The organism is Amycolatopsis sp. NBC_01307 (genome assembly GCF_035975215.1).
Taxonomy (GTDB): domain Bacteria; phylum Actinomycetota; class Actinomycetes; order Mycobacteriales; family Pseudonocardiaceae; genus Amycolatopsis.
This window is the reverse complement of sequence record NZ_CP108403.1, coordinates 1593321-1650991: the sequence shown is the minus strand read 5'-3', so window position 1 is coordinate 1650991 and position 57671 is coordinate 1593321. Positions and strand designations below refer to the sequence as shown.

General features: G+C 72.2%; 45 protein-coding genes and 1 pseudogene (2 of these 46 cut by a window edge). 19 read left to right on the top strand and 27 right to left on the bottom strand.

Going from position 1 to position 57671, the window contains the following annotated elements; genetic code table 11:
• From OG439_RS07015 to OG439_RS06940, 16 genes and pseudogenes are all read right to left on the bottom strand, one after another.
• Window positions 1-5544, bottom strand: partial view of a hypothetical protein gene (locus OG439_RS07015; RefSeq protein ID WP_326948540.1) — the 5' end (the start) only. Its footprint begins 7551 nt before the window's first position; only the first 5544 of its 13095 coding nucleotides appear in the window; its start codon is at window positions 5542-5544; its stop codon lies off the left edge, out of view.
• Between the two features lie 3546 nt (window positions 5545-9090).
• Window positions 9091-9420: pseudogene (locus OG439_RS50015) on the bottom strand (WXG100-like domain-containing protein); the annotation flags it as partial.
• 28 nt (window positions 9421-9448) lie between these two features.
• Window positions 9449-9820 carry a hypothetical protein gene (locus OG439_RS07005; RefSeq protein ID WP_326948538.1) on the bottom strand — a complete coding sequence of 124 codons (372 nt, stop codon included), beginning with the start codon at window positions 9818-9820 and terminating at the stop codon, window positions 9449-9451.
• Entirely contained in the window at window positions 9813-10214 is a 402-nt protein-coding gene (locus OG439_RS07000; RefSeq protein WP_247050442.1) for a YbaB/EbfC family nucleoid-associated protein, read from the bottom strand. The genes OG439_RS07005 and OG439_RS07000 overlap by 8 nt, the downstream gene beginning before the upstream one ends.
• Window positions 10215-10224: 10 nt before the next feature.
• Window positions 10225-13263 carry a right-handed parallel beta-helix repeat-containing protein gene (locus OG439_RS06995; protein ID WP_326948537.1) on the bottom strand — a complete coding sequence of 1013 codons (3039 nt, stop codon included), beginning with the start codon at window positions 13261-13263 and terminating at the stop codon, window positions 10225-10227.
• 16 nt (window positions 13264-13279) lie between these two features.
• Window positions 13280-16639, bottom strand: coding sequence for a hypothetical protein (locus OG439_RS06990; protein ID WP_326948536.1), 3360 nt, complete (start codon window positions 16637-16639; stop codon window positions 13280-13282).
• Window positions 16640-16652: 13 nt separating this feature from the next.
• On the bottom strand, window positions 16653-16895 hold the full coding sequence (locus OG439_RS06985; RefSeq protein ID WP_247050436.1) for a type VII secretion protein EccB: 243 nt from the start codon (window positions 16893-16895) through the stop codon (window positions 16653-16655).
• Window positions 16896-16899: 4 nt separating this feature from the next.
• A complete protein-coding gene (gene eccD / locus OG439_RS06980; RefSeq protein WP_326951501.1) occupies window positions 16900-18279 on the bottom strand; it encodes a type VII secretion integral membrane protein EccD in 1380 nt (459 codons plus the stop codon).
• Between the two features lie 5 nt (window positions 18280-18284).
• Window positions 18285-22292, bottom strand: a complete 4008-nt coding sequence (gene eccCa / locus OG439_RS06975) for a type VII secretion protein EccCa (RefSeq protein WP_326948535.1) — start codon at window positions 22290-22292, stop codon at window positions 18285-18287.
• Window positions 22289-26002: a hypothetical protein gene (locus OG439_RS06970; protein WP_326948534.1), complete on the bottom strand. Its 3714-nt coding sequence runs from the start codon at window positions 26000-26002 to the stop codon at window positions 22289-22291. Before OG439_RS06970 ends, eccCa begins: the two co-directional genes overlap by 4 nt.
• 65 nt (window positions 26003-26067) lie before the next feature.
• On the bottom strand, window positions 26068-26634 hold the full coding sequence (locus tag OG439_RS06965) for a hypothetical protein (protein ID WP_326948533.1): 567 nt from the start codon (window positions 26632-26634) through the stop codon (window positions 26068-26070).
• A 92-nt stretch (window positions 26635-26726) separates the two neighbouring features.
• A complete protein-coding gene (locus OG439_RS06960; RefSeq protein WP_247050428.1) occupies window positions 26727-27026 on the bottom strand; it encodes a WXG100 family type VII secretion target in 300 nt (99 codons plus the stop codon).
• A gap of 29 nt (window positions 27027-27055) precedes the next feature.
• A complete protein-coding gene (locus OG439_RS06955; protein WP_247050426.1) occupies window positions 27056-27388 on the bottom strand; it encodes a WXG100 family type VII secretion target in 333 nt (110 codons plus the stop codon).
• A gap of 547 nt (window positions 27389-27935) precedes the next feature.
• Entirely contained in the window at window positions 27936-29423 is a 1488-nt protein-coding gene (locus tag OG439_RS06950) for an FAD-dependent oxidoreductase (RefSeq protein WP_326948532.1), read from the bottom strand.
• A 4-nt stretch (window positions 29424-29427) separates the two neighbouring features.
• Complete coding sequence (locus OG439_RS06945; protein WP_326948531.1) at window positions 29428-30336, bottom strand: AurF N-oxygenase family protein; 909 nt, start codon at window positions 30334-30336, stop codon at window positions 29428-29430.
• A gap of 86 nt (window positions 30337-30422) precedes the next feature.
• Window positions 30423-31187 (bottom strand): AraC family transcriptional regulator, encoded by a 765-nt coding sequence (locus OG439_RS06940; RefSeq protein WP_326948530.1) that lies wholly within the window; start codon window positions 31185-31187, stop codon window positions 30423-30425.
• Window positions 31188-31274: 87 nt separating this feature from the next.
• Between OG439_RS06940 and OG439_RS06935 the strand changes: the two genes are divergently transcribed.
• Window positions 31275-32015, top strand: coding sequence for a sulfite exporter TauE/SafE family protein (locus tag OG439_RS06935; RefSeq protein ID WP_326948529.1), 741 nt, complete (start codon window positions 31275-31277; stop codon window positions 32013-32015).
• 79 nt (window positions 32016-32094) lie between these two features.
• Complete coding sequence (locus OG439_RS06930; RefSeq protein WP_326948528.1) at window positions 32095-33642, top strand: adenylate/guanylate cyclase domain-containing protein; 1548 nt, start codon at window positions 32095-32097, stop codon at window positions 33640-33642.
• Window positions 33643-33759: 117 nt separating this feature from the next.
• Here the strand turns inward: OG439_RS06930 and OG439_RS06925 are convergent, their stop codons facing one another.
• Window positions 33760-35289, bottom strand: a complete 1530-nt coding sequence (locus tag OG439_RS06925; RefSeq protein ID WP_326948527.1) for an FAD-dependent monooxygenase — start codon at window positions 35287-35289, stop codon at window positions 33760-33762.
• Window positions 35290-35379: 90 nt separating this feature from the next.
• On the opposite strand from OG439_RS06925, the gene OG439_RS06920 reads away from it, so the two are divergent.
• Window positions 35380-36099 (top strand): TetR/AcrR family transcriptional regulator, encoded by a 720-nt coding sequence (locus tag OG439_RS06920; protein WP_326948526.1) that lies wholly within the window; start codon window positions 35380-35382, stop codon window positions 36097-36099.
• A 15-nt stretch (window positions 36100-36114) separates the two neighbouring features.
• Here the strand turns inward: OG439_RS06920 and OG439_RS06915 are convergent, their stop codons facing one another.
• The gene (locus tag OG439_RS06915) at window positions 36115-36729 is read right to left on the bottom strand and encodes a TetR/AcrR family transcriptional regulator (RefSeq protein ID WP_326948525.1); all 615 of its coding nucleotides are present in this window, start codon (window positions 36727-36729) and stop codon (window positions 36115-36117) included.
• Between the two features lie 76 nt (window positions 36730-36805).
• Here OG439_RS06915 and OG439_RS06910 point away from each other — a divergent pair, with 76 nt between their 5' ends.
• The 4 genes from OG439_RS06910 (at window position 36806) to OG439_RS06895 (ending at window position 39492) form a co-directional block, all read left to right on the top strand.
• Window positions 36806-37159, top strand: coding sequence for a hypothetical protein (locus OG439_RS06910; RefSeq protein ID WP_326948524.1), 354 nt, complete (start codon window positions 36806-36808; stop codon window positions 37157-37159).
• Window positions 37160-37195: 36 nt separating this feature from the next.
• The gene (locus OG439_RS06905) at window positions 37196-37732 is read left to right on the top strand and encodes a hypothetical protein (RefSeq protein WP_326948523.1); all 537 of its coding nucleotides are present in this window, start codon (window positions 37196-37198) and stop codon (window positions 37730-37732) included.
• Window positions 37733-37996: 264 nt separating this feature from the next.
• Entirely contained in the window at window positions 37997-38506 is a 510-nt protein-coding gene (locus OG439_RS06900) for a SigE family RNA polymerase sigma factor (protein ID WP_326948522.1), read from the top strand.
• Complete coding sequence (locus tag OG439_RS06895) at window positions 38503-39492, top strand: hypothetical protein (protein WP_326948521.1); 990 nt, start codon at window positions 38503-38505, stop codon at window positions 39490-39492. Before OG439_RS06900 ends, OG439_RS06895 begins: the two co-directional genes overlap by 4 nt.
• Window positions 39493-39495: 3 nt before the next feature.
• Here the strand turns inward: OG439_RS06895 and OG439_RS06890 are convergent, their stop codons facing one another.
• Entirely contained in the window at window positions 39496-40485 is a 990-nt protein-coding gene (locus OG439_RS06890; RefSeq protein WP_326948520.1) for a TerC/Alx family metal homeostasis membrane protein, read from the bottom strand.
• A gap of 146 nt (window positions 40486-40631) precedes the next feature.
• Here OG439_RS06890 and OG439_RS06885 point away from each other — a divergent pair, with 146 nt between their 5' ends.
• On the top strand, window positions 40632-41423 hold the full coding sequence (locus OG439_RS06885) for an SAM-dependent methyltransferase (RefSeq protein WP_326948519.1): 792 nt from the start codon (window positions 40632-40634) through the stop codon (window positions 41421-41423).
• Here OG439_RS06885 and OG439_RS06880 read toward each other — a convergent pair.
• Both OG439_RS06880 and OG439_RS06875 read right to left on the bottom strand, forming a co-directional pair.
• Window positions 41420-42409, bottom strand: a complete 990-nt coding sequence (locus OG439_RS06880) for a YihY/virulence factor BrkB family protein (RefSeq protein WP_326948518.1) — start codon at window positions 42407-42409, stop codon at window positions 41420-41422. The genes OG439_RS06885 and OG439_RS06880 overlap by 4 nt on opposite strands.
• A 61-nt stretch (window positions 42410-42470) precedes the next feature.
• Window positions 42471-42872, bottom strand: a complete 402-nt coding sequence (locus OG439_RS06875; protein WP_326948517.1) for a winged helix-turn-helix transcriptional regulator — start codon at window positions 42870-42872, stop codon at window positions 42471-42473.
• 117 nt (window positions 42873-42989) lie between these two features.
• On the opposite strand from OG439_RS06875, the gene OG439_RS06870 reads away from it, so the two are divergent.
• Window positions 42990-43844: an SDR family oxidoreductase gene (locus tag OG439_RS06870; RefSeq protein WP_326948516.1), complete on the top strand. Its 855-nt coding sequence runs from the start codon at window positions 42990-42992 to the stop codon at window positions 43842-43844.
• A gap of 132 nt (window positions 43845-43976) precedes the next feature.
• Here the strand turns inward: OG439_RS06870 and OG439_RS06865 are convergent, their stop codons facing one another.
• On the bottom strand, window positions 43977-45146 hold the full coding sequence (locus OG439_RS06865; protein WP_326948515.1) for an MFS transporter: 1170 nt from the start codon (window positions 45144-45146) through the stop codon (window positions 43977-43979).
• 72 nt (window positions 45147-45218) lie between these two features.
• On the opposite strand from OG439_RS06865, the gene OG439_RS06860 reads away from it, so the two are divergent.
• Window positions 45219-45740: a CGNR zinc finger domain-containing protein gene (locus OG439_RS06860; RefSeq protein WP_326948514.1), complete on the top strand. Its 522-nt coding sequence runs from the start codon at window positions 45219-45221 to the stop codon at window positions 45738-45740.
• On the opposite strand, the gene OG439_RS06855 is transcribed toward OG439_RS06860, so the two are convergent.
• Both OG439_RS06855 and OG439_RS06850 read right to left on the bottom strand, forming a co-directional pair.
• On the bottom strand, window positions 45733-47307 hold the full coding sequence (locus OG439_RS06855; RefSeq protein ID WP_326948513.1) for a succinic semialdehyde dehydrogenase: 1575 nt from the start codon (window positions 47305-47307) through the stop codon (window positions 45733-45735). The genes OG439_RS06860 and OG439_RS06855 overlap by 8 nt on opposite strands.
• A gap of 14 nt (window positions 47308-47321) precedes the next feature.
• Window positions 47322-48950: a GMC family oxidoreductase gene (locus OG439_RS06850; RefSeq protein WP_326948512.1), complete on the bottom strand. Its 1629-nt coding sequence runs from the start codon at window positions 48948-48950 to the stop codon at window positions 47322-47324.
• Between the two features lie 123 nt (window positions 48951-49073).
• Between OG439_RS06850 and OG439_RS06845 the strand changes: the two genes are divergently transcribed.
• A complete protein-coding gene (locus OG439_RS06845) occupies window positions 49074-49691 on the top strand; it encodes a hypothetical protein (protein ID WP_326948511.1) in 618 nt (205 codons plus the stop codon).
• On the opposite strand, the gene OG439_RS06840 is transcribed toward OG439_RS06845, so the two are convergent.
• Window positions 49681-50952: an MFS transporter gene (locus tag OG439_RS06840; RefSeq protein WP_326948510.1), complete on the bottom strand. Its 1272-nt coding sequence runs from the start codon at window positions 50950-50952 to the stop codon at window positions 49681-49683. The genes OG439_RS06845 and OG439_RS06840 overlap by 11 nt on opposite strands.
• A 53-nt stretch (window positions 50953-51005) precedes the next feature.
• Here OG439_RS06840 and OG439_RS06835 point away from each other — a divergent pair, with 53 nt between their 5' ends.
• Window positions 51006-51731 (top strand): AraC family transcriptional regulator, encoded by a 726-nt coding sequence (locus OG439_RS06835; RefSeq protein ID WP_326948509.1) that lies wholly within the window; start codon window positions 51006-51008, stop codon window positions 51729-51731.
• A gap of 3 nt (window positions 51732-51734) precedes the next feature.
• Here OG439_RS06835 and OG439_RS06830 read toward each other — a convergent pair whose 3' ends face one another.
• Window positions 51735-52631 carry an SDR family oxidoreductase gene (locus OG439_RS06830; RefSeq protein ID WP_326948508.1) on the bottom strand — a complete coding sequence of 299 codons (897 nt, stop codon included), beginning with the start codon at window positions 52629-52631 and terminating at the stop codon, window positions 51735-51737.
• A 107-nt stretch (window positions 52632-52738) separates the two neighbouring features.
• On the opposite strand from OG439_RS06830, the gene OG439_RS06825 reads away from it, so the two are divergent.
• The gene (locus tag OG439_RS06825) at window positions 52739-53323 is read left to right on the top strand and encodes a TetR family transcriptional regulator (protein WP_326948507.1); all 585 of its coding nucleotides are present in this window, start codon (window positions 52739-52741) and stop codon (window positions 53321-53323) included.
• On the opposite strand, the gene OG439_RS06820 is transcribed toward OG439_RS06825, so the two are convergent.
• Window positions 53320-53985, bottom strand: coding sequence for a TetR/AcrR family transcriptional regulator (locus OG439_RS06820; RefSeq protein WP_326948506.1), 666 nt, complete (start codon window positions 53983-53985; stop codon window positions 53320-53322). The two genes, OG439_RS06825 and OG439_RS06820, sit on opposite strands and share 4 nt — an antisense overlap.
• Before the next feature lie 134 nt (window positions 53986-54119).
• Here OG439_RS06820 and OG439_RS06815 point away from each other — a divergent pair, with 134 nt between their 5' ends.
• The 6 genes from OG439_RS06815 to OG439_RS06790 form a co-directional block, all read left to right on the top strand.
• Entirely contained in the window at window positions 54120-55028 is a 909-nt protein-coding gene (locus OG439_RS06815; protein ID WP_326948505.1) for an SDR family NAD(P)-dependent oxidoreductase, read from the top strand.
• A gap of 110 nt (window positions 55029-55138) precedes the next feature.
• The gene (locus tag OG439_RS06810; RefSeq protein WP_326948504.1) at window positions 55139-55399 is read left to right on the top strand and encodes a hypothetical protein; all 261 of its coding nucleotides are present in this window, start codon (window positions 55139-55141) and stop codon (window positions 55397-55399) included.
• A gap of 51 nt (window positions 55400-55450) precedes the next feature.
• Window positions 55451-55846 (top strand): nuclear transport factor 2 family protein, encoded by a 396-nt coding sequence (locus tag OG439_RS06805; protein ID WP_326948503.1) that lies wholly within the window; start codon window positions 55451-55453, stop codon window positions 55844-55846.
• Between the two features lie 34 nt (window positions 55847-55880).
• Window positions 55881-56456, top strand: a complete 576-nt coding sequence (locus OG439_RS06800; RefSeq protein WP_326948502.1) for a PadR family transcriptional regulator — start codon at window positions 55881-55883, stop codon at window positions 56454-56456.
• A 462-nt stretch (window positions 56457-56918) separates the two neighbouring features.
• Window positions 56919-57482, top strand: coding sequence for a TetR/AcrR family transcriptional regulator (locus OG439_RS06795; protein WP_326948501.1), 564 nt, complete (start codon window positions 56919-56921; stop codon window positions 57480-57482).
• Window positions 57483-57497: 15 nt separating this feature from the next.
• A protein-coding gene (locus OG439_RS06790; RefSeq protein WP_326948500.1) for a (R)-mandelonitrile lyase crosses the window boundary here: on the top strand, window positions 57498-57671 show its start. 561 nt of this gene lie beyond the right edge of the window; only the first 174 of its 735 coding nucleotides appear in the window; the start codon lies at window positions 57498-57500; the stop codon falls past the right edge of the window.

Genomic DNA, 57671 nt, shown 5'->3' with positions numbered 1-57671 from the left:
GGCCGGGAACAGCCAGAACACCGACGTCCCGACGCTGCCCGTCGTCGTGTCGGCGTTCGGGTCGCCGTGCGTGGTCTCGTGCTTGTTGGTGACGTCGCCGGCCGCGGGCGTCGCGTCGGTGATCCGGTCCGCGGCGACCGAGGCCAGGTCCGGCTCGGCCTGGACGCGGACCTCGAACCACTTCTCCCCCACCCGCACCATCGACGCCTTGCCCGCGCCGAGGAACGACTCGAAGCCGCCGCCCTCGAGGGAGCCGGTGATGGCGTCGACGCCCTCGGGCCGGCCGTCGGCCAGCGGGCTCAGCAGCTGCTCGATCCGCGTGCCGACCTCGTCGGCGCCCCGGACGTCGACCGGCGCGAGGGCACCGAGCGCGCGGCCGTCCCGCGCGTACTCCGGCAGCCGGGCCCGGAGCGGCCGGGTGTCGGGTGCGTCGTCGACCAGGACGTCATCGCGGTGCGCCGGGTCCCAGCCGGCGATGAGCCGGTCGAAGAACCCGGCCCGCTGCGGCGCGTGCTGCCGCAGGTGATCCGGGTCCATGAAGTAGTACTTGGCCGTCTCGGCCATGTCCTCGTGGACGTTGGTCGCGCCGTACTTGCTGATCGGGCGTTCGCCGGCGAACGCCGGGTAGCCGTCGGCGTCCCAGTGTCCGGTGTGGACGTTGAACTCGGCCTGACTTCCCTTGACTTCCTTGAAGATCCGCTCGGCGGCCTTGCCGGACAGCTCGTTCTCGAGCCGGGTGAAGACGTCCGGGTTGGCGTCGGCCAGCCGCCTCACGAACTCCGAGCGGCGCGGCGAGCGCGTCGCGAAGCCGTCAGGGTCCAGCAGGTGGGACTTGAGAGCGGCCTTGAAGTCGGCGACGTCGTCGCGGATCTTCGGGTCGGCCGGCGGTTCGCCGCCGGGCTCGCGGTGCGGCGAACCGTCCGGGTTCCAGCTGCCGACGTGCTTGCCGTAGTCGTCGAGGGCGTAGGAGAGCAGGCCGTGGGCGAGTTCGTGGGTGACCGTGCCCTCGATGCCGCGGTGGCCGCCGCCGAACTCCCTGTTGATCACGCCCATCGCGTAGAGGTTCACGGTCCCGTGCGAGGCGAGGTACTCCGCGCGGGCCGTCGGCGCGATCTGGCCGCGTTCGACGCCGAACGACACGGCCGCGAAGTGCCGGACCTCCTGCTCGGCGTGCGCGCGGCTCGAGTTCGCCCGGCGCTCGCCGAGGATCGGGGCGTAGTGCTTCAGGGCGTCGTCGATCGCACGGGTCTCGTTCTCGCTGAACTCACGCGGCTTGACACGAGCCAATACAGTCGGCTTAGCCTGCGGGTTCGTCTCGTGGACGGCGCGGACGCCGTGGGCCGAGTCGCGGTCGGTGCCGTCGGGGCCGGGATCGGTGTCCCCGACCAGCACGGTGCCGTCGTGCACCGCGTCGTCGAACAGCTTCGCCAGTTCGTGGTACTTCTGCTCGTACGGCGTCTTCCCGCCGTCGCGGGGATCGTTCGAGTAGGCGAACCGGTGCTCGCCGGGGACCCGGACGTGACCGCCCCCCTCGACGGCCAGGCCGGTCAACTTGTCGTAGCCGTCCTGGACCTCGCCGGTGGTGTCGTTGACGAATTTCGCCTGCGGGCTGTAGGAGGAGAAGTCCGCCTGGTAGTACTGGTGGAACTCACGGAACAGGTCGCGCACGTCGGACGCGTTCGGCGTGCGGCCGTCCGGCGTCTTCGCCTTGTGGGCGAGCGCCTTGACGAACGTGTGAACGTCCTTTGCGGACACACCCAGGTCGCGGAAGTAGAACCCGAACGGGTCGGAGTCGACGAACGCCCGCGCGATCTCGAAGTCGCGCCTGGACGCCCAGAGCCCTTCGTGGCGATTCATGTGCTGGACCGCCCCGCGGTGCTCCGGCTCGCGGTCGTGGCTGACCTGGGCGTCGCCGTACTGGTTCTTGGAGTTCACCTTGTCCGCGTCGTGGAACAGGATCGCCTTCGCGATCGCGTCCCGCGACACGAACCGGCCGGCGTCCGGCTGGCCCTGGGTCAGGGTGAGGTACTGGTTGAGCACCATCTGCGCGTGCTCGCCGAAGGTGTTCGGCTTCGTCTGCCCCGGCGCGCGGTCCGGGCGGCCGTCGGCCTGCGGCTTGACGGTCTCGGCGAACTTGCGCGCCAGGGTGCCGCCGGAGTCCACATCGGACACCAGCTGATCGACGATCTTCTTGGCAGACTCCGGTTTCGGGTCCGCCAGCGCGTCCTCGATCGTCGAGGCCAGGGCGTGACCCGCGGTCTGGTGCCGGGCGAACACGGCCGGGTCGTTCTTCTGGGTGTAGCCACGGGTGTGCTCGGCCTGCCAGCGGCCGAACTCGTTCGCGAACGGCGTGCCGTCGACGCCGTCGTCGGTCAGGTCGGTCTCGCGGGTGTCGAAGTCGGCCTTGATCCGGCGTTCGTCGGTCGCGATGGCCGAGCCGATCTCGGCCTGCGTCGCGAAGTCGGGCAGCCGGTCCATGAAGGCGTCGGCGTCTTCGTGGGTGACGGGGTCGAACCGGGCGTTGTGCAGCAGGTCCGGGTCGCGGACCTCCGGGCCGACGGCGTTCGCGAGGTTCTTCCGGAAGCCGGGGTCGGCGAGCTTGCCCGCGTTCTTGCGGCCGAGTTCCTTGGCGAGGGCGTCGGCGACGTCGTTCTGCTTGGCCTGGAAGTGGGCGCGCAGGGCGTCGGCGTCGAGGCCGGCCAGCGACGTCTTCGTGACCGGGTGCATCGCCTTCGGGACGACCTGGGCCTTGAGCTGCGCGGCGAAGACGTCCGGCGCGATGGTGACGCCCGGCTTGGCGAGCAGCTTCTTGAGGTCGGCGTTCTTGCCGAGGTCGTCGGCGATCCCCTTGGTGAACGCCTCGGCGCGCGGGCCGCTGAGGTAGCCGCGCTTGCCCTGCTTGAGGCCGTCGAGCTGGGTGCCCCGGGTGCCCTTGAGCGCGTCGAAGTGCTCGCGGACGGTCTGGTGGACGATCTTCACGACGTCCGGTCCGAACGTCCCGGTGTCGCCGAGTTCGCTGGTCAGCCGGTCGGTGACGGCCTTGGTGACGACGTCCGCGGCCTTCGCCGCCACCTGCGGGTCGGCGGTCATCGCGGCGCGGATGTTGTCGAGGGTGTCGCGCCGGGCGTCACCCATGGCCTCGCCCAAGACCTGGTTCGGCAGCTTCAGGCTGTCCTTGACCTCGCCGAGAACGGCGTCCTTCAGCTCCTTGGAACCCACCGGGACGCCATCGGGAGCGTGCTGCCGGACGGCCGTGTCGATCGCGGCGCCGATCCCGTCGGAGAGCTGCCCGACGGTAGCGCGCCCAGGACCGTGGGTGTTGAGGAAGACGTTCATGTCCTCGGTGCGGCGCGCCTTGCTGTCCGGGCTCGCGTGCCCGGTGACGTCCGGAATGCTGTCGCCGGCCGGGCCGAAGAACAGGTCGGGCGAGCTCTTCCAGGTGTGGTAGTGGTTTCCGAGCGTCCGGGCGAGGCCGCGCAGCGCGGCGGGGTCGTTGCGGAAGTACTTGCGGCCGTCCGGCGTCCAGCTGAACCACGGGTCGTTCTCGCGCCCGAGGGCGGCGGAGTCGAAGTCCGGGCTGATACCGAGCCGGTGGTAGAGGTCGGCGAGATCCTCTTGCCGGCCCGCGACGTCGGGCATCTGCCGGTCGTGCCCACCCGGGGTGTACGTGACGAGCGAACCCTTGAGCGCTTGCTGCTGGAGCGCGTCGAAGTCCTTGCCCCGCAAGCCGAACTGGTTGGTGTCGCCGTTCTGGTCGACGTTCATCGACAGGCTGTTGCCCTGCGACTGCGCCTCGACGGTGACCTGCTCGCTGACCTTGGTGAACGTGTCGAGCGGCACGAGGAACGACCGCAGGACGGGCTGCATCCCGGGTTTGCGGTTGACGTCGTGCTCGTACTTCGCAGTCCACTGTAGAGCCCGCAGCGGCCGTCCACCGCCGACCCAGAAGACTTTCGAGCCCTCCTTGCCGTCACCACTGAACGGATGGACGTGGCCGTCGGCGTCCTGATGAACGTCCTTGAACTCCGAGCCGCGCACGGCCGGCGTCAGGATCGCGGTGTAGAGGCGCACGTGGTGCTGCCCCTTGACCGTCTCGATCTCGAACTCACCGCGGTGCACGACCTTGCGGCCTTCTTCCGTGCGCAGCACGGTCGAGCCGGGATAGCTCACATGTGGACGTCCGATGTGGACGTTCTCCTTGGTACCGAGATAGGTCGGTTTCCCGTCCACAGTGGTCTGGATGATGTGGACCGGACGGCCGGTCTCCGGGCCGTGACTGGTCCAGTTTCCCTTACTATCAAGCACATGAACCTGAACATCGGCGGCCTCGGCGAGCGCGTCGAGGTTCGTTTCGTCCCTGTTGCCATCGAGAGCGGCAGTGATCCGGGCGTGCTCGTTGGGCGCATTGTCGGACAGACTGGCGGCGACGGCCTCACGGAAGTTGTCGTGCGGCGTGTCCCCGCCGACGAACACGGGATCCATGCCGTGCACGCCGAGAACGGTGTGCTGCGGCGGCGGCAGAACACGCCGATCGAGCACCTGCCCGGAATGCGGGTCGTCAACAGTCACCGTGTTGACCGTGACGGGCGCCTTGGCCGGACTGTGGTGATTCGACGACGGCTTCGTGTGCCCTGACGGCGGTTCGGAACGCGGGGTGAACGTGACGCCGGGGTCGCCGAGATGATGGTCACGGATCGGCGCGGTGTCCGAGATCTCCTGGATCTTGGCGAGGTTCTGCTCGGTGAGCGTCGAGTCGGTCCAGGCGTCCGGCCCCATCACGCCGGGCTGGTCGTCGCGGCGGAACAGCAGCCGGTCGTCGTGGTAATCCTCGCCGAGGCCGAGGTAGTGCATGACCTCGTGGGTGAGGCCGGTCTTCGCGTCGTGGACATCCCAGTGCGTCTGATCGGTCGGCCGGGCTCCATCCACTGTGGAGTCGTGAACCTCGACCGGCACGCCGCGGCCGCGGTCGCTCCGCCAGTCGCCGTCGACCGGCCCTAGTGGAGTCCGGACGTCAACGGTGACGTGCAGCTTGTCACCACCGGGCAGGCGGTTGCCCTGGTTGACGGTGACGTCGAGGTGCTTTTGGAGGTCCTGCGCGAGCTGGGCGCGAGCTTCCGGCGTCACCGAGCCGGAGTTCGAGGTCAGGTCGAGCGGGACGGTGAAGTCCCGGACCCAGCCACCATCCTCGGTCTCGTAACGGCGGACGTCGTAACGGATCTGGGTGATGGCGCCGTCGAGTTCGCCGTCTTTGAGGCCGTCGCCTTCGAACTGCTGCGCGATGGACTTGGCGGGATCAAACCGCTCGGAGACCAGCCGCGCAGGCGGAGCGGCATCCCGACGGCGGGTGTCGGTTGTCTTCGTGGCCTCCGATGTGGACTGTCCGACGTGGACCTTGGGGGGTGCCTGGGACGGGCTCTGGTGGCTGGTCGGCGCAGGCACCTTGACGGCATTCTCGGCCCCCGGATCGCTGTTTGCACTGGTGACCGCGGGCTTCGCACCATCCTTGGCGGCCGCAACCTCTTCGGACGTGACAAAGCGGGGCACAGAATCAGTCTTGATCGGCGAGGGCGGCACAACCGGGCGGGGCTTAGCCGTGCCGGCACCGCTCGTGCTCGGCCCGGTCGCCGCCCCGGGACCTACATCGCTCGGCCCAGCCCCGATCGCCGACCGAAGACCGCCTTTGCTCGGCCCAGTCGCCGCCGCCCCGGGACCTACATCGCTCGGCCCAGCCCCGATCGCCGACCGAAGACCACCAGTGGTCGGCCCAGTCTCAAGACCGGCCTTGCCCGACCCGACCCCGAGGGCCGATTGCGAACCGTCCTTGGCCGTCCCGGTCACCGCCTCACCCGGCTCAGTCCCGACGACCGGCTCGGGAACAGGCTCGGCACTTCCCATCGCCGAGGCCGGGTCGACACTGCTCTTGGCCGATCCTGTCGCCGTGGGGCCGGCGTTCGCCGTTCCATCCCCGGTGACCGGCCGGGCATCACCCTCGACCGGTCCAGAATCAGTCGTCGACTCGGGCTTGACCGGCCCGGCGGCCACCGTCGGATGTGCATCGGCCTTCACCGGTCCAGGACCGATTGACGGGTCGGGGCTGCTCTTGACCGGCCCGGTTCCCGTAGTCGGCTCGGAGCTGGTCTGGGCCGTCCCAGACCCGGGACCGACCTCGGCAGCTCCGACATCGGGGGTCGGGTGGGCGTTGGCCGCGGAAGCGCCGTCGGTCGCCAGTCCGGTGTTCGGCTGCTGAAGGCTTGATGTGGGGCCCGGCGTCGGCGAGCCTGTCGCAGCCACCCCGCCGACGCTTCCCGCCACCGACGGCGGCGCGGGTGTGGAGGAATGAGCGTCCGGCGGGGTGAGTCCCGGCAGTCCACTTTCGGTGGGGTTCGAGCGCCCGTTCGAAGGACCGGGTGCGGGATTGCCGCCCGCGGTGTTGTTCACCGCGGTTCCGGGCGAGCCGGCTCCCGGCGGGTTTGATGTCGTACTGGAAACGTTGCTCCCCGGGCTGCCCGTGGCGGAGGAGTTCGTGCCGGTGCTCCCGGTACCGGGAGCACTGAAATTCGAGTTGCCGTTCGCGGAAAAGTTGGTGCCGGTACCACTCGTACCCGGAGCACCGAAACGTGAATCATCGGTCGCGGACAGGTTCGTGCCGGTGCCACTCGTACCCAATCCGGAACCGGGAGCACCGTAGCTCGAGCTGCCCGTGGTCGGCGGGTTCATACCTGCGCTGTTGTCGTCTGGGTTGCTACCGGGAGCGGTGATACCCGAGTTGCCCGTGGCCGGCGAGTTCGTGCCTGCGCTGTTCGCACCCGGGCCGGAACCGGGAGCGGTGATACCCGAGTTGCCGCTGGTTGCCGGAGTCGTGGCACCGGATCCCGACGGGGCCGCTCCGGTACCGGCGGACGTGCTCGGCCCCGTGGCACCCGGGCCGGTGGCCGTCTGCGGTGCCGTGCTCGAAGGGCCGTTCTGGTGTTGCGAGCCACTGCCACCGGTGCTGCCCGGGGCTTCGACAGGCGTCACAGCGCTGGAGCCGTTCGGGCCCAGGCCGGACGGGTTGCCCGTGACCGGGTTCGCCGAACCGTTTGTGCTGGTGCCCGTGTTCTGGCCGGCACCGGTTGCTTGGCCCGTCGAGCCGGTGCCCGTCGTACCGGGACCTTGGCTCGCCGGACTGGTGCCCACGGAGCCGGTGCCCGGCCCCTGGCTCCCGGCCGAACCGACGGCGGGACCTTGGGAAGGTGCGGTCGCACCCTGCTCGACCGCACCTTCCGTACCCGGGCCGGAACCGCCCGGCGCCGACGGGACGCCCGTGCCGGAGCCCACCACTCCGGTCGAGCCCGGGCCGCCCGTCGAGGTGCCGGAACCGGGCGAGCCCACACCCTCGGACGGCCCAGAACCGCCCGCCGCGGCACCGGTACCCGTCGAGCCCGTTCCGGTTCCCACACCCGAACCACTCGTGCCGACGCCGGAACCGGACCCGCCCGCACCCTGCCCGAATCCGACCGAACCGGATCCACCTGGACCGGAGCCGATCCCACCCGAACCGGCCTGACCCGGGCTGGCGCCGGCCCCACTCGCGCCGGGCTGACCAGAACCCGCGCCAGCCGAACCGAGCTGACCCGAACCCGCACCGGTCGAACCTGGCTGACCAGACCCAGAGCCGATCCCGCCCGAACCGGACTGACCAGCACCACCGCTACCGGATTGACCGGAGCCCAGGCCGGTCGAACCGGGCTGACCGGAACCAACTCCACCAGTACCGGACTGACCGGGACCTGTGCCAACACCGGCACCTTCGGTGCCCGGTGCGCCGCTACCTGCACCAGAGACGCCAGGAGCCGCCGTGCCCGGGGCCGAACCCGGCCCGTTCGACCCGACCGAGCCGGGACCGGCGCCCGCTCCGCCAGGAGCCGGCGTGCCGGAGCCGACACCTGCACCCGCGCCCGCCCCCGAACCGGGCCCATCCGAACCGACACCTGCTCCACTCGAGCCCGGCCCGCCCAAACCGGTATCGGCTCCCGTGCCGCCCGAAGGAGCCGCACCCGTCCCGGCCGAGCCAGTCCCCGTTCCGCTGGTGCCAGGCGCCCCCGAACCGGGCCCGCCGGTTCCGGCAGCCGTCCCGCCAGGAGCGGAGCCACCGGCACCGGCTCCCGCTCCTCCGGGCCCGGAGCCCACCCCACCCGAACCCAGTCCACCCGTCCCGGAACCCGCTCCACCTGAAGACGGAACCCCCGTCCCGGCACCCACTCCACCTGAAGACGGACCAACCGAACCAGGACCCCCGCTACCCGAACCCGGTCCACCTGTCCCTGCACCCGGCCCGCCTGAGCCCGGAACTCCGGTCCCGGCACCCGCCCCGCCGGAACCAGGACCACCCGTCCCGGCACCCGCCCCGCCGGAACCAGGACCACCCGAACCCGGACCGCCACTCCCCGAACCGGACCCACCGCCGGAACCCGAGCCCGGCGCCGGCGGTGCGTCGATCGGACCGATGTTCCCCTTGTCGAAACCCACGTCCCCGACGTCCTTGGGCCCGGCCCCTTCGGCCCCCGGGCCGCCCCCGGTCAGCTTGTCGTGCAGCGACTCCCCCGCGTGGTGGGCCCCGTGCGTCGCCGCGCCGCTCAAGCCTCCGTTCAGCGCGCCCCAGCCCAGGCTGTCCAGGTCGCCGCCGAAGGCTGCCGCTCCTGTCAGGCCGACCACCACCTCCGTCGCGGCCTCGTTTCCCGCCTCGCCCCAGACGTTCTTCGAGAACTTCGTGCCGAACTTGCCGTCGACCTTGCCGAGACCGTTGCCCGCCACGTGCGCGAACGCGCCGCCGACCGCGCCCAGGGCCGCCGACTGGCCGATCGACTTCCAGTCGAACCCGTGGCGATTGCCCTGCGCGATCTGGATGAACTGCGCCAGCATGTCTTCCGCGACCTCTTCGGCCGCTTCCTGCGCCGCCTCCCGGGCGATGCGGGCCAGCAGGCTCGTCAGACGCCGGACGAGCGTGCGCTGCACCGTCACCACCGCGGTCCGGCCGGCCGCCATGATCTCCGGGACCAGCGGCGCCGTGAACGGGTTCGTCAACGCCCACAACACTTCCGCGGCCGTCACGGCGATCGAGATCAGCATGCCGTACTTGGCGTTCTCGACGTTCAGCGCCTGCTCACGCAGCGACGCCGCCTGCGCCCGTGCGCGCTGGACGTAGTCCGCGCCCAACGTGCTCAGGTTGCGCGAGAAGTCCGAAAAGTTCTGCTGGACGTCGCCACCGACGTTCGCCGTCACGTGCTGCGACAGCTGGTTGAACCCCTGGCCCGCCGCCGCGATGTCGCGTGCGACCTGGTCCCACTCCGCGGCCAGCTCGCGCAGCTTGTCCTCGTCGCCCTGCGGCCAGGCGTCACCCGCGATGATGTAGAAGATCCAGTTCAGGCTGGGATCCACCATCAGGCTCATCGCGAGTAACCTCCCCGGACTACGAAGAAGCCGGCGGCTTCGAGACGTCTTCCTGCAGCTGCAGGAAGTTCTTCTGCAGGTCGCGCGCCATGTCGAACGCGCCCTGGTCGGCTTCGCGGAACGAGCCGGCCATATCGTGGATCGCGTCCGACGTGCCGTCGACGGCCTTCGCCCACAGCCGGACGCCGTCGCGGATCTCCGCCACCGCCTTCATGTGCGTCTGGGCGAAGGCGTTGCCGTTCTTGTCGTGACCCGCCGCCTCGGAGACGCGCCCGGAGCTGCCGAGGGCTTGGATGCGCTGCATCAGCGCCTCCAGTTCGGTCGCCTTCTCGCGGTAGCCGTTGCGGCCCGTATCGAGGCCGTCGGCGTCCACAAAGAACTGATCAGTCATCCTCGGTCCCTCCTTCGAAACCCGGCACGCGAGCGGCGAACAACGCTTCGACGTCGACCTTCCCGGCCATCAGGTCCCGCGCGGAGAACCCCGGCGGCAGCATCGGCGCGAGCTGTTCGGCCGACGCGTCGATCGCCTGCTGCCGCGCCTGCGCGATGGTCCGGACGATCACTCCGGCCAGCTCGGCCGGCGCCATCCGCTTGTACGCGCTGGTCGGGAACGTCAGCTCGGTGACCTCGCCGGTGCGCCCGACGGTCGCGGTCACCTCGCGGCGCGCGGACGTCGCCGTGCCGGTGGCCTCGTCGATCCGTTCCTTCGTCGCGGTGAGGTTCTCGCGCTGCCGCTGGTACGCGCCGAGCGCGTCCTCCAGCATCTTCTCGTAGGGCGATGCCATGACTCCTCCTTCAGCCGACCGAAGCCAGACCCTGCCCGAGCGCCGCGGGTTCGACGTCCGGCGGGCGGACGCCGCGCAGGTCGGCCGCCGCCAGCGTGCGGGACGCGGCCGTGGCCGACAGCGTGCGGGCGAGTTCGTGCGCGGCGTGCACCGTGCGTTCCGACGCCGCCGCCAGCTCGTGCGCCAGCGCGTCACGGACGGCGTCCGGCACTTCGTGACCGCCGCGGACCAGCAGCCGGACGGCGATCTCGCCGAGTTCGTCCACTGTGTACTTCCCCAGCTCCCAGACCGCCGGGAACCGGTCGCGCAGCGACGGCACCAGCCCGGCCAGCGTCCGGACGCGCCGCGGTTCGGCGGTCAGCACGACGACCGGATCGGCGGGCCGTCGTCCGACCGCTTCCGCCAGTGCTTCAAGGACTTCGTGGCCCGGAGTGTGCACAGTGGACTCCCACTCGCCGTCCAGGTCGAGCACGAGGACACCGCCACTCGCGTCGTCCAGCGCGGTGCGGACCAGGTGTTCGGCCTGTCCCGGCCAGCGCGGCATCAGGTCCTCCGCGACCGAGCGCCGGACGAGCTGCCCGACGCCGACCAGGCCGAGTTCGGCGAGCCCCCGCGCGTACAGCCGCGCGAACTCCGCCCGGCCCGAGCCACGCTCGCCGCTGAGCACAACGTTGGCTTCCTGGCCGAGCGGCTGACGGCCGTGCTTGAGCCCGCCGAGCCGGACCAGCAGGCGTTCGGCGTGCTCCCGCACGGCCTTCTGGCCGACGAGCTTGCGCAGCCGGTGCACGCTGGTCGCCGCGCCGACGGCCGCGGCCGGATCGGTGCCGACCGACACCGCGGCCTGGGCCGCCGCGGGCAGGTTCGCCAGCTCGGCGTGCAGGTCCTCGGCCGTCAGCCGGTTGAGCTCCGAGTCCTTCGACGGCGGCTGCAGCGCCAGGCGCGACGCCTGGTTGTTCACCATGGCCTCGAACAGCTTCCGCGCGACGCGGCCGTTGCCGAACGTCGAGTTCTTCGGCACCCGCTCGAAGTACTCGCGCAGTGTCGTCATCGCGTCGTCGGTCAGCTCGTAGTAGTGCTTGCGGGTCAGGCCGGTGGTGATGGTGACCAGCTCGTCGACGCTGTAGTTCGGGAACTCGATGGTCCGGGTGAACCGCGACGCCAGCCCGGGGTTGGACTCGAGGAAGACGTCCATCTGCTCGGAGTAACCCGCGACGATCACGACGAGCGAGTCGCGCTGGTCCTCCATGATCTTCATCAGCGCGTCGATGGCCTCCTGGCCGAAGTCCGGCCCGGAGCCGCCGGAGCCCGCCGACAGCGTGTAGGCCTCGTCGATGAACAGGACGCCGCCGATGGCCTTCTCGACGACCTCGGTGGTCTTGATCGCCGTCGAGCCGATGTACTGACCGACGAGGTCCTGCCGCGCGACCTCGACCATGTGGCCCTTGGACAGGATGCCCAGCTCCGCCAGGACCGTGCCGTAGAGGCGCGCGACCGTCGTCTTGCCGGTACCGGGAGGGCCCGCGAAGACGAGGTGCCGGCTCATCGGCGGCATCGGCAGCCCCATCCGCTCCCGCATCTGGGACATCCGGATGAGGTTGATCAGGCCGGTGACCTCCTTCTTCACCCCGGCCAGGCCGACCAGCGACTCCAGCTCGCCGAGCGGGCCGTCGAGCACCTCGCCCGAGGCGTCGCTCGTGCTCGGCTCGACGGTCTCCGCTTGCGGCATCTCTCGGACCGGTTCGCTCGCCACACCGTCCACTTCGCACTCGGTGAGCGTCACGTTCGCACCGTCGTCGGACGAGACGCCGTTGTGCACGCGGCAGCGCGACGCGGTGAGCGTGGCGCCGGCCTTGACCACGATTTCGTCGGCGATCTCGCAGTCCTGCAGCTCGGCCGTGCCGGCGACGCGGATGCCACTCCCCCGCACGTGGAGGTCGGTTCCGGTCAGCCAGGACGATTCGGTTACCTCGACGGCGATCTCGCGCCCGGTTTCGACGGACGCGTCGGTGAGGTCCAATCGCGACTGTCCGGAAAGGACGATGCCGTGGCCCGCGAGCCGCAGCCCGGCGATCCGGACCTTCGCGTCGGCGGTGACGAGCACGCCGGTCTGGGTCGCGCCCCGGATCGTCGCGCGCTCGAAGTTCGGCGTCGCTTCACCGTCGGCCAGGATGATGACGGGTGAGTCCTCGAACGTGCAGTCCACGAAGTGCGGCGACGCGTTGCCGGTGACCTGCACGGCGTTGCGTTCCGCGCCGGCGAAAACGCATTCACGCAGCACCGGCGCGGCCGACGCGGCGACGTGCACGGCCTGCATCGGCGCCGACAGGAACCGGGAGTCCACAACGGACACCCGGCCTTCGCTGGTGAGGTACAGGTCGACGTTCGCGCTGTCGCGCACGGTCAGGCCGGTGATGGTGGCGCGGCCCTGCTGTTCGACGACCATCGCGGGCTTCTCGGCGCCGGTGATCTCGCACTGCTCGACGACCGCGACGGCCTCGCCGTTCACGCAGACGCCGTTGCCCTTCGGCTGCCGCACCGCGCACCGGCGCAGCACGACCGACCCGACCTCGGCGACGACCACGCCCGATGACGCGGTGCCGGTGATTTCGGTGTCCTCGATGGTGCTCTGCGCCGGCGACGCGACGACGATCCCGGCGCCGGCGGTGCTGGTGACGGCGCAGCCGCGCAGGGCGAGGGACCCCTGGAGGCGCGCGAGGAGCGTCGCCCAGGAGGCGCCGGTGACGCGGCAGCCGTCGAGGGCGGCCTCGCCGCGCACGACGTCGACCGCGACGAGCTTGTCGTCCTGCCCGGTGAGGGTGAAGCCGCGCAGCTGGACGGCTTCGGCGTTGGCCACGAGCACGCTGCCTTCGCGTGCGACGATTTCGACGTCGCCTTCCGCGACGAGCGAGACCATGCGGTCGACGACGAGGTTCTCCTCGTAGCGTCCGGAGTGGACGGTGATCGTGGCGCCGTTCTGGGCTTGCGCCAGCGCGGCGCCGATCGTGGGGTAGGCGCCTTCTCCGCCGACCGTGAGCACCTGTCGGTTCATCAGTTCCGCCTCTCCCTCACACCAGCCCCGGCACGACGCCGAACCGCCCGGCGGCCGCCGTCGCGATCGGTTCGCGGCCGTCCGTCTCGGCCCACACCTCGAGTTCGCGCCGCAGCGACTCGAGCGCCAGTTCGTCGAGCGAGATCCGGTCGGCGGCGACGCGGCCGGTCTCGTCCACCTCGCTCACGGTCAGCTCCCGCAGCAGCACGAGCCCGCGCTGAGTGGCGGTGGGCTCGGTGATCTCGAGGACCTTGAAACTGGTGCCGGGCACGAAGAGCGCGCGGTTGGCGACGCCCTCGGCGGGCTCCAGCAGCTTCGTCCGACGGGCGGTGACCGACCAGACGAGGATGTCCGTGTCACCGTCCGAAGTGGACATCGGAGTGGTCATGGCGTGCAGGAAACCCCACTCGGTGAGCACTTTCCGGCTCCGGTAGAGCGCCCACTGCCCGGCGGTCGGACTGGTCGCGAAGCTCGCGGGCCCCCGGTGCGACGGCAGCCGCCCGAGCCCGGCGACCACGCAGCGCGCGATCGGCACGTGCGGCCCGTTGCGCCCGGCCCGCAGCCCGGCGTCGATGGCCGCGCCCTTGGCCGAGAGGTAGAGCTGCACGGCAACGGCATCGGTGAGCACATCGGCCGGCGACGCGGCGAGCGCGCCCTGGAAGCCGGGATGCTCGGAGAGGATCCGCGCGGCGGCGTTGGACATCAGGCCGTACTCGGCGCCGAGCGACTTCCGAAGCCACTCACGTTCCTTGTCGACACCCCGCTTGGGCAGCAGAGCGGTCGCCTCGGCGGCGGGGGTGGGCTGAAGCCGAGCGTGATTGGTACCGCCGTCCGCGACCTCGAGGGGCGAACCCGCGGACGGCGGGGTCTGGGGAGTGTCCGCTTCCTGGGGGATTTCGCCCGGGGCAGCGGGGGGTGGGGTGGCGGTTGCGCCGACCGAGGTGCTGAGAACTCCGGCGGGCGGAACTGCCGGCGGCGGGGTCGCAGGACCGCCGGTTGCGGCGGGTCCGCCAGGGACTCCCGCCGGCGGAACCGCGGGAGGCGGGGTCGCAGAGCTGCCCGCTCCAGCGGGCCCGCCAGGAACGCCCATCGGCGGGACCACGGGAGGCTGAGTCGTGGGAAGCGTGGTCGCGGTGGTACCGGATCCGCCGAGGGCGGCTGCCGGAGACTGTCCAGTGGGAAGATCCGCGGCCGAGCCGCCGAGGACTCCAGCCGGCGGAACCGCGGGCGGCGGCAGGGTCGCGGGGCCACTCGAGACCATGGAACCGGCCGCAGCCTCGCGGAGACCAGCGGGAGGAACCGCTGGCGGCGGAAGGGGCGCGGGGTCGGTGACTGCCGGTCGGGCGACCTCAGGCAGGGCTTCGGGCTGCGGGTCGATCGCAGAGACGGAGTCGGTCGCCGGGCTATCCACACCGGCGGACGGCGGGGTAGTCGGGCCACGAGAAGCGCCAGTCGCGGGACCAGTCACGCCAGCGGGCGGCAGGGTGACCGAGCTTGCCGAGCTGATCGCCGGACCATCCACGCCGACGGGCCGAGTTGCCGAGGGCGGAGTGGCCGGCCCCTCGGGAGCGCGGGTCGCCGGGCCATTCACGCCGATCGGCGGAACCGCCGGCGGCGGGGTTGCCGGGCCACGCGATGTGAACGACTCGGGCTTGGCAGCGCCGGTTGCCGGGGTGCCCGTGCCCGCGGGCGACGGGGTGGCCGCACCTGTCGAAGTGACCGCGGGCGGCGGCTGGGTGACCGGGCCGTCGGAAACTGTCGTGGCACCCCTGTCCGCGACAGGAGAGATCGTCGTCGGACCGGCAGAGACCGCCGATGCGTCGGCGGGCGAGGCGGTCGCCGGGCCGGCAGAAGTGCGCGCAGGGGCCTTGACCGCCTCCGTTGCTCGCTCCTCCGAAGCCAGTGCCGGGATCCGGGGCGGCGCTGCCGTCGTGATCGTCACCGGGGTCAGCGAGGCCGCGATCACCGCGCCCGGGTCCAGGCGCTCCGAGATCGTCAACAGCGGGGCCTCCGCCGGGGACGTTCCGCCCACTCGGGCCGGGGCCGCCGCCGGGGGGACTGCGGCGGCCGGGGGCGACGCGGGGGCTTCGATCTCCGCCATCGCGCGTCGCGGGATCGTCACCCGGGCTCGCTCCGCCAGCAGGGCTGCCGCGGGGAGGATGCGGCTGATGCGGCGGGTGTGCTCGTCCAGCCTCGCCAGGACGTCCTCCGCCAGCAGGCGCATGCGCTCCACCGCGTCCGCGCCCTCCTCCGGGACGTCGTACGTCAGGTTGTGCACCGACGTGTCCAGCGTGACCTCGCGCAGCGCCTCGGCCGTCGGGCCGGCTGACGGCGGGCGCAGCAGCAGGCCCGACTGGACGACCTCCAGCACCGCGTCCGGCGAGTACCAGTAGACGGCGGGCTCGATCTCCTTCAAACCCTCGATCGGCAGGCGGTGGTCCAGCATGCGGGGCATCGGCTGCTGCGGGACGTACGCCAGCTCGCGGGCGAACGTCGCCCAGCCGAGACCGCCGTCGTAGAGCACCGTCCAGACGTCGAGGTCGTGCGGGGTGCCGATCGGGAGTCCACTGTAGAACCCGACTTCGCGGCCCAGCAGGTCGGCGAGCGACTGGCCGAGCGTCGTGCCGGACGGCACCGACATCGGGCCGTACTGGACGAAGCGGGCCTTGTGGCGCACCGGTTCCGGCAGGCGCATCCACAGGCGGGCCGCGTCGTCCATCGTCAGGGGCGGGCAGCCCGGGCAGCCCAGGACGATCGTCATCGTGTCCGGCAGCGCCGGCAGCCCGCGGATCAACGCCGAACGGTGGTAGCCGAGCTGGCGGTCGAAGCCCACCGGGCGGATCCAGAGGCCGCCCGGCAGCGGCTCGGCCACGCCGCGGGAGCTCGTCGACGTCAGTTCGGCCGTGACGCCCGAGTCCCAGGACGGACGCGGGAAGCGCTTCGCCTCCCACTTCGGCGGCCGGCCGGGCTGGAAGCGGACCCAGCCGCTGCCGCGTCCACTGTGGACGAACAGGGCGCCGCCCGCGCTCGGGATCACCGAACCGTCCGGGGCCAGCACCGGACGGCCGATCCGCTCGGCCAGCCACTGCCCGGCCAGCGCCGACGTCTCCCGCGAGCGTCCGCCGATGACAAGACGCACTCCACGACGACGCCGCGGCAGCGCCTTCGCCACCGATTCCCACAGGGAGATCGGCGAGTCCACCGGCAGGTCGACGACGACGAGGTCGTGCTCGGAGTCGGCCGCGACGCCCAGCGCGAGCGCCTGCGCCTCCTCCGTCATCCCGGCGGCGGGGTGGACGACCAGGGCGTTGCCGACCGTCTGCCGGTTCAGGTCGGTTTCCGGGCCGCCGCGGCGGCGCACCAGCGAGAGATCCATGGTGACGCTCCTTTCAGGCTCGGCGGACCGGGGGCGGCGTCGCCTGGACGGCGTGCCCGGTGTGGTGGGCGATCAGGCCGAACACGAAGAACCCCAGCACGATCAGCACCGCCAGCGCCGCGCCGACCAGCAGGCCGGTCCAGGTGCGCTTGGCGGGCACGTCGAGGTGGCTCGCGTCGCCGAGCACGAGGGCCGAGGTCATCCGCCCGATGAGGAACGAATACGCCTCGACGTGGTCCTTTTGCGTCTGCACCATGGTTTCAGCCCGTCAGTCCGATGGCCCACGCGTACGTCCCGAACAGCTGCAGCAGGATCGGGAGGATCGCGACGGCGCTCAACGTCTCCAGCCAGTTGGCCAGGTGGCCCCAGATCGGCAGCAGCCGCCGTGGCGGGGGCCGCAGCATGGCCAGCACCAGCAGGAAGAACACCAGCACCACCCCCGCCGCGGACGCGCCGCGCCAGTCCGGGGTCAGCGGTTCGATCAGCGAGAACGTCAGCAGCACCAACCCGAGCGCGCCGGCGACGGCCAGCGGGACCCGCTGCCACGCGCCCAGCAGGCTGCGCGAGCGCATCAGCACTGCCGCCGCGAGCAGGCCGGCGAGGATGCCGGGGAACAGGCCTTGACCGACCAGGAAGGGGAAAGAGCAGGCGAAAATGACGGCCGAGGTGACGCAGGCGATCGTGAGGTAACCATCGGCGTACGCGGTCTGCGCGACCATCTTCTCCGCCGGCGCGGGCTCGATGTCGTACTGCAGCTCGTCGGCCGTGCGGGGCAGCTGCGGGCCGCGGATGCGCGCGAACCGGATGCCGATCCGCGGCGCGAACACCAGCAGTCCGATGAGGACGGCCGAGACCAGCGCGGCCGACTGCACCGGCGAGAACTCCGGGCCGTAGTGCAGCCACAGCGTCACAGCACCGGCCGCGGAGGTGGCCACGACCGTGCCGAACGGGATGAACGGCGTGACCGGCGCCCACGCGGCCCGGCCGCCCAGCATCAGGCCGCCCGCCAGACCGGAAGCCAGGCAGCCGGACAGCAGGGGCGCGGTCTGCAGGTCGAACGCCGGCCCGAGGCCCGCGACGGCGACCGCGCCCGCCACGAATCCGAACCCGCAGCCGCCCAGACCCAGCAGCGTGATCAACGCCGTGTCTTCGGACCGGACGCCCGAGCCGACGGCCGCGACCAGCAGGCCCAGTGCCACGACCGCGCAGCCGATGGCGGACAGGCCCAGCGCGCCCGGGTAGAGCAGCACCCGGGCCAGCACCAGCAGCCCGGCGATGGCGAAACCGAGGAACAGGAACCGGTTGAACTCGGGCTTCCAGCGGCCGGACTGGCGGCTGACGGCGGTGGCCATGCCGTCGGCGATGTCGTCGAAGTCCAGTTCCGGCAACGGGTCGAGCCGGGGGCGGAGGTGGAACTCCTCCCCCTCCTTCCAGTCGAGCGACTCCGGCGTGCCCGCCGGGTCGAGCGGCGCCTCGCCGAGACGCTGCAGGACCCACGAGTCACCGAGGTCCTCGTGGCCGCCGGTGTGCCGCAGCAGCACCGGCAGCAGGCTCGTCACCGGGACACCCATCGGCACGGCCAGGTCGGCGCGCCCCTGCGGGCCGTGCACGGTGACCCGGCACAGCTCGCCCTGCTGCATGGCGGTCAACGTCCGCTCCCTTCGAGAGTGCCGAATGTGCTGCCGACGAGCTGGTCGGGACCGGGCACGAACCCGGTCTGGACGAGCTTCACGCCGCGGCGGGTGACGAGCTGGGCGCGGCCGGCCGGCAGCTTGCGCGGCGCGGCCTCGCCGAGGAACTTGCCTTCTTCCTTGGGGTAGGAGAAGACGACGCCGGGGCTGCCCAGCTCCCACAGCCGGCGGATCACCGGGTCGCTCAGCGCGCGCATCGCGCCCGACGTGCTGCGGGCGACGACCAGGTGCATGCCGATGTAGGCGCCCTGCGCGAGCAGGGACAGCAGCGGCTCGAGCGGCGAGCCCATGCCGCCGGTCAGCAGCTGGTAATCGTCGACGACGAGGAACAGCCGGGGGCCGGTCCACCAGTCGCGGCGCTTGAGCCGATCGGCCGTGACGCTCTGGTCCGGCACCCGCGGCGAGAGCGAAACGCCCGTCTGGGTCGCGAGTTCCTGCAGTGCCTCGGTCGTGGTCGCGTAGCCGACGCGGTAGGCCTCCGGGACTTCGGCGTCGAGCTGACGGCTCGGGTCGGCGAGCACGATCTTCGCCTCGCCCGGCCCGTACCGCGCCAGCACCGAGCGCAGCACCAGCCGCAGCATGTTGGTCTTGCCGGTCTCGTTGTCGCCGAACACCAGCAGGTGCGGCGTGGCGCGGAAGTCGTGCCACACCGGCAGCAGCCGCTGCTCGTCCTGGCCCAAGGCCAGCCGCAGGTCGCCGTCGGGGCGGGGCAGCTCCGACAGCGGCAACGTCGCGGGCAGCAGCCGCACGGCCGGCGCGCGGCGGCCCGGCCAGAACGTGTGCACCTCTTCGGCGACGGCCTTGGTCGCCGCGGCGAGGTCGTCCGTGGCCGCGCTGCCGTCCATCCGGGGCAGGCCGGCGAGGAAGTGCAGGCCGTCCGGGGTCAGGCCGCGACCCGGCTGGCTCGGCACGGTCTTCGCCTTGCGCGAGCCGATCTCCGACTCCATCGGGTCGCCGAGGCGCAGCTCGAACCGGGTCTGCAGCAGGTCGCGCAGGTACGGCCGGATCTCCGACCAGCGCGTCGACGCGATCACGACGTGGATGCCGAACGACAGGCCGCGCGAGGCGAGCTCGCCGATCTTCTGCTCCAGCTCGGAGTAGTCGTTCTTGAGCGAGTACCAGCCGTCGACGACCAGGAAGACGTCGCCGAAGGCGTCCTCGACCTGGCCGCGGCGGCGCAGCTGGCGGTAGACGTCCATCGACTCGACGCCGCGTTCGGAGAAGATGTTCTCGCGGTGCTCCATGATCTGCGAGATCTCTTCGATGGTCCGCACGACGCGGTCGCGCTCGAGGCGGGTGGCGACCGAGCCGACGTGCGGCAGGCCGCTGATCGACATGATCCCGCCGCCGCCGAAGTCCAGCCCGTAGAACTGGACCTCCGCCGGCGTGTGCGTCATGGCCAGGGCCAGCACCAGGGTCCGCAGCAGCGTCGACTTGCCGGTCTGCGGGCCGCCGACGACCGCGACGTGCCCGGCCGCGCCGGACAGGTCGGCCGTCAGCAGCTCGCGGACCTGCTCGAACGGCCGGTCGATCATGCCCAGCGGCACGCGCAGGCGGCCCAGCTGGGCCGGGTCCTGCACGCTCATGCCGCGCACGGCGTCGGGCAGCACGCCCGGCAGGAGCGCGTCCAGGCTCGGCGACTCGGCCAGCGGCGGCAGCCACACCTGACGCGCCGCCGGGCCCGCGCCGGTGAGCCGCTCGACGAACGCGTCCGCCAGGGTCGGCCCGCTCGGCGCGGTTTCGAGGACTTCCTGGGCGGTCTTCTCGGCGGTGGGGTCCGGCTCGTCGTCGCGGACGATGAACCGGGTCGGGCGGGTCCGGGTGAAGAACGGGACGACCTCGGCACCCGCGCGGGCGACGTCGCTCGCGCCGTCACCGCCGCCGGCCGGGACCGGGCCCGAGACGTAGGCGGCCTTGAAGCGCACCAGGTTCGTCGTGTCGATCTTGAGGTAGCCGTTGCCCGGTTCGGACGGCAGCTCGTAGGCGTTGCCGACGCCGATGACGCTGCGGGACTCCATCGAGGAGAACGTCCGCAGCGCGATCCGGTACGACAGGTGGCCCTCGACGCGGTGGATGCGGCCCTCGTCCAGCCGCTGCGACGCCAGCAGCAGGTGGACGCCGAGGCTGCGCCCCAGCCGGCCGACCGAGACGAACAGCTCCATGAACTCCGGCTTCGCGCTCAGCAGCTCGGAGAACTCGTCGACGACCAGGAAGAGCGTCGGCATCGGCGGCAGCTGCTCGCCGGCCGCGCGGGCCTTCTCGTACTCGAACAGCGACGGGTGCCCGCTCGCGCGCAGCTGCTCCTGGCGGCGCACCATCTCACCGTTGAGCGAGTCCTGCATCCGGTCGACCAGCGGCAGCTCGTCGGCCAGGTTGGTGATCATCGCCGAGGTGTGCGGCAGCCGGTCCATGCCGAGGAACGTCGCGCCGCCCTTGAAGTCGACGAGGACGAAGTTGAGGATCTCCGACGAGTGCGTCGCGGCCAGGCCGAGGACCAGGGTGCGCAGCAGCTCGGACTTGCCCGAGCCGGTGGCGCCGATGAGCATGCCGTGCGGGCCCATGCCGCCCTGCGCCGACTCCTTGAGGTCCAGCTCGACGATCTCGCCGTCCTCGGTGACGCCGATCGGCACCGACATCCGCGCCCGCTGCACCGCGCGCGGACGCCACTGCGCCGGGATGTCGAAGCTGTGGACGTCGCGGATGCCCAGCAGCGCGGTCAGCCCGAAGTCGCTCTCGAGGGGCTGTTCGGTGATTTCCAGGGTGCCGCTGGTGCGCTTCGGCGACAGCAGCCGGGCCAGGCCTTCGATCTGCGTCACGGACAGTTCGTCGCGGATCGCGGAGCCGACGCCGGTGCCGGCCGGGAACTCGACGCGATCGTCCTTTGTGGTCAGTCGCAAGACCTTGGGGCCGCCGGGAAGCGCGCCGGTGACGTCCAGCAGGACGACGTTGCGCAGGCCCGCGCCCAGCAGCCGCGACGACTCGGGGATCATGGCCAGGTGCGCGACGATCACCACGAACGGTTCGGTCGTGGTCGGGCCGACGGCCTTGTCGTGGTCGTCGCGGTCGGCGACGTCCGGGCCGAGGACGTCCATCAGGTCGTCGTGGTCGGCGGCCAGCAGCCGCAGCGGACCCGCCGGGTCGCGCAGGGTGGCGTGCTGGTTGTGCGGCAGCCACTTCACCCAGTCCCACTGGGACTGCGCGGCTTCGGTGGTGAGCACGGCGATCCGCAGCTCGTCCGGCGAGTGGAACACGACCAGCTGCGCCAGCATCGCCCGCACCAGGCTCGCGGCGGCCTCGGGGTCGCCGTCGAACTCGACGCTGGTGAAGCTGCGCAGGCCGACCGCCGTCGGGATGCCCGAGAGCGACCGGTAGGTCTCGGTGAAGCGGCGCAGGGAGATCGCCGACAGCGGTTCGAGGTCCTCGATCGGCTTGGTGACCGGCGGGACCAGTTCGAGCGCCGACTGCTGGGAGCCGAGGCCGATGCGGACGCGGCCGAAGTCGTCGTGGCTGACGCGCCGCTCCCACAACCGGCGCCCCATCGACAGCGACCACAGCGAGTCCGGCGACGGGTTGTTCCACGCCACCGCCCGCCGCTGCTGCTCGGCCGTCGCCCGGGCCCGGGTGCGAACCTGCGCGATGTAGCGCAAGTAGTCACGGCGTTCGGCGCGCATCTTGCGCTTGCGCTCCCCCACCGCGCGGGTGAGCTGGCCGACGCTCATGGCCATCATGGACAGTCCCATGCCGCCGCCGAGGACGTAGGTCATCGGCGAGCTGCCGCCGACGCCGGAGAACGACAGCACCATCACCATCGACCCGATGCCCATCGGCAGCATCATGAGCAGCGAGTTGAAGTCCCGCGCCGCCGGTTCGGCGAGCACGGGCGGCTCCTGCAGCTCTTCCTGGCCTTCGGGCAGTTCGGGGCCGGACGCGCGCGGGCCGCGCTTGACGGTTTCCGTGCTCACTCCAGCACCCCCGAAGGCCGGCTCGCGGGACGGCCCCAGGCGGAGTCGTCCTGGCTCAGCAGGTCCGCCATGGTGCGCTCTTCCTCTTCGGGCTCTTCTTCGGGTTCCGGCTCGGGGGCCTCGGCTTCGGTGCCGAGGGCCGGGCCGTCACCGCAGGTCGGCAGCTCGTCCGGAATGAACTCGCCGTCGCCGACCCGGATCCGCCGGTAGGTCTCCCGCGGCTCGTCTTCGGCGGGCCGCCACGGCTCGTCACTGCGTTCGACGATGTCCGTGCTGACATCCACTTCGGACTCCCCCGCCGGTGCGACCGCCCCGAACGGGAGGAGGCCCGGCAGGAACTCGGCGGTGCCGACGTCCCAGGCGGAGGTGTCTTCGCTCGACTCGACGGGCCGCACGACGGAGATCCGCACGTCATCGTCGTGATCGTCCGATGTGGACTTCCCGACGGGCGCGGTGCCCCAGCCGCTGACCGGCACGGCCGTCGCCCAGCCGCGCGGGGTGCCGGCGCCCGGGTCGGGTTCGCCCGGGGTGTCGGCGGTGGCCCAGGCCGAGCTGTCGCCGCCGAGCAGACCGGCGGAGTCCGGACGTTCCGCGGTGGCGCCGTTGTCGGGCGGGGTCATCGGCGGCGGCATCATCGGCATGGCGGGCACGCCCGGACCGGCGGCGGGAGGCGCCTCCGGAGTCCGGGGAGTGTCGACGCGCGGGGCGGCCGGGATCCCGCCGCCCACGCCACCGGGCGGGGCGGGGTGAGACCACGAGGCCGCGCCCAGCGCCGGGGTCTCGCCGACCGAGGTCGGGTCGCCAGTGCCGCTGGGGGTGTCCGGCGTCCAGGCCGCGTCCACGCTCCCGAGCAGACCGGCCGAGTCCGGCCGCTCCGCTCCCGGCGGGTTTGCGCCACCGCCCATGCCGCCCGGCGGCGTCATCGGCATGCCGGGCGCCGCCGGTGTCGAGTCCCCAGTGGACGGTGCCGCCCACGAAGCCGGCGACGACCACGATGCCGCCCCCAGGGCCGGAGTCTCGCCGACCGAGGTCGGGTCGCCGACGCCGGTGGGCGCGTCCGGCGTCCACGGTGCGTCGATACCGCCCAGCAGACCCGCTGAATCCGGGCGCTCGGCGCCTGACGGGTTCGCGCCGCCACCCATGCCGCCCGGCGGCATCATCGGCATGCCCGAACCCGGAAACGCCTGCTGCTGCGGCGAATTCGCCGACGACAGGCCACCTGGCGCCTGCAACTGGCTCGCGTCGAGGCCCTTGACACCGCCCGGGTCGACCGCGTCCGCGCCGCCGAGGTCGCCGGCACCGCCGACGTCCGAGGGAGGCGCCGACCAGGAGGCCGACTGCAGCGCGGGAGTCTCGCCGAACGAACTCGGGTCGCCGAGACCGTCCGGCACGTCCGCCGTCCACGGTGCGTCCACGCCACCCAGCAGACCGGCCGAGTCCGGCCGCTCCGCACCGGTGGGGTTCATTCCGCCGCCCATGCCACCCGGCGGCATCATCGGCATCCCCGAACCCGGCATGCCCTGCTGCTGACCACCATTCGACGACGAGAGGCCGCCCGGCGCCTGCAACTGACTCGGGTCGAGACCCTTGATGCCACCCGGATCAGAAACGCCGGCACCGAGGCCACCGACGTCACCGGCGCCGCCCGCGCCCCCGACGTCACCCGGAGGGGCCGACCACGAAGCCGACTCCAGCGCCGGGGTCTCGCCGAACGAACTCGGGTCGCCCAGGCCGTCCGGCAACGCCGAATCCCAAGGCGCGTCGACGCCACCGAGCAGACCCGCCGAATCCGGCCGTTCCGCACCGGTGGGGTTCATGCCGCCACCCATGCCACCCGGCGGCATCATCGGCATCCCCGAACCCGGCATGCCCTGCTGCTGACCACCATTCGACGACGAAAGGTCGCCCGGCGCCTGCAACTGACTCGGGTCGAGACCCTTGATGCCACCCGGGTCGAGAGCGCCGCCACCGACGTCGCCGACGCCACCCGCGCCGCCGACATCGCCGACACCGCCCGCGCCACCGACGTCACCCGGGGGCGCCGACCAGGAAGCCGACTTCAACGCCGGGGCGTCGGTCAGCGCGCTGGGGTCGCCGAGACCGTCCGGCAGACTGCTGGTCCACGGCTTGTCGACGCCGCCGAGCAGGCCCGCCGAGTCCGGGCGCTCCGAGCCGGCGGGGTTCATCCCGCCGCCCATGCCACCCGGCGGCATCATCGGCATGCCACCGCCCATCGGCGACGTGAAACCGCCGCCCGCCTTGGGGTCCTGCAGCGACGACGGCACGTCGGCCGGGTTGAGGGCGTTCGCGCCCAGCCCGTTGAGACCGCCGGCCCCCGGCGGGTTGCCCAGCGCCGGCGACTTCAGGTCGCCGAGGCCGTTGAGACCACCCGCGCCACCGCCCGCACCGACGTCACCCGGCGCCGAATCGAACGACGGCGACTTGATGTCGCCCAGGCCACCGGCGCCGACGTCGCCCGGCGGGCTGTCGAGCGCGGGCGGCTTGATGTCGCCGAGGCCGCCGGCCTTCTGGTCGTCCTTGCCCCCGGCACCGGACGGCGGCGGGGTCAGGTTCGGCGACGTCAACGGCGGCAGGGCGCCACCACCCGCGCCGACGTCGCCGGGCGGGCCATCGAGCGAGGGCGGGTTGATGGCCCCGAGATCACCGGGGCCACCAGGGCCACCGGTGCCGCTGTCGCCGCCCGCACCGGGCGGCGGCGCGACGGCGAGGTTCTGGAACGGCGGGGGTGTGCCCCCGCCGTCCCCGCCCAGACCGGAGTCACCGCCGGGTGGCGGCGGGATTTCGGCGCTGGACAACGGCGGCGGAGTACCGCCGCCACCGCCACCACCCGTGTCGCCGGGCGGGGGCGGGAGTTCGGGAGGCGGCACGTCGCCACCACCGCCACCACCGGAACCGCCGGGCGGCGGCGGGATGGCGGGCGGGGGCGGCGCGTCCGCGGGAGGCGGGATGTCCGGCGGCGGCGGGGCTTCGGGCGGCGGAGGCGGCGGCGGGACGTCCACGGGCGGCGGGGTCGCCGGCGGCGGCGCGGTGTAGCTGGCGACGGAGAACGAGTGGTACTTGCCGGACAGCTGGTTGCCGACCTGGCGCATGTCGTTCGTCATCATCTCGACGGCGTCGGGGAACTGCGAGATGTACGCGCGCCCGTCGTTGAGCACCTTGCCGCGCGCGATGACCTGCTGGGCGTAGTAGGAGTCGATGTAGCGCAAGGTGTTCTGCGCCCACTGCAGGTACGCGGCCGAGTTGGCCAGCTGGTTCGGGATGTTGCGGCCGCCGCTGCTGCCGTCGCTGATCTGGTGGACGAGGCCTTGGAACTTCGAGGCCATGTCGTTCATCATGCCCTTGAAGTTGGTCGCCGCGGTGCCCTTCCACGGGCCGTCTTCCCCGGCGAGCGCCTCGACCTGCTTCTGGACGGCCTCCGCGACGACGGCGAGGCTCATCTGCGTCGTCTGGAACACGCCGGCGGCGGCTTGCAGGGACTGCCAGTTCACGTTGCCGTAGGCCTGGTCGGCCTGGTCCTGGCCGGGCGCCATCGACCCACCGCCGAGGATGGCGGCTTCGATCTGCTTCCAGGTCAGGCCGTCGAAGTCCTTGCCGGGGTCGCCGGTGGAGTTCGTCGGCGTGTTGCTGGAATCCGGCCAGACGCCGTTGTCGTCCTGGGTGAACCCGTGGGTGTTGTTGTCGTCGCCCATCGTCCCTCGCTCGCCCGTCCCTGGTTCGCCTCAGCCCGCCGCAGTCCCGCCCCGCGCGCGACCGATCAGTGCTGTTTGGACCCCGCGCCGGTGATCTCCGAGCTCAGCTGCCCGAAGTACTGGTTGTAGGCGTCGGTCGTCATCTTGTTGGCCTCGTCGGCGGAGTCGTAGGCGTTGGCCGCCTTGTCGACCGCGTCCGCCGCGTCGTGCATCGCCGTGATGAGGTCCTGGACCGTGGTGCGGGTGGAGTCGCGCAGGCCGCCCTCGCCGACGATCGGCTGGATCAGCTTGTCGTGCGCGGTGGCGAACACGCCCGGCTTGATGTTCACGGTGTCGAGCTGGCCCGGCAGCTTGGACAGCGGGCCGTCGGCGAGCGTGCGCAGGTTCTGCGCGAACGTGTGCATCGCCTGGGTGTTCACCGCGGTGACGCCCTTGCCGGGGTGGTCCGCGCCACCCGGGACCGGCGGCGCGGTGGAGACGTCACCGACCGGGATGTAGACGTTGCCCTGGTCGCCCGGGTCCTGGTGGCCGGGGCTGTTGAACGCGCCCTCGGTCGACGGCGGGGTGTCGCTGTGCTGGTTGTTCGGGTTCGCGATCTGGGCGGTTTCGAAGACCACCGGGTCGAAGGCCATGGCGGGAGGAGTCCTTTCCGGTCTGTCGCGTTCGGACGAACCGGCCGGGGCGCGGCGGCTGACGGCCGTGCCCCGGCCGGAGCGCGGGAGACTCAGCGCTGCGCGAACCGCGTCGCGTTGGCGCTCTCGGTGCTCGACGTGCCCTCGTTGACGGTCGCCAGCGTGCGGCCGGCGGCGTCGAGCGACTGCGGGAGCGTCAGCGCCTGCTGGCGGCACCACTCGTAGGTCGACTGGAACTCGTCGGCCGCGCTGCCGAGCCAGTGCTCGCGCTGCGCGGTGATGGTGCGGTTCATCTGGTCGAGCAGCTCGGTGATCTGCTGCGACTGCTGCTGCGCACGCCCGACCGTGGCTTCCATCTGCGCGAAGCTGATGGTGAACTGACCCAGAGCCATGGGTTTCCTTTCCTGAAGAGGGAGTCCGGTCAGAAGCCGGGGAGGCCGCCGATGGTCGCGGCCTGCTGGCGCACGTTCGAGGTGTTGTCCTCGTCCTGGCGGTCGTAGTCGTTCGCGCCGGTCGTGACGTGCTGGGAAAGCGTGTTCAGCCGGTCGACGATCGTCTGCACGGTGCGGTCGAACGTGCCCATCGCCTCGTGGAAGACCACGGCCGCGTCCGAGCGCCAGGTGCCCAGCAGCTCCTGCATCGTGGAGTCCACCTGGCGGTTCACGCCCGTGATGCCCTGGCCGGTGTCGGTGATGGTGCTAGCGCCTTGGCGCATGATCCCGGTGTCTACCTTGGCGCCGTTCTGAGCCGCCATTTTCGCCTCCTCGAATCCGTTGTTCTGCCCTGCCTCAACGGGGTCGGGCCGCCTCCGTCCACAAAGGAGTTCCGCGGGCCCCGGCATCGCCCCGCCCGGCACTCTCGACGCCGGAAGACGTGAAAGCCTGACGGAGACAGCACGATGATCGTATGGATGATTTCCGAAGGGCGCGCTACGCGGTTCCCTTAAGGACACACAGGCGCGAACGGTCGGGCAGAACCGGACATTCGTGGTCACCACCCAGCAAGACGGCCCCGAAAGCCGGTCGCGGCGCCGGGTGGCTGCCCCTCCGGCCACGAATATCTGCCCGCGAACGCCCGGCGCGCGGGCGGGCAACCCTACTAAAGTCGCGGATTCATTCCACCGGTGAGGAATAATCGCGCCGGAGCCGTGTACGAATAAGCAGCTTATCCGGTGTGGACATTCTTATTTCTTCGGTGCCGAAGCGGATTTGGTGCGGTACCGCATCACTCATCCGGGGGATGCCGCGAAGACGAAACCACCCCGGTCTCCGCGGAGACCGGGGTGGTGGACGAACGGGCACTCAGACGCGGCTGAAGAGCTTCCGAGCCCGGCGGCGCACCGGCAGCCGGCCCGCGACGGCGTCCTCGAGCAGGGCGCCGACCGTCTCGCGGGCGCACGCCCGGTTCGCGCCGATGCCGCCGGACGGGCCGCGCTTGATCCAGCCCGCGACGTAGGTGCCCGGGTGGCCCTCGACGCGGCCCTCGACGTTCGGCACGGTCCCCGTCGCCTCGTCGAACGGCAGGCCCGGCACGCCGGTGCCGCGGAACCCGGCGGCCCGCACGACCCGGCCCGCGCCGATCTCGACGTCACCCTCGACGCCGGTGACGCGCACGCCGCGGACCTCGGTGTCGCCGGTGATCGCGAGCGGCGCCGAGTGGAACCGCAGGACGATGCGGCGGCGGTCGTCCGGCGGCGGCGTGGACCAGTCCACGGACTCCCGCGGCAGGCCGCGCAGCAGCGCCGCCTTGCCGTCCCCCTGGTCGATGGCCGCCGCGACACGCGGGTCGTGCGTGTCGACCACGAGGTCGACGCCGGCGCGGTCGGCGAGGGCCAGCAGCTCCGAGCGCGTGTAAGCGGCGGTTTCCGGGCCGCGGCGGGCGAGCAGCACGACCTCGCGCACCTTGCTCGACCGCAGCCGGGCCAGCGCGGCCGGGGCGATCTCCGTGCCGACCAGGCTCTCGGGGTCGGCGGTGAGGATGCGGGCGATGTCGAGGGCGACGTTGCCGGTGCCGACGACGGCCACCCGCTCGGCCGAGAGGTCGACGGCGCCGGTCGCGATGTCCGGGTGGCCGTTGTACCAGCCGACGACGGTCGCCGCGGCCAGGCTGCCGGGCAGCTCCTCCCCCGGGACGCCGAGCGCCCGGGCCGCGGTGGCGCCGACCGCGTAGACCACCGCGTCGTGCCGCGAAGCCAGCTCCGCCGCGGTGACGTCGCGGCCGACCTCGGTCCCGAGGCGCAGCCGCAGCCGCGGGTGGTCGTGGAACCGCGCGAACGTCTCGCCGATCTTCTTCGTCGACGGGTGGTCGGGCGCGACGCCGAAGCGGATCAGGCCACCGGCCACCGGCAGGCGGTCGACCAGGGTGACCCGGGCGTTCGTGTGCAGCAGCAGGTCCTCGACGGCGTACATGCCGGCCGGGCCGCTGCCGACGACCGCGACGTCCAGCGGCGCGAAGTCGCTCGGGAGCACCCGGGTGAACGCCGGCTGCGCCCAGCGGTGGAAGTTGGGCGCGGCGCTCGCCCCGGCCAGCACGTCCTGGCCCGCGTAGTACTCGGCGTTGATCTCTTCGTAGGCCCGCAGCGGCCCGGTGAGGTCGCCGGCCGGGAAGATCGCGTCGACCGGGCACGCGTCGGCGCAGGCACCGCAGTCGATGCAGGTGGCCGGGTCGACGTAGAGCATCTCGGTGCGGCCGAAGTCCGGCTCGTCCGGCGTCGGGTGGATGCAGTTGACCGGGCAGACCGACACGCAGGAGGCGTCGGCGCAGCAGGTCTGCGTGATCGCGAAGGCCATGGCGTCAGATGAGGTTGGCGCGCTTGTAGAACCACAGCGCCGGCTTGGTCAGCAGCCCGGCGGAGTGGAGGAACTCCATCAGCCCGGAGCAGCTCGAGCGCAGCATCGACTTGTGGTGCTGGTTGGCCTTCGCCTCGCGCCGGGCGCGCTTCCCGTCCAGCCCGGCGTTCTCGTAGACCTGGTGGTTCACCATGCTGGTGACGATGAAGAACGACGCGATCGCGACGACCAGCGCGTTGATCTGCCGCCGCACCCAGCCGGCACCTTCGAGCCGCTGACGGGTCTCCTCGCGCGCGAACTTCATGTGCCGCGACTCTTCGACGACGTGGATGTTGTTGATGGTCCGGACGAACGGGACGACGCGCTCGTCGCGCATCCAGTCGCGCTGCATGACGTCGAGGACCTCTTCGGCGACGAGGATCGCCGCGTAGGCGGCTTCACCGGTCGCGGTGGCCTTGAAGATCCGGCCGGCCTCGACGACGAACCGGCGCGGGCGGTAGGCGGGCGCGCCCAGCTTCGCCGCGCCGCGGGCGAACATGATCGAGTGCCGGCACTCGTCGGCGATCTCGGTCAGCGCCCACTGGAACGCGGGGTCGGTCGGGTCCTTGGCGTAGAAGTCACGCAGGATCATCTGCTGCAGGATCATCTCGAACCAGATCCCGGTGCTCGCCACCGACGCCGCCTCGTGGCGGGTCAGCTCGCGCTGCTGCTCCGGCGTCATCTCGGCCCAGTAAGACGTCCCGTAAAGCGTGCTCCACTCGGGGCTGGCGCCGTGGAAGTCCTTGTCGAGCGGCGTCTCCCAGTCGACCTCCGTGACGGGGTCGTACGAGAGCTGCTCCGACGAGTCCAGCAGCCGGCGCGCGATGGTCTCGCGGTCCGACACCTCCGGCACGCGCTCGCCGATGCTCGTCATGGCCGACCTCCTCGTCAGGATGTTACCGCAGTTTACTGTTACCAACCGTAACACATAAATGTTCCAGTGCACACCCGTCCTCGGAGTCAGCGCTCGCGGAACTCGCTGGGTGGCGCGCCGAGCAGGCGGTGGAACATCGTGGTGAACGCGCCCGGGCCCGCGTAGCCGAGGTCCGCGGCCACCTCGGCCACCGGCGCACCCGCCGCGAGCAGCGGCAACGCGTGCAGCACGCAGGCACGACGCCGCCACGGCGCGAGGCCGAGCCCGGTCTCGGCGCGGAACCGGCGGTGCAGCGTCCGCTCGGCGACGTGCAGCCGGGCCGCCCAGGCCGCCGGCCGGACGTCGACGCGCGGTGCGGCGAGGAAGTCCTGGCACAGCCGGCGCAGCTCCGGGTCGGCCGGCAACGGCAGGTCCAGCGGCAGCGGCGCGGCCCGGCGCAGTTCGTGCAGGGCCAGCTGCAGCAGGACGGCGTCACGCCCGCGGGCGGCGTAGCGCGGTTCGACGTCGACCGCCTCCCGCAGCAGCTCGCGCAGCAACGGCGTCACCTCGACGACCCGGCAGCGAGCCGGGAACCACGGCACCGCACGGGGTTCGACGTACAGGCTGCGCGTGCTGACGCCGGTCATCCGGACCGCGTGCGGCGTGCCGGCGGGGATCAGCACGGCCCGGTGCGGCGGGACGGTCCACGCGCCGTCGGCCGTCTCGACGCGCATCGAGCCGGTGACGCCGTAGAGCACCTGAGCGCGGCGGTGGCGGTGCTCGGGGAGCACGTGCCGGGGCGGGTAGTCGGTGCCGATGGCGACGACGTCGCGGTCGAGGTCGTCCACGGTGTCGATGTGGGTGTTGCGCACACCCTCGAGCCTAGGTGGCCGGAACTCGGAGGAACGTGGCCGATCATCGAATGCCCGCCAGGCTCGTCCGGCCTAGCGTTCCGGTACGTGCTCCTCTTCGGATTGGGCGTCCTCAGCGGCGTCACCACCGCGCTTTTCGGGTTCGGCGGCGGGTTCGTGACGGTCCCGGTGGTCTACGCCGTGGCCGCGACCGGCCCGGCCGCGATGCACGTCGCGGTCGGGACGTCCGCGGTGGTGATGCTGGTCAACTCGCTCGGCGCGACGATCACGGTCGTGCGCGCCGGCCGGCTGCACCGCGCGTACGTCTGGCCGCTGGCCGCGTTCATCGCCGTCGGCGCGGGCCTCGGCGCGCTGGCCGCGACGAGCGTCCCTGACGGCGTGCTGCACGCGCTGTTCGCCGCGTACCTGGGCCTGACCATCCTCGACGGCGTCCTGCGGCGCGGGTTCCTCGGCGGCGGCCGGCCCCAGCCGTTGAGCCGGGCCACCGTGACGGCCGGAGGCGTCGGAATCGGGGCGGTGGCGGGGTTCCTGGGCGTCGGCGGCAGTGTCCTGACGGTGCCGCTGCTGCGGCGGCGCGGCCTGCCGATGAGCGACGCGACGGCGCTGGCCAACCCGCTCAGCCTGCCGGTGGCCGCGGCCGCGACGGCCGTCTACCTGGCCGCGCCTGGACCCGCGGCGATCGACCCGGCCGCGGCGGCGCTCCTGCTGGCCGGGTCCTTGCCGACGATCGCGCTGTTGCGGCGGTGGTCCCCGGACATCCCGGACCGCGCGCACGCCGTGGCCTACCTCGGCCTGCTGGCGGCGGCGCTGGTCACCGTCCTGGTGTGAGCCCGGCGCGCCTCGCCTCGCCGGGCGGCATTCCGGTGTACAGTCGTTCACTCAATCGTGTGGCGAACGGCAGGAACCGGTGACTCTCCACCCTGACTCTCCAGCCGGGCCGTTCGGCTCCGGGCTGCTCGGGCCCCTCGACCAGGACGTCCCCACGCTGCGGCGGCGCGTCCAGCTGCTGCTCACCGGGACGCTGATCGCCACCAACGTCATCGGCGCGCTGGTCGTGGTCGGTCTCGCGGCGCTGCTCATGCCCGCCCCGGGCCTGTCCGGCGACCTCGTCCGGGTGACGGCGGTCGCGGTGCCCGCCTACGTCGTGTCCGCGGTGGTCGTCGGGGCGCTCTGGGGCACCCGTGGTGCCCTGCGGACGCTGCGCTGGGCCGCCGACGGCCGCCGCCCGACCGACGCCGAACGCGCCGCCAGCCTGCGCGTCCCGCTGCGGCTCACGCTGATGCAGGCGGTGCTGTGGGGCGTCGCGACGGTGGTGTTCGCCGGGCTGGCGGCGCTGTTCCAGCCACACGTCGCGCTGACCGTGTTCCTGGTGGTCGCCTTCGCGAGCGTGGTGGTCTGCGCGATCGCGTACCTCTTCGGCGAGTTCGCCCTGCGGCCGTACGCGGCGCGGGCACTGGCGGGCACGACGCCGGCGCGGCCGGTCAGCGGCGGCGTCAACCTGCGGATGCTGCTGTTCTGGTGCCTCGGCACCGGGGTGCCGGTCGCCGGGCTGGTGGTCACGGCGGTGCTGGCGTGGGTCCGCGGCGACGTCTCCACGACGAAGCTGGCTGTCTCGGTGATCGCGTTGGGGCTGGTCGTGCTGTGTTTCGGCCTGCTGGTCACGGTGTTCACCGCCCGCGCGGTGGTGAACCCGATCCGGTCGGTGCAGGACGCGCTGGCCCGGGTGCGGGCGGGCGAGTTCGACGGCGAGATCCCGGTCTACGACGGCACCGAGCTGGGCCTGCTGCAGGCCGGGTTCAACGGGATGGCCGCCGGCCTGCGGGAACGCGAGCGGATGCGGGACCTGTTCGGCCGGCACGTCGGGCACGAGGTCGCGGTCGAGGCCATGCGCGCGCCCGCGGAGCTGGGCGGGACGGTGCGCACGGTGTCGGTGCTGTTCGTCGACCTGGTGGGGTCGACGGCGCTGGCCGCGAGCCGCCCGCCCGAGGAGGTCGTCGGCCTGCTCAACCGGTTCTTCGCGGTGGTGGTCGACGAGGTGGACCGCAACCACGGCCTGGTGAACAAGTTCGTCGGCGACGCGGTCCTGGCGATCTTCGGCGCGCCGACGGTCTTGGCCGACCACGCGACGTCCGCCCTGGCGGCCGCCCGCGCGATCGCGGCCCGGCTGGCGACGGAGGTCCCGGACTGCCCGGCGGGCATCGGCGTGGCCACGGGCGACGCGGTGGCGGGCAACGTCGGGGACCCACGCCGTTTCGAGTACACGGTGATCGGCGACCCGGTCAACGAAGCGGCGCGGCTGACAGAGCTGGCGAAGAACGTCGACGGTCGTTTGCTGGCCTCGTGGACGGCGGTCGAGTCGGCGGGCTCGGCGGAGTCGGACCAGTGGCAGGCAACAGAGGAAGTCACCCTGCGCGGCCGCAGCCGGCCGACAACACTGGCCACCCTGCGCACCTGACACCCGCCGCCCGCGTAAGCCGCCCGAAGTCCGTGAATGCCACATTGAGAGACCTAGTGTCCCTCAATGTGGCATTCACGGACTTCCCTGCACCGAGCCGAAAGCGTGGGTGGGCGGTCAGGCGGGTGAGCCCAGCCAGGTTGTCAGGGCTTCGCGCAGGCCCTCCGGATCCGGGCCGACGGCGGCCCAGGCCATGTGGCCGTCCGGGCGGATCAGGGCCGCCAGCTTCTGGTCCGGGAACGCCAGCGGGGTCGCCGTCACCAGCTCGACCCGGCTTTCCCACTCCGCGGCCACCTCCGCCGCGCCTGTGCCCGTGTCCAGCAGCACCGCGCGGCCGGAGCGGAAGTGCGGTGCCAGCGTCGTTCCGTCGGAGAGGGGCAGGTCCGGCACGCGGTGGCCGATCAGCGGGAAGTCGCCCGGCAGGTCGTAGTGCTGCCAGCCGCCGCCGATCTTCGAGACGACGTACGTGGCGCCGTCCTGGGTGTCGAGCAGGTCCGCCAGCACTTCGCGCAGCGCGTCCGCGCGCGGACCGCGCGGGGTGCTCAGCGCCGTCTGCGCCATGCTCCAGCGCTGCACCCACTCGCCGATCGGGTGCCGCTCGGTGGTGTAGGTGTCCAGCAACGCGGCCGGGGCTACGCCGCGCGCGACGAGCGCGAGCTTCCAGCCCAGGTTGACCGCGTCGCCGAGGCCCAGGTTCATGCCCTGCCCGCCGGCCGGCGAGTGCACGTGGGCCGCGTCGCCGCACAGCAGCACCCGGCCGCGCCGGTACGTCTCGGCCTGGCGGGTCGTGTCGGCGTAGCGGGTGGCGACGTGCAGCCGCGTGACCCGGACGTCGGTGCCGCTCACCCGTCGCAGGCTGGCCTGGATCTCCTCCGCCGTCACCGGCGCGTCTCGGTCGGGCACGACCTCGTACTCGACGGTGTGCACCCGCGGCGGGCCGGAGCCGTCGTCCCAGCCACCGACCACATAGGACCCGTGCTCGCCCGCCTGCCAGCCGTCCGCGACGAGCTGGCCCGGGTCGTCCAGGTCCACAATGGCCTGACGGCCGGTGAACACCGGATCCAGGCCGGGGAAGCCGATCCCGGCCAGCCGCCGCACGGTGCTGCGGCCGCCGTCGGCGCCGACGAGCCAGCCGGTCCGGACCGGACGTCCGATGTGGACGGTCACACCGTCCGCATCGGACTCGAACGCGGTCAGCGAGACGCCGCGCCGCACCTCGACGCCCAGTTCCGCGGCCCGCCGCTCGAAGATCACCTCCAGATCACCCTGCGCGATCACCCCGGCGCCGAGGAACTCCTCGCCGGGTCCGGGCGGACGCAGCCGGTCGATGCGGATGCCGATCCCGGCGAAGTGGCCGACGAAGATGTCCGGCCGCTCCCCCGTGTCCGCGGGGTCGAACTCGGGCAGCCCGGCGCCCCCGCCGAGCCACATCGCGGCCGCGCGCTCGACCTCGGGCAGCAGGCCGCGCAGGTGCAGCGCGTGCACCGACGGCGCGTTGACCGCGCGGGCCCCCATCGACCCGAACCGCGAGCGCGGCGGCTCCGTCTCACGCTCGACGACCAGCACCCGGGCGCCGCCCAGGCGCAGCTCGCAGGCCAGCAGCAGGCCGACCGGGCCCGCGCCCGCGACCACCACGTCGTAGTCCATCTTTCCCCTTTGCAGAACCCGGCAACACCGTTCCCGGTATCGCCACCCTAGCGAACTGGGTACAGTGTTCGCAATATCCGAGGAGGTCTCTTGCCGGCGAACGACCGCCCGCCACTCTGGCTGCGTCCCGAACACGGGACACGCGGGCCGAAACCGGCCCACACCCGCCGCGACGTCGCGGCCGCCGGCATCAGGATCGCCGACGCCGAGGGACTCGACGCCGTTTCGATGCGGCGGATCGCCGCCGAGCTGGGCACCGGGACCACGTCGCTCTACCGGTACGTGTCCAAAAAGGACGACATCCTGCAGCTGATGGGCGACGAGGTGACCGGCGAGCTGCGCGGCACCGTGCTGCCCGGGGGCTGGCGGGACGCCCTGCGCGTCATCGCCCGGTCGATGCGCGCGACGGCCCTGCGGCACCCGTGGTTCCCCGCGCTGGCCTCGGGCCGGCCGAACCACGGCCCGAACAGCCTGTGGTGGACGGAACTGACGTTCTCGGCGTTCGACGGCCTCGACCTCGACACCGACGAGCTGCTCGCCAACCTCGGCACGCTCGCGTCGTTCGTCCTGGGCCACGTGCTGAGCGAACTGGGCGACCAAGAGGCGGCGCGGCTCTCGGGGCTCAGCCACGAGCAGTGGATGGAGCGCGAAGGCGAGTACGGCCCGATGATCGTGAGCAGCGGGCAGTACCCGCGGTTCACCCGGGTGATGGTCGAAGCCGAGACGCCGCACGCCGCCGACCGCCGGGACCGGTGGTTCGAGGCGGGCCTGGAGCGGGTGCTCGCGGGCATCGCCGCCCACCTCCCCTGACGACGCTGACGACGCTCACACCGGCAGGACGCTCATGGGTGCCGGCGGCGGCAACGGCACCCCGGCGTGCTCGGCGCGGAACGAGTTCAACAGGTAGGCGACGAGCCGCCGCGACGCCGTGCGCGTGGCCGCCGGGGAGTCCGTCGTCACGCCGTCGTTGGCCATGAGCACCAGCGCCAGGTCGGTGACCGCGAAGTCGGCCCGCAGCTCGCCCGCCGCCTTCGCGCGGTCGATCAGCTCGGTGACGCGGCCCAGCGCCCGTTCCGCGGCGACGTCGGCCGGGAACGCCGTCGCGACCGCGGCGCTGAACCCGCGGTCGCACGCCTGCATCTCCCCCACCTTCTCGACGAGCGTGACGAACCCCCGCCACGGGTCCGGGTCGGCCAGCGCGTCGTCCACGACCGAGACGCACGTGTCGAACTGGTGCGAGAACACCTCGCCGACCAGCGCTTCCTTCGTCGGGAAGCGGCGGTACAGCGTGGCCATCCCGACGCCGGCGTGCCGGGCGACGGCGGCCATCGGCACGTCGAGGCCCCGGCGCGCGAAGAGGTCGTGGGCCACCTCGACGATGCGCTCGCGGTTGAGCCGGGCGTCCCGCCGCAGCGCCGGGTGAGAAGGGTCCGCACTCATGTTTCTCACTTTACGCCAAGCGGACAGGTCTCTCCTCTTACGCGGCTACGGTGGCGGACAAGGAAAAGGAGGTCCGATGAGGACGAACGGCCGGCTGGTCGAACGCGCGGTCGGCGGGGTCAACCGCCGGGTGCTGGCCCTGCGCTCATCACGCCGCTGGGGCGCGGCGGTGCGGCGGCACCTGACGATGGTGACGTACACGGGACGGCGCTCGGGCCGCACGTTCAGCATCCCGGTGGGCTACCGGCGCACGGGCGACGAGGTCGAGATCGGCGTCCGCATCCCGGGCCGGAAGAACTGGTGGCGCAACTTCACCGGCGAGGGCGGCCCGATCGCCGTGGAGCTGGACGGCACCGACCGCACCGGCCACGCGATCGCCCGCCAGGACGCGAAAGGCGCCGTGACGGTCACGGTGCGGCTGGAGCCGTAAGGGAATTCCGGTTGCCCGGGTGACGACGATGGATCCATGAGAGTCGTGTTCACCCGGGTACCGGACGGCGCCCGCGCGTCCTGCGTGGTCGAGCGCGACGACGGCGTCCGCTACCGCGTCCGGGAGGGCATCGGCCGCCCGGAGCTACCCCACGACCTGGTCCACCTGCTGGTGGAACTGCAGCTGCGGGACGACGGCGGCTTCTGGGGCGCGGTCGCCGACGGCGCGGTGTTCGCCGGCATGGACCACCTCGACGGCCGGCGCCCGCCGCACGCCCGCAGGCGGTCCGACGAGGCCATCGGCGCCCGGAAGGACCGGCTGCAGCGGGCCGAGCTGATGGCCGGCCTGGTGCGGCAGATCGCCGCCGACCCGGCCGCGGGCGAGCCTCGGGTGATCCGGGCGGCCCGGGATCACCTGGCCACGCTCCCGGACGCCACGGTCGACGTTCCGGCGGTGCTCGCCGCGGCCGCACGGCTCCGGGACGCGGCGCGCGTGTGGGCCCGCACCCGCCCGGGCGACGAGGTCGTCGTCGACTGGCCGCGGGTCAGCGGCCGACGGGCAGTCCGCCGGTGACCGCCGAGACCAACGCGCAATCCCGGCGGCCACGGCCACCACACGGAATCTGAATGTCCACAGTGGACATACCGTGATCGCGACAGCTCCCATGAATTCCCCTGGAAAGCCCCATGACCGGCCGGAGGACTCCAACTTCGGCGGGTAGCGGCCGTTCGGCGCAACACCGGTGACGGCCACCACATCCGCGTGCGGTGCAACCGTTCGGCGGGCCGGCGGCATCAGAGAGGTGTCCGACCCCCTACGACGAAACGAGGTGGCGCCTTGCCCGCAGACGCCGGGTTCACCGAGTACGTGACGGCACGGGCCCCCTGGCTGCGCAAAGTCGCCTTCCTGCTCTGCGGGGACTGGCACCGGGCCGACGACCTCGTCCAGAGCGCCGTCACCAAGCTGTACACGCACTGGCCCCGCGCCCTGCGGGCCGACAACCTGGACGGCTACGCGCGCCGGACGCTGGTCAACACCTTCCTGGCCGAGCAGCGGACGTCCTGGTGGCGGCTGGTCGACCTGCGTGCGGCCGACCATGACCCACCGCACGCGGCCGGCTTCGACGTCGAGACGGCGCTCGACCTGCGGGCCGCGATCGACCGGCTGCCGCCGCGGCAACGGGCGACCCTCGTGCTCCGCTACTACTGCGACCTGCCGGTGGGCGACGTCGCGAAGACGCTCGGCTGCTCCCCGGGCACCGTCAAGAGCCAGACCGCCCGGGCCGTGGACGCGCTTCGCGGCCTGCTGCCCGCCGAGTCCCTCACCCTCCCGGAGGCCACCGCATGACCGACCACGAACTGGCCGTGCGCCTGCAGGAACTGACCGACGAGCCCGCCCCGCCGATGGTGCTCGACCTCGACCGGGCCCGCCGCGACGGCGCCCGACGGCGTCGGCGCCGCACGATCGTGGCGGTCGCGGGGTGCGCCGCGGTCGTGCTCGCCGGCGGCCTGACCGCCGTGACGCTCACCCGGTCCGCCACCCCGGACGCACCGGTCGCCGCCCCGGTGGTCTCGGTCGCGCCGGCCCCCACCGACGATCCTCTGGTGGCCAGAGCGAGCTTCGGCTGGCTGCCCGGCGCCTTCACCGGCGTCGAATACGGCGTCGGCGCCCACGGCGACTATTCGCTGGCGATCGGCCGGGGCAGCCTGGCGCCGATGATCTGGCTGGCGGTCTACGACAAGGAACCGCCGCTCGACCGGCTGAACCAGATGGGCGGGCACGCGGTGAGCGTCCCGGCCCGGATCGGCGACCGGACCGGCTACTGGGTGACGACCACCGCCGAGGACCCGCTCAACGGCGGTGACGCCTACCTGCGCTGGCCGACCGGGGACGGCCGCTGGGCCGAGCTGCACGGGTACTACCTCGACTTCCCGGACGTTCGGCAGTCGCTGCTGCGCGTCGCGGACGAAGTCACCTTCGCGAACAAGCCGGTGCCGCTGCCCCTGCGCGTCAGCAGCCTGCCGCCGGGCTTCCACCTCAGCGAAGGCCAGCTGTCGCGGCGGCCCGACCAGGACGGCCGGCCGTGGACGCTGCAGCTGTACTACTCGGTGAACGGCGCCCTCGTCGTGATCGAGGTCGCGCCGCCCGGCGGGACACCGTCGAAGACGAGCGACCCGGTGTGCGTCACGAAGAACGGCCTGAAGGCGTGCGTCAGGGTCGACCGCCCGGCCGCCGCGGGGCTGGACGCGATCGGCGGGCCCCACGGCCTGCTGGACCGCATCACCCTGCTCGGCCCGGACGAGCGGAACTGGACCACGCACGTGATCGGCTGAGGGTCACGGTTCGGGATCGGACCCCCGCAGGGAACCCGGGTGCGCCTTCGCATCCGGGTCCCGGCGGGTCTTGAGCAGGCTGGCCACCGTGACCACGGCGAGGATGCCGAGGATCACGCCGAGGCTGAGCGGGGTGGGGATCTCCGGGAAGCCCTCGTCGATGTCGACGTGCGCCCAGTGCAGGATCAGCTTCACGCCGATGAACGCGAGGATCACCGAGAGCCCGGTCGAGAGGTAGACGAGCCGGTCTAGCAGGCCCTTGACCAGGAAGTACAGCGCGCGCAGGCCCAGCAGCGCGAAGGCGTTCGCGGCGAACACGAGGTACGGCTCGTCGGTGACGCCGAAGACCGCCGGGATCGAGTCCAGGGCGAACAGCAGGTCGACGCCGCCGATCGCGACGAGCACCACCACGAGCGGGGTCACCAGCCGGCGGCCCGCGACCTTGGTCGTCAGCCGGCCGCCGTCGTAGTCGTCCGACAGCGGCAGCACCCGGCGGGCGGTGCGGACCACGACGTTGTTCTCGACGTCGGGATCCTCGTCGCGGTGGCGGAACAGCTGCACGGCGGTGTAGATCAGCAGCAGGCCGAAGAGCAGGAACATGAAGGTGAACAGCGACAGCAGGGCCGCCCCGACGACGATGAAGATCCCGCGCAGCACCAGGGCCAGCACGATGCCGAAGGTGAGCACCTTGTGCTGGTGCTCCTCCGGGACGGCGAACGTGGTCATGATGATGACGAACACGAACAGGTTGTCGACCGACAGGCTCTTCTCGACGATGTAGCCGGCGAAGTACTCGGTGCCGAACTCGCCGCCGTGCGCCAGGGTCACCCACACCCCGAACACGACCGCGACGAGGATGTAGCCGACCGACCACGCGACGGCCTCGCGGAACCCGACCTTGTGGGGCCGGACCGCGGCGAGCACCAGGTCCAGCGCGAGCAGCCCGAGGATCACGGCCAGGGTGACCAGCCAGGTGCCGACCCCGATGTCCATTTCGTCCCCCGCTTCCGTTGTCACCGATAGTAGGGACATTTCCGCGTCCGCGCACGTGGAGTCCACAGTGGACGGACACCGGGGCCGCGCGATTTCCGGGTATCCTTCGCACCGGGGACGAGAGCGAAACGAGGTGCGCGGTGTCCGTGGGCGAGCGGATCCCGGAGGGTGTCGACATCAAGCTGCCCAGCGCGGCCCGGGTCTACGACTGGCTGCTCGGCGGCAGCCACAACTTCGACGCCGACCGCGTCGTCGGCGAACGGGTGATGGCGGTCCTGCCGTCGGGCCGGCAGGTGGCCGCGTCCAACCGGGCCTTCCTGCGCCGCGCCGTGCGGTACATGATCGACCAGGGTGTCACGCAGTTCCTCGACCTGGGGTCCGGCATCCCCACGGTCGGCAACGTGCACGAGGTCGCGCAGGCCCTGGACCCCGCGTGCCGGGTGGTCTACGTCGACTACGACGAGGTCGCCGTCGCCCACAGCCGGCTCATCCTCGAGGGCAACCGCGACGCCGTCGTCGTCGAGGCCGACCTGTGCCGCCCTCAGACCGTGCTGACCGACCCGGACGTGCGGGCCCTGCTGGACTTCGACCGGCCGATCGGGCTGCTCATGGTGGCGGTGTTCCACTTCGTCCCGGACGACCTGCGCCCGGCCGAGATCGTCGCCGACTACCGCGCGGCGCTGCCGCCGGGCAGCTTCGTCGCGCTGTCGCACCTGACGGCCGACCACGCGCCGCGCGAGATGGCGGCGGTCGCGGACGCGATGCGCCACAGCCGGGACCCGATGTACTTCCGCCCCTACAGCGACGTCGCGGCCCTGTTCGACGGGCTGGAGCTGGTCGAGCCGGGCGTGGTGAGCGCCCCGCTCTGGCACCCGGAGCCGGGCATCCGCGACGCCGAACCGGACGACGTCTACGCCGGCGTGGGCCGCAAGCCCTAGCGCGCCCGCTCGGCGTCGGTCACGTCCTCGACCTCGTCGGCGTCCATCGCCTTCGTGTCGCGCGGCGGCAGGAACGGCTCGTCCTCGCTCTCCTGGCCGCCTTCGATGCCGCGGCCGCGGGCGAGCTCGGCGTCCAGCTCGGCGCCGAGCAGCACCGCGAGGTTGGAGATCCACAACCACACCAGGAACACGATGATCCCGGCCAGCGAGCCGTAGGTCTTGTTGTAGGAACCGAAGTTCGCGACGTACAACGCGAACCCGGCCGACGCCGCCACCCACAGCACGACCGCCAGCAGCCCGCCCGGGGTCAGCCACTTGAAGCCCGGCTGCCGCACGTTGGGGCCCGCCCAGTAGAGCAGCGCGAACGTGAGGCTGATCAGGACCGCGATCACCGGCCACTTCGCGATCTCCCACACCTGCACGCCGGTCGGGCCGAGCCCGACGAGGTCGCCGAGCCGCCGCGCGATCGTGCCCGTCGCCACGACGCCCAGCGCGCACGCGGCCAGCAGCGCCACGATGCCGATCGTCAACCCGAGCCGCAGCGGCAGGACCTTCCACAGTGGACGGCCTTCCGGCATGCCGTAGATCGCGTTGCCCGCCCGCATGAACGCGCCGACGTACCCGGACGCCGACCACAGCGCGCCGAGCAGCCCGAGCACCGCCACCGGGCCGGCGAGGCTGCGCGAACCGGACAGCTCCTTGATCGCGCCGACGAGGATTTCCCGCCCCTGACCGGGAACGACCTGGTTGATGTTGTCGATCACGGTCTGCGTCGGGCCGGGGCCGAGCAGGCCCAGCAACGCCGTCAGGACCACCAGGCCGGGGAAGATCGAGAGCACGCCGTAGTAGGTGAGCGCGGCCGCCCAATCGGTGAGGTTGTCCCGGCCGAACTGCCGGAGGGTGCGCTTGAGCACTTCCCACCACGAACGCCGCGACAACTCCGTCGGGCCGTCCGGTTGCTTCTGTCCCTTGCGCACCGGCACCATCTCCTGCCTCGTCGCCGCGGGGCATACCCGATCGAGGCGAGGAGAAACCCGGTCGAGTGACTCAGCCGTCCTTGCGGGCGTCGTAGGCCTCGTTCGCCGCCATCACGTCCGGCATCTGGCCTTCGACGTCGTGGATCAGGTTCACCAGCAGGTCCGCGGTGCGCCGGCCGCGCGGGGTGAGGCTGTACTCGACCTTCGGCGGGATGGTCGGCTGGGCTTCGCGCAGCACGAAGCCGTCACGCTCCAGGGCCTGCAGGGTCTGGGCCAGCATCTTCTCGCTGACGCCGGTGACGCGGCGGCGCAGCGCGTTGAACCGGAAGGTGCCGTCGTAGAGCGCGGCCATCGCGAGGATCCCCCAGCGCCCGGTGATGTGCTCGAGCGTGGACCGGGACGTGCACGCCTGCGCGAACACGTCGAACACCACCTGCCCGTGCTCGTCCACCCACTCCGGCGCTTCCGTCATGCCCCCCACGGTACCGGGCAGACAGCACAATCCCCAGTGACGGTACTCACCATCGGTTTGCACTTCCTGAAAGTTAGTACACTCTCAAGGTAAGCAACCCGACCTGAGGAGTTACGCATGATCGTGGTCACCGGCGCCACCGGACATCTCGGCCGCCTGGTCGTGGACGGCCTGCTCGAGAAGACCTCGCCCGATCAGGTCGCCGCCGCCGTGCGCGACCCGCGGAAGGCCGACGACCTCGCCGCCCGCGGCGTGCAGGTCCGCGAGGCCGACTACGACCGGCCCGAGACCCTCGCGGCGGCCTTCGCGGGCGCGGAGAAGGTCCTGCTGATCTCCAGCAGCACGCCCGGCCAGCGGCTCGCGCAGCACCAGGCCGTCATCGACGCCGCCCGCGAGGCCGGCGTGCGCCACCTCGTCTACACGAGCGTCCTGTACGCCGACACGACGAAGATCTTCGTCGCGCCCGACCACAAGGCGACCGAGCGGCTGATCCAGGAGGCGGGCATCCCGTTCACCGTCCTGCGCAACGGCTGGTACACCGAGAACTACGCGGCGACGGTGCAGCAGGCCCTGTCCACCGGCTCGTTCGCGGGCAGCGCGGGCGACGGCCGTCTCGGCGCCGTCCCCCGGCTCGACTTCGCACAGGCGGCGGTCGCCGTCCTGACCGGAGACGGCCACGCCGGAAAGACGTACGAGCTGGCGGGCGACGACGCGTGGAGCTACGCCGACTTCGCCGCGGCGATCACCGAAGCGTCCGGGACTTCCGTGACGTACCAGGACGTCCCGCCGGCGGAGCACCGGAAGCTCCTCGTCGCGGCGGGCCTGCCCGACCCGGTGGCCGACATGCTGACCGACGCCGACCGCGGCATCCGCGAAGGCGAACTGACCACCACGAGCGGCGACTTGAGCACGCTGATCGGCCGCCCGACGACGCCGTTGGCCGACGCGGTCGCGGCCCTCGTCAAGGGCTGAGCCCCGGGACGGCGGTCCACCGGCAGCCAAAACCCTTTACTGCGAAAGGGAACCAGTACCACAGGGCCGTCGTGACCACGCCGCCCGCCGACGCGATCACAACCCTCGTCAGAAGGTCGGCGAAGCGGCTCGTCAGTCCGTCGAACCGGCGGCGACGAGCCGCCTGGTCGTGAGCCTCCGGTCCACCAGGGCCGCGAGCACGGCCAGGCCGGTGATCGCCGCCGCTCCCAGCAGCAGCGCTCGGCCGCCTAGGCCGCTCGCCGTGCCGGCGAGGGCGGCGCCCACCGCCGCCATCGCGACCTTCAGCCCGGCGCTCGTCACGAACACCTGGGCCTGCGCGCCCTCCGGGGCGTAGGCGCTGCGGGAGGCCAGTGTCGCCGTGAAGGACGTCGCGTTCGCCACGCCCAGCGCGGTGAACCCCGCGACCGCGAGGCCGTAACCCGGCGCCAGCGCGCACACCGCCGTCGCCACGGCCATCGCGGCGAACAGCCGGACCGCCTGCACCTCGGGTTCGCCGCGCAACGGCCACACCGTCACCAGCGCCGAGCCCAAGAGGCTGCCCGCGCCGTAGGCCACGGTCAGCGCGGCGCCCGCGGTCGCCGTGCCGTGCAGGTCCCGGCCGAACGCGACGGCGACCACCGGCAGCGCGCCCAGCTCGACCGCGCCCAGCAGCGTCAGCACCGTGACGCGGCGCAGCGGCGGGCGCGTCACCAGCATCCCGAGCCCGGCGCGCAGGCCCAGGGCTTCGCGGGGCGTCCGCCCGGTGCCGAGCGGCAACGTCAGTGCCAGGCCGGCGGCGACCAGGGCCGCGGTCGCCAGCCCGAGCAGCGCGTCGACCGGGCCGGTCACGCCGGCGAGCCCGGCCGTCGCCGCCGGGCCCAGGGTGCCGCCGATCCCGTAGGACAACGCGTCCCAGCCCTGCCGGCGCCGGTTCGGGCCGAGGTCGTCGAGCACGCTGCTCAGCCCGCCGGTCAGCAGCGGCCCGCAACACCCGGCGACGGCCACCAGCAGCACCGTCACGACCAGCGACGTCCGGCCGAGCGCCAGCGCGCCGGCGGCCAGGGCCAGGCCGTAGACCAGGTAGAACGCCGCCAGCAGCCGCCGGGGTTCGCGGGTCCGGTCCAGCCTGGCCGCCAGCCACGGCCCGAGCAGGTGCGGCGCGTTGAGCGCGGCGACGAGCAAGCCGCCCACCGCCGCCGGCTGGTGCTGGTCGGCGGCGAGCAGGACCAGCCCGACCGTGGCGCCGCTGTCGGCCCCGCGGACCAGCACCGCCGCCGTCAGGTAACGCGCCAAGCCGGACATCACACCCCCGTCACCCCTTTGACTGGTGACGCCACCTTGTCAGAGGGGCGCGTCACCGGTCAATATGGTGACGTGTTCACCTTCCTCAGCGGCCGGCCCAGCCTGGACCTGACGACGACCCTGCAGGTCCGTCACCACGAGCACCCCCGCGAGCTGCTCACGGCCCCCGGGGACGTCACGCGCTGGCTGGCCGAGGCGGGATACTCCCCCGCCGCCGTCGACGACGCCGGGCTGCGCCGGACTGTCGACCTCCGCGAGGTCGTCAACCGCTTGTGCCGCACCGCGAATCACGCCGACCGGGCCCGGCTCAACGACTTCGCGGCCGGGTCACCCCTGGTACCGCAGTGGACCGGCACGGCGGTCGAGTACCGCGGCGACCTGGACCAGGCGTTGTCCACGCTCGCCCGCGACGCCATCGACCTGCTCGCCGGCCCGCACGCGGACCGGGTCCGGGAGTGCGCGCACCCCGACTGCAGCCGGCTGTTCCTCGACGCGTCCCACGCCGGCCGCCGCCGCTGGTGCGGCATGACGACCTGCGGGACCAAGACGAAGTCGGCGAACTACCGGCGTCGCAAGAGCGCGGAAGTCACCTGATGCGCAGCTTCCGCATCAGCTTCAGCCCGGAAAGCATGCTCTCGACGTACTTCTCGTGATCCTGGCCCGGCTTCGGCCCCATGACCTGCTTCTTGAGCACGGCCAGGTTCTGCACGTCGGTGTACTTGAGCAGGCCCTGGTCGCCGTGGCGGGCGCCGACGCCGGAGTTCTTCACCCCGCCGGACGGCGTTCCCTTGGCGGCGAACGCGGTGGCGAGGATGTCGTTGATGTTGACGTTGCCCGATTCCAGGCGCGCGGCGACGGCCCTGGCGGCGTCGAGGTCACCGCCCCAGACCGAGGCGTTGAGGCCGTAGTCGGTGTCGTTGGCCAGCGCCACGGCCTCGTCGACGGTGCCGTACTTGTGCAGTGCCACAACGGGTCCGAAGGTTTCGGTGACGCCGCAGAGCATGTCCTTCGTGACGCCTTCGAGGATCGTCGGCTCGAAGAACGCCGGGCCGAGGTCGGGCCGCGGCTTGCCGCCGCAGAGCACCGTGGCGCCCTTCGCGACGGCGTCGTCGACGTGCTCCTTGACGCGGCGCATGTGGTCGACGGACACCAGCGAGCCCATGTCGGGGCCGAAGTCGTAGGCCGCGCGGACGTCGAGGGCCTGCGTCTTGGCCACGAACGCCTTGGTGAACTCGGCGTAGCGGGACTCCGGCAGGTAGATCCGCTCGATGTGCATGCAGATCTGGCCGGTGTTGCCGAACGCGCCGAAGATCGCGCCCTGCGCGGCTTCCTCGAGGTCGGCGTCGTCGAGCACGATCATCGGGTTCTTGCCGCCGAGCTCGAGGCAGCAGCCGATGAGGTTGCGCCCGGCCCGCTCGCCGATCACCCGGCCGGTGGCCGTCGAGCCGGTGAACATCACGTAGTCGGCGTGGTCGATGAGCGTCGGGCCGACGTCCGGGCCCTCGCCGCACACAACCTGGAACAAGCCCTTCGGCAGGCCGGCTTCCTCCAGCAGCTGGATGCCGTAAAGGGGTGACAGCGCCGTCTTGTTGTCGGGCTTCAGCACGACGGCGTTGCCGGCCATCAGCGCCGGCACGGCGTCGGAAATGCCGGTGGCGAAAGGGAAGTTCCACGGTGCGATGATGCCGACGACACCCTTGGGCTGCCGGATCTCGGTCGACGTCGTCAGCAGCGGCACCGGCCCGCCGCGTTTGGTCGGCGCCAGCAGCTTGGCGGCCCGCCGGAGGTAGTGGCTCATCACCATCGCCGGGTCGCAGGTCTCCTCGATCGCCATCCGGCGGTTCTTGCCGCTCTCGGCCTGGATGAGGTCGGTGACGATCCGCGCCTGGTCGACGAAGAGCGTGTGCGCCCGCTTGAACACCGCGAGCCGCTGCTTGAGCGGGGTGGCCGCCCATTTGCGCTGCGCCTCGCGCGCGACGGCGAACGCCCGCTCGATGTCGGCCGGTGCCGACTGCGGCAGCTCGACGAGCGTGTCGCCGGTGTAGACCTCGGTCAGCTTCCAGGTCGCGCCGGTCGAGCCCGGTACGCGGGCCACGAGCCCCTTCAGGAACGCGTCCGTCGCCGACGCCGGCCGGGTGATCCCGAGCGGGGTGAGGGTCATGGTCGCACTTCCCGTCAGTTGCCGGAGAGGACGAGGTGCGCGCCCATCTCGCCGATCATGATGCTGGGGGCGTTCGTGTTGCCGCCGGTGATCGACGGCATGATCGAGGCGTCGCAGACCCGCAGCGCCTCGACGCCGCGGACCTTGAGGTCGGGGCCGACGACCGCGAGCTCGTCGACGCCCATCCGGCAGGTGCCGACGCCGTGGTAGACCGACGTCGCGCGGTTGAGGATGGCGTCGCGCAGGGCCTGGCCCTTCAGCGCCGGGCCCGGGTGGATCTCTTCCTTGACCGCGCCGTTGAACGCCTTGGACGCGAAGATCTCGCGCGCCAGCTCCGAACCTTCGCCCAGCACCTCGAGGTCGGCCGGGTCGGCGAGGTACTGGGGGTCGATCAGCGGAGCGGCGGTGGGATCCGCCGACGCCAGCCGCAGCGTGCCGCGGCTCTTCGGGTAGATCAGCGTCGTCAGCACGGTGAGCGCGGTGCGCTTGTCGACGTCGTGCCGGATCGGCGCGTCCTGGTTGGGCGAGACGTACGCCCACGGCAGCAGGTGCAGCTGGAGGTCGGGGACGGCGTCGGCCTGGGACGTCTTGAGGAACGCGACCGCCTCGAACACCGAGTTCGCCAGGAAGGTCGTCCCGGGCCGCAGCAGCTCCTTGACCAGGCCGCGCGCGAAGTACGCCGGCGTGCCGGAGTTGCGGCTCGACGTCACGTGGAAGGTCAGCGCGTGGAACATGTGGTCGTGCAGGTTGTCGCCGACCGGAAGGTCCGCGACGACGTCGATGCCGTGCTCCCGGAGGTGCTCGGCGTGGCCGACGCCGGAGAGCATGAGCAGCTGCGCGGACCCGACGAACCCGGCGGAGAGGATGACCTCCTTGCCGGCGCGGATCGTGCGCTGGGTGCCGTCGGCGTCGACGACCTCGACGCCGGCCGCGCGGCCGTTCTCGATGACGACCTTCTTGGCCAGCACCCCGGACTGCAGCTGCAGCGTCGGCGCCGCGAGGTGGTGGAGGTAACCGCGCGAGGCGCTGTAGCGCAGGCCGTCGGCGGCGTTCTGCTGCATCCGGCTGACGCCTTCCTGCGACTCGCCGTTGTAGTCGTCGAGGATCTTGCAGCCGACGGTGTCGGCGGTGGCCTGGATGAACTGCAGGGCGCCCTCTTCGGGGCTCTTGTTGCGGGTGACCCGGATCGGCCCGCCCGCGCCCCGGAACGCGTTCTCGCCGTCCTCGAAATCTTCCATCCGCTTGTACGCGGCGTTGACGCTGTCGGCGTCCCAGCCGGTGTTGCCCTCGGCGGCCCAGGAGTCGAAGTTGGCGCGGTTGCCGCGGACGTAGACCATGCCGTTGATGGAGCTGGAGCCGCCGACGACCTTGCCCCGCGGCACCGGCATCCGGCGGTCGAGGGCGTGCTTCTGCGGCACGGAGTAGTAGCCCCAGTCGAAGGGTTTCTTGAGCTGGGGCACGGCATGCATGGGTCCGACGAGGCCCGGTTTCTTGAGCAGCAGCTTCTCGTCGGTCTTGCCGGCTTCGAGCACGATCACGCTCGCGCCCGACGCCGCCAGCCGCCCCGCGATCGCGGCCCCCGAACTCCCCGACCCGACGACCACGTAGTCGGCTTCGTCGCCGCGCGGCGCCTTGTTCGCCATGTCCGCTCCTCGGTCCGGCCCGCCACCCAGAAACTATAACCTGTTCTAGTTCTGGCGTCACCGTATAGCGTTCGCCCACGACGCGCAATGTCCCGCCGGGAGCCGGCGCGCTAACTTCCCTTCATGGTGCGCTCTCTGCTCTGCCTGGCCCTGCTCGCCGGAGCCACGTCGCTGGCCGGCTGTTCGTCGGGTGACGACCACCAGGTCGCCGTGGACGCCGTCCGCCAGGCCGCTTCCGGCGGCAAGCCCGCGACCTGTCCCGTCGGCTTCGACGTACCCGGCGCCCTGCGGACCGCCGGGGTCGACCGCCCGGTCACGCCGGACGCCGCCGACGTCGAGGTGTCCAGAACCAGCACGCCCGCGGCCGACCCGATCGCCGCGCAGCAGAACGGGATGTCCGCGCTCGACGCGGCCGCCGGCGCGTACCTCGAGTGCGGCTACCAGGTCGGCGGCCAGGCGCTCACGGTCCGGCTGGTCGCCACCCGGGCCAAGGGCGCGATGGCGTTGCTCGCCCCGCAGCTGCAGCGGGACGCGCGCCTGGCGGTCGATGACCTGCGGGCCTTCCTGGACACCAAGCCCGGCCCCGGCGAGGTCAAGGTCGTCGGGGGTTCGGTGGCCGTCGGCGGGCTGGCGGCCACCGGCGGGGACGCGGCCCTGATGGTGTCCTCCGAGGCGCCCGAAGTGCGTGACGACGCCTTGCACACCGCCGCCGGCGCACTCCTCGGCCAGGTCAGGTTCTGACTTCTTCGGCGTGGTCCCGGCTGTCGTAACGCCAGAACGGCCGCACGCACAGCGCCCCGGCGACGACCACGACGACGCAGAGCAGTGCCGCCCCCGACCAGGCGATCGTCAACGTCGTCGCGGCGGCCATCGCGCCCGCCCGGACGTCGCCCAGACGCGGGCCGCCCGAGACCACCACCGTGTAGACGCCCTGGAGCCGGCCGCGCATCCGGTCCGGCACGTAGGTCTGCAGGATCGTCTGCCGGTAGACGACGCTGACCAGGTCGGCCGCCCCGGCGAGGACCAGCAGCGCGACGGCGGCCCAGAGGCTGTGCACGAACCCGGCGGCCGCGACGGCGGCCGCCCAGCAGGCGACGGCGCACGTCAGCGCGACGCCTTGCCGGCGCACCCGGCCGATCCACCCGCTCAGCGAGCCGGCCAGGATCGAGCCGACGGCGATCGCCGAGTACAGCGGGCCCACGCCGCCGTGGAACTGGGTGGCGGCGGCCTGCGGGAACAGCGCCTCCGGCATCGCCAGCGCCATCGCGGCGATGTCGACGGCGAACGACATCAGCAGGACCGGGTTCCCGCCGAGGAACCGCAGGCCTTCGAGCACCGACCGCAGGCCGGGACGCCCGGCCGGGGCCGCCGACGGGAAGGACGGCAACCGGATCGCCGCGTACAGCGCCGCCGCGAACAGCACGGCGTCGGCGCCGTAGGCCCAGCCGAAGCCGCCCGGCAGTCCGATGAGGACACCCGCGACGAGCGGCCCCACCACCTGACCGACGCTGCCGGCCGTGTAGTTCAGGGCGTTGGCCGCGGGGATGTACTCGCCGGGCACCAGCAGCGGCACCATCGCGCTGCGGACGGACGCGGAGACGGCGAACCCGCCCGACTGCACGGCGACCAGCGCGAGGATCAGCGCCGGCGACCGCACCTCCAGGACGCTCTGGGCCAGCAGCGCGAGCGTCACGACCCACGTGACGAGCGACGTCAGCAGGTACAGCTTCCGCCGGTCGACGGCGTCGGCGACCGCGCCGCCGTAGAGGCCGAACACGACGATCGGGACGAAGCCGACCAGGCCGCCGAGCCCGACGACCAACGACGACCGCGTCAGCGCGTAGAGCTGCACCGGGACGGCGACCGCGGTGACGGTCATGCCGATGACGGCGGTGCTCTGCCCGAGGAACGTCCGCCGGAACGCGGGCACGGCCAGCGGCCGGGTGTCCGCGACGACGCGGCGCAGGCGGTCCCGGAACCGGGGCGGCACGACAGGGGTCATCCCTCCACGATGGTCGGCCACGACCCGGCAGACTTCCGATAAACTGCCACCTCGTGTCGCAAACCCGCCATCGGCACCACCCGGGTGAGGTCATCACCCGGCACCGGCACGAGGAGCACCAGCTCATCTACGTGAGCAGCGGGGTCCTCGCCGTCCACACCGACCACGGGACGTGGGCCGCCGGCGCCCACCGCGCCGCCTGGATTCCCGCCCGCACCTGGCACGAGCACCGCGTCCACGGGCACGCCGAGGTCCACACCCTCGCCTTCGCGACGCAGGAAGCGCTCCTGCCCGGCGACTCGCCCACGGTCATCGCCGTTTCCGGGCTGCTGCGCGAACTGCTGATCGCGGCCACCGAGCCCGGCCTGGCGCCGGGCGAGGCCCGCCGGCTGCGGGCCGTGATCCACGACCGCGTCCGCCGCGCCCACGTCGCCCCGCTGACGCTCCCCCGCGCCCGCGACCCCCGGCTGGCCCACGCCTGCCGGCTGGTGACCGACGACCTCGGGAGCCCGCGGACCATCACCTGGCTCGCCCGTCAGGTCGGCGCGAGCGACCGTCACCTCGCGCGGCTCTTCCGCGGCGAGTTCGGCACGACGTACCCCCAGTGGCGCACCACCACCCGGGTCTTCCAGGCGATGCTCGAGCTCACCGCGGGAAGCACCGTCACGGAGACCGCGCACCGCTGCGGCTGGGCCACCACCAGCGCCTTCGTCGACACCTTCACCCGGACCATGGGCCAGACCCCCGGCACCTACCGCGCCGCGGCCGCCGGCGGTTAGCGGCTACTTGGTGCCGTACGCGCCCGCGTCGAGGTCTTCGACGAGGGTCGGCCCGGTGGGCGTCCAGCCGAGCAGCTCACGCGTCTGCGTGCTGGTCGCGGCGAGGTCCATGGCGAAGAACCCGCCGATCCAGCCGTAGTGCTCCTGGACGTCGTCGGCCGCGATGGAGGCGACGGGCAGGTCGTACGCGCGGCCGATGGCCTCCGCGATCTCGCGCGTCGGCACGCCTTCCTCGGCGACGGCGTGCAGGCGGCTGCCCGCGGGCGCCTTCTCCAGGCCGAGGACGGTCATCCGGGCGGCGTCGGTCACGTGCACGGCGGCCCAGCGGTTGGTCCCGTCGCCGGGATAACCGGAAACGCCCTTCTCGCGGGCGATCGCGGTGAGGACCGCGATGAACCCGTGGTCGGCGGTGCCGTGGACGGTCGGCGAGAACCGCAGGCTCACCGGGTGCACGCCGCGGCCGGCGAACTCGAGCGCGAGGTTCTCGCTGCCGCCGCGCGGGCTTTCCAGGCCGTGGAACGGGGACGCGTCGGCCTCGGTGGCGGGCCGGCCCTGGGTGAGCGCGGCGATCCCCGACGCCAGCAGGAACGGGCGGCCGGTGCCGGTGAGCGCGTCGCCGATGGTCTGGACGGCGCCCCGTTCGGCCGCGCTCGACACGGCCGGGTTCGCGAAGTCGTGCTTGTTGGCCAGGTGGATGACGGCTTCGGCCGCCTCGGCGCCGGCCCGGATGCCGTCGAGGTCGTCGAGGTCGCCGCGGCGGACCCGGACGCCCTTGGCTTCGAGGGCCGCGGCGGAGGCGTCGGACCGGGCGAGCCCGGTGACCTCGTGGCCGGTGGCGAGCAGTTCGTCGACGACGGCGGAGCCGATCCAGCCGGAGGCTCCGGTGACGAAAACGCGCATGAGGTGTAACTCCCTCTGTGGTCGAACTCGATGTCAGCGACTGACGTCGGTGACTGACATCAACGTACTCCCGAAGTCAGTCGCTGTCATCACCTAGACTCGACGGCATGGTGCGTTGGGAACCGGGAACCCCGGAGCGGCTGCAGCGAGCCGCGCTCGAGCTGTTCGCCACCCGCGGGTTCGAAGAGACGACGGCGGCGGAGATCGCCCAGTCCGTCGGCCTGACCGAGCGCACGTTCTTCCGCCACTTCGCCGACAAGCGCGAGGCCCTCTTCCACGGGCAGGAGCTGTTCGCGCAGGCGTTCCTCAGCGGCATGGACGCCGCGCCGCCGGAGGCGTCGCCGATCGAGGTCGTCGCCGGCGCGCTGCGGTCCGCGTCCACCTTCTTCCCGGACGAGCGCCGCCCGCACTCCCGCACCCGCCAGTCCGTCATCGACCGGAATCCCGCGCTGCAGGAACGGGAACTGCACAAGATGGCCGTCCTCGCCACCACGCTCGCCGACGCCTTCCGCGCGCGGGGCGTCGCCGATCCGGCGGCCTCACTGGCCGGGCAGTCGGTCACCGCGGTGTTCGGGATCGCGTTCACGCAGTGGATCCGCGACGGCGAGGAGCGGTCGCTGGCCGACATCGCCGACGACGTCCTGGCCGAACTGCGCGCCCTGACCAGCGCGAGCCCGACGCCGGCGGGCTAACCCCGCGCCACGGCCCCCGAGATCAGCAGGGCGAGGCCGTGTTCCAGCGAGGCGGCCAGGTCGATCCGCAGCTCGGCGAGCGCGGGATCCGTCGCGTACGCGGCGAGCGTGCTGGCCGAGGGCCGGCAGTGCGTCGAGAGGCCACCGGCCAGGATCATGGCCAGCAGGCACACCTGCTTCGCCGCGGCCCCGACCTCCGGCACGTGCCGGGCGAAGAGCTCGACCATGGCGTCGAGGCTCGCGAGCGCGGATCGCTTGTAGCGCACGACGACGTCGACGGAGACGTTGTGCTCCAGGACACCGGCCTGCGCGCTGATGAGGTCGCACAGCACGGTGCGCCCGGCCAGCGAATTCGCCACGATCGCCGCCAGCCGGTCACCGCGCTCCCGCACGGACCGGCCGGGATCGACGCCGGCGGCCAGCTCGGCCGCCACGTCGGGCAGCCAGCCCCCCAGCGCCTGGTCCAGCAGCTCGAACAGCACGGCCTCGCGGGATTCGAAGTACCGCAGCACATTCGACTTGGCCAGCCCGACCCGGCGGCTGAGCTCGTTGAGGCTCACCTCGGCCACCGGCATCTCGTCGAGCATCACCAGCGCCGTGTCGAGGATCTTGCGGCGCCGCTCCTCCCGCTGCTCCGCGCTGCGCGCCCGCTGGAACGTCATGCGACACAGGGTAACCGTCTTGCACCCGGAGTTAAAGACCGGCAGTCTCTTGACAATAGACCGACGGTTCTTTAACGTCGATGACATAACAGACCGCCGGTCCGCAAGGGCCGATCCCCGAAGGAGCGACCGACATGGCCGAACACTGGACCGCCCGCGACGTCCCGGACCAGACGGGCCGCGTGGCCGTCGTGACCGGCGCCAACACCGGCCTCGGCTTCGAGACCGCCCAGGTGCTCGCCGAGCGCGGCGCGTCGGTGGTGCTGGCCGTCCGCGACGTCGAAAAGGGCAAGCAGGCGGCGGCCGGCTTCGGTGCCGGCGCCGACGTCACCGTGCAGGAGCTGGACCTGGCGTCACTGGAGTCGGTCCGCACCGCCGCGGCCGAGCTGCACACGGCGTTGCCGAAGATCGACCTGCTGATCAACAACGCCGGCGTCATGTACCCGCCGCGGCAGACCACCCGCGAAGGCTTCGAGCTGCAGTTCGGCACCAACCACCTCGGGCACTTCGCGCTCACCGGCCTGCTGCTGGACCTCCTGCTGCCGGTGCCCGGTTCGCGGGTCGTGGCGGTCGCCAGCATCGCCCACCGCCTCCGCGCCGCGATCCACTTCGACGACCTGCAGTGGGAGAACTCCTACGACCGCGTCGCGGCCTACGGCCAGTCCAAGCTCGCCAACCTGCTGTTCGGGTACGAGCTGCAGCGCCGGCTCGCGCCGCACGGCACCACGGCCGCCCTCGCCGCCCACCCCGGCGTGGCCCGCACCGAGCTGATGCGCAACTCCCCCGCCGCCCTCCGCGGGGTCTTCGCCGCGGTCGCACCCCTGTTCACCCAGGACTCGGCGCGGGGCTCGCTGCCGATCCTGCGCGCCGCCACCGACCCCGGCGCCCTCGGCGGCCAGTACTACGGCCCCGACGGACTGGGCGGCTACCGGGGCAACCCGGAGGTCGTCACCTCCAGCCCGCAGTCCCACGACCTGGCGCTTCAGCGGCGTCTGTGGCAGGTTTCGGAGGAGCTCACGGCCGTCGAGTACCCCGTCGGGTGACCCCTACCCGGTGAATTCATCTCGCACGAGGGTATTTCTACCCTCACGGCTGTAACGAGTCCCGCCGCCGCAGCGACTGTCCAGTATCGCGCGGGAAGGCTGGGGTGCCGATGTCCGAAAGTCGAGCTCGGCGGGTCGATGTGGCCGCTCAGCCACGTCATGTCAGTGTCGACCCGGACCCGGACGCGGAGTTCGAGTACTCCGGGATCGTGCTCCGGCGCGAGCTGGACGGCGCACCGGCCGAGGAGACCTGGCTGCCGGTCGGCGACGAGCCCAGCGAAGAGGACGACGAGCGGCTCATCGCCGCGCTGCACGACGCCTGGCTGTGGACGACCGAGTCCGAACGCGATCCGGTGACCATGCCGGAGTAGCACCCTCTAAGCTGGTCGGGTACTCAACTTTTTGACTACCCGAGGTGCGATGTGAGCAGCAGCTTCCGGCAGGCCGTCGAGGCACGTGATCCCGAGGGCATGGCGGCCGCGCTGGCGCCGGAGGTGGTGTTCCGGAGCCCGGTGGCGTTCCGGCCGTACCCGGGCAAGGCGATCACCGCCGCGATCCTGCGCGGCGTGCTCCGGGTGTTCGAGGACTTCCGGTACGTCCGGGAGCTCGACGGTGGTGACGGCCGGGACCACGCCCTCGTCTTCGAAGCCCGGATCGGGGACACCGCGGTCGAGGGCTGCGACTTCCTGCACCTGGACGAGAACGGCCTGATCGACGAGTTCACGGTGATGGTGCGCCCGCTGTCGGCCGCCCAGGCGCTCTCGGCCGCGATGGCCGCGCAGTTCGAGCAGATCCAGCGCGAGGCCGTCGGCGCCTAGTCAATTCGTTGACTAGGTCACGGAAGGGAACCGGGTGGCACTGCGGAACGCGCTGATGGCCGCGCTGCTCGAAGGCGAGGCGTCGGGCTACGACCTCGCGAAGGTGTTCGACGCGTCCGTGGTGAACTTCTGGATGGCCACCCCGCAGCAGCTCTACCGCGAACTGGACCGGATGGCGGCCGCAGGCCTGGTGCGCGCCAGGGTCGTCCACCAGGAACGACGGCCCGACAAGCGCCTGTTCTCGCTGACCGAAGCCGGCCGGGAGGCATTGCACGAGTTCACGGCCGGCCCACCCCGCCCCGGCACGATCCGCGACGAGCTGATGGTGCAGGTCCAGGCGGTGGACGCGGGCGACGAGCCGGCCGTCCGGACCGCACTCGAGGAGCGGGCGACGGCGGCGGAGGCGAAGATCGCCCGCTACGAGAAGCTCCGCGCACGCCTGCTGGACGGCCGCTTCGAGGACGACTACCTGGTGGAGGCGGAGCGGATCGGGCCGTACCTCACGCTGATGCGCGGGCTGTCGTTCGAACACGAGAACCTCCGCTGGTGCCGGCAGGCCCTCCGGACCCTCGACCTCCGCGCGCGGGTGAGGCAACCGACAAAACCCTGACCACAGGGCGGTTTCGCTCCACCCGTTCCCGCCCGCCGCTTCGGCTGCCGCCAAGTCGGCCACTCCGGTTGCCGTGTCGGCCGCCTTGGTCGCCAAGTTGGTCACTCCGTTTGTCGTGGCGGCCGCTCCGGCCACCGTGTTAACCACTCCAGTCGCTGCGTCGGCCGTTCCGGCCACCGAGTTGGTCGCTCCGGTGCCGACCTGGCCGCTCCAGTCGCCGCGTTAGCCGCTCCGGCCAACGTGTTGGGCCTTCCGCCGCCGAGTTGACCCTTCCGGACGCCGCGCTGACCACCCCCAGCAACTGAGTTGCCACCCGCGACCGTCGAGGTGGCTGTTCACAGCCGACGGTCCCGCTGCCGGCAGCCAGCACGCTGACCGGAGCGGCCGACACGACAACGGGCGGATCCCTCGCGGGCCCACTCTCTGTTGATTCTGTACCTACTAGTATGTACAGTCCGACCCATGGGGACGAGAGACCAGCTGATCGACAGCACCCGGGAACTGTTGTGGGAACGCGGTTACGTGGGCACGAGCCCCAAGGCCATCCAGCAGCGCGCGGGTGCCGGGCAGGGCAGCATGTACCACCACTTCGCCGGCAAGCGGGAGCTGGCGCTGGCCGCCGTGCGGCGTAGTGCCGATGAGCTGCTCGCCGCGGCCGATGCGCAGCTGCGTGGGCCTGGGACCGCCGTCGAACGGGTCACCGCGTACCTGCGTCGTGAGCGCGAAGTGCTGCGGGGCTGTCCCATCGGCCGGCTCACGCAGGATCCCGACATCGTGGCCGACCCGCAGCTGCGGGCTCCGGTCGACGAGACCCTGACCCTCCTGCAAGCCAAACTCACCGCGGTCCTCGACGAAGGCCGGGCCGCGCAAGAACTGCCTGCCGAGCTGGACACCGCCGCGCTCGCCGCCACCATCGTTGCCGTGCTGCAGGGCGGGTACGTGCTGGCTCGCGCCGCCGCCGCGCCCGGACCGTTCGACCAAGCCGTTTCCGGCGTGCTTTCGCTGCTCGCCGCCTACACCCGCTGAACCTGGGGAGTTTCCGTGCACGTCCGTCACGTTCCGTCCGCCACCGCCGTCGCGCCCGCCGACGTCATCACCGGCAGCGCTTGGGTCACCTCGCTCGCCGTCCCCGAAGGGCCGTCTCGCACCCAGGTCGACCGTGTGCAGTTCGCCCCCGGTGCGCGTACGCGCTGGCACCGGCACCCGCTCGGCCAG

What these genes read in the sequence shown, in the direction of transcription:
- OG439_RS06830 (WP_326948508.1), bottom strand. Translation starts at nt 52,631, where the DNA reads ATGCGCGTTTTCGTCACCGGAGCCTCCGGCTGGATCGGCTCCGCCGTC.
- OG439_RS06915 (WP_326948525.1), bottom strand. Translation starts at nt 36,729, where the DNA reads ATGAGTGCGGACCCTTCTCACCCGGCGCTGCGGCGGGACGCCCGGCTC.
- OG439_RS06820 (WP_326948506.1), bottom strand. Translation starts at nt 53,985, where the DNA reads ATGACGTTCCAGCGGGCGCGCAGCGCGGAGCAGCGGGAGGAGCGGCGC.
- OG439_RS06840 (WP_326948510.1), bottom strand. Translation starts at nt 50,952, where the DNA reads ATGACCCCTGTCGTGCCGCCCCGGTTCCGGGACCGCCTGCGCCGCGTC.
- OG439_RS06970 (WP_326948534.1), bottom strand. Translation starts at nt 26,002, where the DNA reads ATGGGCGACGACAACAACACCCACGGGTTCACCCAGGACGACAACGGC.
- OG439_RS06910 (WP_326948524.1), top strand. Translation starts at nt 36,806, where the DNA reads ATGAGGACGAACGGCCGGCTGGTCGAACGCGCGGTCGGCGGGGTCAAC.
- OG439_RS06880 (WP_326948518.1), bottom strand. Translation starts at nt 42,409, where the DNA reads ATGGTGCCGGTGCGCAAGGGACAGAAGCAACCGGACGGCCCGACGGAG.
- OG439_RS06945 (WP_326948531.1), bottom strand. Translation starts at nt 30,336, where the DNA reads ATGACGAGCATCGGCGAGCGCGTGCCGGAGGTGTCGGACCGCGAGACC.
- OG439_RS06950 (WP_326948532.1), bottom strand. Translation starts at nt 29,423, where the DNA reads ATGGCCTTCGCGATCACGCAGACCTGCTGCGCCGACGCCTCCTGCGTG.
- OG439_RS06850 (WP_326948512.1), bottom strand. Translation starts at nt 48,950, where the DNA reads ATGGCGAACAAGGCGCCGCGCGGCGACGAAGCCGACTACGTGGTCGTC.
- OG439_RS06845 (WP_326948511.1), top strand. Translation starts at nt 49,074, where the DNA reads ATGGTGCGCTCTCTGCTCTGCCTGGCCCTGCTCGCCGGAGCCACGTCG.
- OG439_RS06810 (WP_326948504.1), top strand. Translation starts at nt 55,139, where the DNA reads ATGTCCGAAAGTCGAGCTCGGCGGGTCGATGTGGCCGCTCAGCCACGT.
- OG439_RS06855 (WP_326948513.1), bottom strand. Translation starts at nt 47,307, where the DNA reads ATGACCCTCACCCCGCTCGGGATCACCCGGCCGGCGTCGGCGACGGAC.
- OG439_RS06875 (WP_326948517.1), bottom strand. Translation starts at nt 42,872, where the DNA reads ATGACGGAAGCGCCGGAGTGGGTGGACGAGCACGGGCAGGTGGTGTTC.
- OG439_RS06870 (WP_326948516.1), top strand. Translation starts at nt 42,990, where the DNA reads ATGATCGTGGTCACCGGCGCCACCGGACATCTCGGCCGCCTGGTCGTG.
- OG439_RS06865 (WP_326948515.1), bottom strand. Translation starts at nt 45,146, where the DNA reads ATGTCCGGCTTGGCGCGTTACCTGACGGCGGCGGTGCTGGTCCGCGGG.
- OG439_RS07000 (WP_247050442.1), bottom strand. Translation starts at nt 10,214, where the DNA reads ATGGCATCGCCCTACGAGAAGATGCTGGAGGACGCGCTCGGCGCGTAC.
- OG439_RS06960 (WP_247050428.1), bottom strand. Translation starts at nt 27,026, where the DNA reads ATGGCTCTGGGTCAGTTCACCATCAGCTTCGCGCAGATGGAAGCCACG.
- OG439_RS06825 (WP_326948507.1), top strand. Translation starts at nt 52,739, where the DNA reads ATGGTGCGTTGGGAACCGGGAACCCCGGAGCGGCTGCAGCGAGCCGCG.
- OG439_RS06890 (WP_326948520.1), bottom strand. Translation starts at nt 40,485, where the DNA reads ATGGACATCGGGGTCGGCACCTGGCTGGTCACCCTGGCCGTGATCCTC.
- OG439_RS06795 (WP_326948501.1), top strand. Translation starts at nt 56,919, where the DNA reads ATGGGGACGAGAGACCAGCTGATCGACAGCACCCGGGAACTGTTGTGG.
- OG439_RS06995 (WP_326948537.1), bottom strand. Translation starts at nt 13,263, where the DNA reads ATGAACCGACAGGTGCTCACGGTCGGCGGAGAAGGCGCCTACCCCACG.
- eccD (WP_326951501.1), bottom strand. Translation starts at nt 18,279, where the DNA reads ATGCAGCAGGGCGAGCTGTGCCGGGTCACCGTGCACGGCCCGCAGGGG.
- OG439_RS07005 (WP_326948538.1), bottom strand. Translation starts at nt 9,820, where the DNA reads ATGACTGATCAGTTCTTTGTGGACGCCGACGGCCTCGATACGGGCCGC.
- OG439_RS06895 (WP_326948521.1), top strand. Translation starts at nt 38,503, where the DNA reads ATGACCGACCACGAACTGGCCGTGCGCCTGCAGGAACTGACCGACGAG.
- OG439_RS06905 (WP_326948523.1), top strand. Translation starts at nt 37,196, where the DNA reads ATGAGAGTCGTGTTCACCCGGGTACCGGACGGCGCCCGCGCGTCCTGC.
- OG439_RS06955 (WP_247050426.1), bottom strand. Translation starts at nt 27,388, where the DNA reads ATGGCGGCTCAGAACGGCGCCAAGGTAGACACCGGGATCATGCGCCAA.
- OG439_RS06965 (WP_326948533.1), bottom strand. Translation starts at nt 26,634, where the DNA reads ATGGCCTTCGACCCGGTGGTCTTCGAAACCGCCCAGATCGCGAACCCG.
- OG439_RS06925 (WP_326948527.1), bottom strand. Translation starts at nt 35,289, where the DNA reads ATGGACTACGACGTGGTGGTCGCGGGCGCGGGCCCGGTCGGCCTGCTG.
- OG439_RS06985 (WP_247050436.1), bottom strand. Translation starts at nt 16,895, where the DNA reads ATGGTGCAGACGCAAAAGGACCACGTCGAGGCGTATTCGTTCCTCATC.
- OG439_RS06815 (WP_326948505.1), top strand. Translation starts at nt 54,120, where the DNA reads ATGGCCGAACACTGGACCGCCCGCGACGTCCCGGACCAGACGGGCCGC.
- OG439_RS06990 (WP_326948536.1), bottom strand. Translation starts at nt 16,639, where the DNA reads ATGGATCTCTCGCTGGTGCGCCGCCGCGGCGGCCCGGAAACCGACCTG.